This is a genomic window from Pseudomonas syringae group sp. 247E2, from assembly GCF_032587795.1.
GTDB lineage: Bacteria > Pseudomonadota > Gammaproteobacteria > Pseudomonadales > Pseudomonadaceae > Aquipseudomonas > Aquipseudomonas amygdali.
Genome location: NZ_JAWHPK010000011.1, coordinates 57,406 through 113,322, shown reverse-complemented (window position 1 = coordinate 113,322; position 55,917 = coordinate 57,406). Strand labels below are relative to the sequence as shown.

Here is a 55,917-nt window from a genome sequence, read left to right as displayed (position 1 = left end):
TCGACGCGTTACTGTAGGGCGGTGATCCAAGCCGCGCTGCCTGATGGAGTCTTTGATCTCCTTGTACTTCGCATTGGTTACGGTGCGAGGGTTTTGCTCGAAGGCTTTCATCTCGTCCAGGGTAAGAACCATGGGCGTATCTACAATCGGGTCCGGCAGTTGATCAACCGTCGGGCCAGAACGACTGAATGAGCCTTGTAACAACTTGCCCGAGATTTCATCTGCAGTCAGTTTGCCAGCCATGATTATTGGCCCGCCTCAGGAAGTTGGATGACGTTGCTGGTCGGTGTTCCGCCTTTGAGCAGCACATCGATCACAGCCGTAAGCCTCGCAATCTCCTGCTCGTGACGAAGCGTCGCTTCAATACGGCTTATGATTTCTGAGTTCATTGAGCGATGGTTTGCTTTTGCAGCCCCACGGACCCGGCCCCTCATTCCAGTAGGTAGGCGGATGACGAACTTCTCGTCTTTGTCGTCCTCACGAATATTCACAGCTTCGTTATTCAGCATGGCGATCTCCAATCTGGCTTTGGTTTTGTGCGCGGCGCAATTGAGCGCGAGCATTGAGGCCGGCCCTGTGGTCGCTGGGTGTGAAAGAAGTGAAGATGGGTGAACACCCACCTTTGGTGAACTTGATATGCCCACCATGAGTGCGATGCACTGCCCATCCCTGTGAGATGGCGAAGTCAGCCAAGTCCTGCAGGGACTTTTTCCTGCCTCGAAGAGACGTAGATGTATTGCTCATGACCGCGCCCTCGCTTTTGTAAAAGCAGCAGAGCGGAAGGGGATCTGATAGCGACGAGCTATGGCTTCACAACGCTTCCGCGTTTGATTGAGCGTCGCAGCGGCGGACGCCAGTGATGCCCCTGCTGTGCAGTGAGCTTTCAGCAGTCGCGCCAGCTCTGTGTCGGTCAGATCGTTTGTTTTTTTCCGCCCACGAGCGCTGGTATCCGCCTTCAACTGTGCGGTTTTTTCAGGGTTGATAATGAATGAGCTGTCATTCGAGCGCTGGCTCGCTTCAACCTGGTTGATAGCGCCCCCACGACTTAAGTAATCAGCCATCGCCTTCTCGATATCGCTCCGGAGGCGCTCTTTTTCCCGGTCCGACTGGACCGGCAGATCTTCTTCAGTAGTGTGATATAGCTGCATGTCACTGGCCTCCCAATCCGCCGAGCTTGTCACCCGACTGGATCTCTAGGATTTCAACCTCGTGGTCGACAAAGGTGTCAGTGAGTTTTTTCATGAAGGCTTTTCTGGAAGTACCTGGGCTCATGCGGAACACGACGGTGTACTCCTTGCTGTCTGGTGCTTTACTGGAGGCCACAACGCTCCACTGTGGGTGCACCAGCTCCAGTTCTACGACTTCACCGCTATGGCACGAAGGGCACTCGGGCGCACGTTTTCCTGCTGGCATGACCGCGGTGAAAGGGTGGTGGTGGCCGCACGTGCGGCACTCATGAGTTATGCAAAGAGGTTTATTGCGCGCGCTCATGATCGAGCTCCTTGCCATGCGGCGGCCGAGAGGTTTTCGAAACGGGTGTGTTGGGGGATGAAGGCCGTTCGGACGGTGCCGAGCGCGCCGTTTCGATGCTTGCTGAGAATGAGTTCGGCGACCCCTTTTTGCTCGCTGTCGGGGTTGTAAACCTCGTCCCGATATACGAACAGAATCAGGTCAGCGTCTTGCTCAAGCGCGCCCGACTCACGGAGGTCTGCATTGATAGGTCGCTTGTTCGGACGCCGCTCAAGTTCTCTGTTGAGCTGAGAGAGCGCCACGACAGGACAGTCGAACTCTTTGGCCAAAGCCTTGAGTGACCGAGATATCTCACTGATTTCATTGGTCCGATTTTCTTTACCTGGACATTTCATCATTTGCAGATAATCGATCAATATCAGGACTGGCTTTCCGAAACGCCGTGCGCCTCTGCGAGCCCGCGCACGAATTGCCGAGGGAGTGAGGTCAGCTTGATCATCAATTACAAGGCGATCGCCATACGAGTTGATCTTTTGCACTGCCATCGCGAGCTTCGGCCAGTCCTCATCCTCCAACTGCCCGCGTATCAACTTCTCCAGGTTCAGGTGCCCCAGGATCGAGATGAGCCTGTAAATGATCGCCTCTGCCGGCATCTCGAGGCTGTAGACCTGAACAGTGGCCTGAGTATCTTTTTGAAGCGCAGCGTCTACCAAGTTGAGCGCCAGGCTGGTTTTGCCCATGGAGGGTCTGGCCGCAATGATGATCAGATCGGCTGGTTGTAGTCCGCCCGTCAATTCATCAAGATCGGAAAGCCCTGTGGGCAATCCAACGACCGACTCCCCAGCGTTGAAGCGAAGATCGATCTTGTCGACCACCTGCATAAGCATCTGGTTGACGTCCACAAAGTCGGAAGTCTGCCGTCCTTGCCCCAAAGCAAAAAGTTGCTGCTCGATGACGTCCTGAACCTCAGACGCATTCGCTTGAGGATCTGAAGCCTCCCGGGTACATGCATAGCCGTGTGAAATAATCCGGCGTAGATGAGCTCGGTTACTCACTGTTTCTGCATAAGCCTTGATGTTGGCCACAGAAGGCGTGTTTTTGGCGAGCTCACTGAGATAAGCCAAGCCCCCAGCAGCATCTATTGCTGTAATGGAGTCGGAAACCGTGACCACGTCAAATGGCCTGTTCGATTCAGCCAGCCCAGCAATGCTCTGGAATATCAGACGGTGCTCGGCCCGGTAGAAATCATCGGCTTTAATACGGTCTGCGATCAGGTCCCAGGAATCGTTATCAAGCATCAGTCCGCCAAGCACAGCTTGTTCGGCTTCAACGGAGTGGGGAGGTGACATATGAGAAATGTCCATCAAGCCCTCCCGATTCTTGCCGGGGACTGGGAGTGCTGATCGACGCCTCTGTGCAACGCTGCTCTAGAACCTTGCGTCCAGCCCTGATGTTGAGATTTCAGGTCGTGGCCCTTAACAGAGGTGGGCACAAGCTCTTTTTCGACTACGGTGGGGTGGTGCAGGCTGAGGTAAGCGCTTATCGCTTGCTGAGCTTCAGCATTTTGTCGACCGGCGAATTTGTAAACGTTGGTGGCCACCGCATTGATCCATGCTTCGGCAAAAATCCGTCCACGTCGTCTTTTGGTGGTTGGATTGCAGCGTTTGAGCTGCGAAACGTGCTGACGACGCGCCGAAACAAGCTGCAGATGAAGAGCGGAATAGGCATAGCACGCCAGATCGGGCGATACACCTAACCCGACGAACTTGAAATGCCAGTCTCCAGGCCGTGAGGGGAAAGCAAAACAATCGCAGTCGAAAGCGCTCGCGCACGTGCCTGCCAGGCTGTGCAGCCAACTCGCTGGCGCTCGCTTTGTGCCGGCAGATACTGACGCCTCACGTGCGAGGTGGGCGTCCACCTCAAGCTCTTCGAGCTGGTACTGCTCCATAAGCTTGCGGCCTTGCCGCAGGGCTGTCTCAGCCTCATTAGGAGAGGCACCCGCAGAACGTGCCAGTGCGAAGCATTTGATGACTTTGTCGATTATCCGTTGGCGGTCAATGCTCATGGCCGTACCTCCGGTACTGCCTCAACTGCCAGAGCCTCTTTCCAGAGTCTGAGGGTTTCATGTTCTTCAGCTGTGAGCGCGGCTTTAGCATTCGCATCACGGACTTTTGACTGCAGAGCGGCTAGCCGATCCTCGACCTCAGATCCATCGTCGTAAGAGATGTCATTAGTCAGTGCCTCAACGAGCCGGATACGAAGCGAGTCTAGGCAACTGAGTCGGTAAGCGGTCAGGCTTCCCCAACCTATCAGTCTGCTGAACGGCGTCAGTAAGGTGCTTCGGATCTCGCTATTAAGCTCGACTGCGGAGTAGAAACTGTCATATGCGCCGATGCGGTTGAATAACAGCGCCGTTTTCAGGAGCTCAAGTTTCTGGTCCAGGCTCTCAGTGGGCAGGGGATATGTGGCCGCAATCAGTAGTTTCGCTCTTGCGTTCCGAGCCTCCTGCCGACGTTTAACCGCTTTCTCGTCGCGTACACGTTTTTCCTTGGCATGCTCGACATGAGAGTTCACTGATTCAAGGAGCTGCGCGGCCTGTGAGAGCAGTTCACGCTGTTCCACGCTCAAGTAATCACCCAGTCGACTAATCAAGCCGCGGCCCATCTTATGGCCGGAGCTTAAATTGCGGAGCTCACGTGACGTGTTCGTAAGCTTGGTCTGAGCGGCGCGCAGTTGTGATGAGTCGTACTGCTCGTTGAGCTTCTGCATCAACTGAGGAGTAATGCCGGAAGCTTCCGTGAGATTTGTCTTTGCCATCTCATTGACCCCCTTTTACCAGGGCCTCTACGGCGGATTCAGTCATCGCCTCGAAACGGTCGGTCCACTGCGGAAAAAGCTCAACCACAAGCTCTCGAATGACCTGTAGCGCGCTAGGCGCGCGTCGATTGGAAGGTTTTTTGTATTCGAGCCGATGTGCCGACATGCCTGCTGTAGATCCCTCGCGGAAAATTACTGAAGCAGGAACTGTGCTGTTGAGGACATCGACTTCCATGTTGTCCGCGAAGGTCTTTCTGATGGCGTCATGAATCCCGCGAGCGTCAACGGTCTGGTCGAGGCAGTTGACTACAACCTTGATTGGAGGGACGTGCAGTCCAAGCCTCGAGTAAGGACGCAGTCCTTCAAGCATTTGCAACGTCCCACGGTTAAACTCGCGGGCGCTGAGCATGTTCGGTGGCAACGGGGATACAGCAAGATCTGACGCTAAAACCACCATCTCCAACATGACGCTTCGTGCGCCCTGGGTATCAATGAGAATCAGGTCGAACTGACCCTCGAAAGCTTTCAGCAGAGAAGCCAATCGCAGACGACCATCCGCAGCCTGAAGCAGGAGGCTAATCAACTGGTTGTTGGGGTCGTTCGACAAGATCAAGGACAGGTTCGGGATGCTTGTCCTCGATATGATTCGCTCTGGATCAGTCAGGTTATGTGCGATGAGGTCGAATATGCCGCCGCTGACTTCCTGTGCCATTGGGTAATAGGAGGACAGTGAAGGCTGTACAGGGTCCATGTCGAGGAGGAGGACCCTCAAGCCGGCGTCGGCGCAGAAGCCGCCGATGTTGGCAGCCAAAGTGGTTTTACCGACACCACCTTTGGTGGACAAAAGCGAGGTTATGTACATGATTTGAAGCCTCTAATGGGGACATTAGAGACTGCGGATTGGATCCAGAGCCTTCATCAGGAGGTTCTGCCTAAACTGAGGGTGTGAAACCAATTGGCTTTTAACCAATTGGTCGTAGGTTCGAATCCCACACGACCCACCATTTTTGGTCAGTTTGTATCTGGCTGGATCTTAGGGAGTGACGCCACAAGCGTCACCCAAATAGAAAACGCCTCCTCGGAGGTGTTTTTTAGCATCATCGGGGTATAGCGCAGTCCGGTAGCGCGCCTGCTTTGGGAGCAGGATGTCAGGAGTTCGAATCCCCTTACCCCGACCATTTTCGCCTAGCTGTATCAGGGTTGAAGATCAGAGCTCAAAAACAATTGTTTTGAGCTCAACAGAAAAGGCGTCCTTCGGGACGCCTTTTTTGTTGGAGACTTATAGCTACAACACTCATGAAGCGATTAATACTTCGTACGCCTGACCCCACCTGTTTACGGTCTGGCCGGTAGAGGGTTGCCTGTAAGACTGCTTGCACGCTGTCTGGCTAAGCACAAACGTCTCAAGGCGACCCCCGGCTTCCTACAACCCCCGCAGGCGTTATGCCTGGTTTACACCATGTCTGTTGATTGGGTGGCCGCGCTAGCCACACCCACCAGAGACACCTGCGCGGCTGGCGCAAAGATCATATCGTTGTTGCCCAGATCCTGGGTCCAGTCGCCGGTGAGGGCAATCTCAAACCGATGGCCCTCAGCGTCAGGTTCCACATCCTTGAGGTAGGTGCGGTCCAGATCCGCGTTATAGGCCATCTTCAGCGTAGTGCCGGTACCGTCGCCGAACCCTGTGTAACCCAGCGCCGACACATCGATCTTGTCATTGTTGTCTGCGAACCGGGCAATCAGGTCCACGAAGCTCTGGCTGTCCGTGCGGTAGCTGTCAGTGGCTGCCGTGTAGCGGAACACGTCAGCGTCATTGATGCCATTACGGCCATAGACCGAAAGGTTCGGGTCGTCGCCGCCGATCAGCAAGTCGGCGCCCGCGCCTCCGATGATCACATCCGAGCCTCTGCCGCCGTCGATACGGTCGTTGCCGGCCAGGCCATAAATGACTTCCGACATTGCGCTCCCCGTGATTACGTCCTTGCCAGCCGTTCCTTCGACGGTGGGGGCCGTGAACACCAGGTTGGTGCTGTTCAACTGCCCCGCCAGGTTGCCTTCGAACGCCAGTTCGAAGCGCTGTCCGTTGGCGTCGGCATCGAAGCTTTTCAGGTATGTGCGAGTACCCTCGGCGTTGGCCTGGACGGCGAGCGTGCCATTGTGGCCATCGCCAATGCCGGTAAAGCTCAACGCAGTCAGATCGACACGGTCCTGAGAGGCGTCGAAGTCCAGAATCCGGTCGCTGCCTGTTTCGGTAGCGGTACGGTAGCTGTCGCTGATCTGGGTGAAGCGGAAAATATCTGCGCCCATCCCGCCTGCCAGCACGTCACGGCCACCCGCGCCTTGCAGCACATCGTCTCCGCCCAGGCCACGGATAATCTCGGCCGTGTCGTTGCCAATCAGGTGATTGGCCTGGCTGGATCCGTCCACGTGGTATTGGCCGTCCTGGCTGCCGAAGGTGGTGTCCAGGCTGCCATCGGCGTTCAGACGGGTGATCACGTCGCCGGCGATAAGGATTTTGCCATCGGGCTGAACGATTGCCGAGTGGGCATAGTTCGACGCGCCTTGGGGTACCTGGATCGTCAGCTTGCCATCGTCACTAAAGGAGGTGTCGAACGAGCCATCCGCATTCAGCCGCAGTACGTTGAAGGCGTTATTGTCGTTACTCTCGCCGGACACAATGATCTTGCCATCGGCTTGCACGGTTATCGCAGCGCGGTAGTCCAGCCCCAGCGCGGTATCGAAATACACCACGCCGTCCACGCCAAACGCGGTATCCAGGTTGCCGTCCGCTGCAAGTCGCTGAACGGCATAAACCGGATCGCCCGGGTCGTGGGGGCCGTCGGCACCCACGTACAGCCAACTGCCGAGCAATACGCTGCCGTCGGGCTGAACGACCGTGGCGATATTGCCGGTGCCGTATTGCCCGGTCGGGTTGAGGAGAAGTGCGCCGTTGGCACCGAAATCCTCTACCGGCGCCCCGGTGCTGTCCAGCTTGAATACGATCGCTTGGGACGTGCCGCGAAGGCTGACGTACACCGAGCCATCTGCTGTGGCGTAAATAGCCATTCCATCAGCGCCGATCGGTACGTCAAGGCCCGCGGCACCGCCATTGCCGAATGTGGTATCCAGAGTGCCATCCACGTTGAAACGTTCTACCTTCAAACCGCCAAGCCCTGGCTGTGCTGATAGCACTTTACCGTCGGCCTGCACCGCCATTACGTAGTAAGCATAATCTTCCGGGTCCAGGTTGCCGGGCACGAGGGCAATTCCCTCTTGGCCGAAGCTGTTGTCCAGGCTGCCGTCAGCGTTGAGGCGCACCGCCGTGTAGCTGCCGCGCGTACCATAGCTTTCATCGCCCGGCGAGCCAGGATAGCCAATGGCAGTCTGGAAGCTTTCGCCACCGACAAGGATTTTGCCGTCAGGCTGAAGGATGATGCTCCAGTTTGAATCGCTACCCGTGGAGGGGTCGACCTGCACTGTCCCCGGGCCTGTTCGCACGGTGTAGTTGATGGTGGCCTTGCTATCGATTGACGCCATGACATTGTCCTTTAGGCATGGAACCCGAACGGGTTGGGAAGAGGCTTGCACGGATCCTCTGGATCTGACCCTGGCAGGATGGATAAATGCGAACGTTTTGTGTTCCGCCGACAGCACACCGGGTCAACTGGCCCTCGCGTTAGTACTCCGGTATTGAACAAACGGCCAAAAGCGTTAGTTGACCGGGGTCGGTCGTCCTTGCCTCCATTCATCAGAGATGAGCGTGAGTGGTCGCGTGCTCGCCGGTCGAAATACACTGAACGCCTCCGCCCAGTCTGACTCCAAATCTTGCCCCGGCGCTCAAAGCCAACGTATCACGTCGATGGGTGCTTGAATCCTCTGCCCAATCAAGGAATTCCCATGACCGACCCACGTAACGTCGCCCACGACAAAAAAGTTCAGCAAGAGAAAAAGAACCACGGCGAAGAAATCGCGCCCAACGCTGAACACGCGCCTCAGCCAGGCATGAAGCCAGCACTCAAGCACGACGACGATGACAAGCAAGACGAGCAAGCTTGAGCCAGGTATAAGCCTGACTTGAAGATTGAGCTCAACAGAAAAGGCGTCCCCAGGGACGCTTTTTTTGTTCAAGGATAAATTTTCAGTCGAGACCGCTTTGAACATAGGGCACCTCGCTTAAGACGTCGTCGCTGGTAGCTTCGCCGAAATGCGCTCGCTTGGCGGCCAGAAATCCGCCGATCCGTTCCCGGCTGGCATAGTCGGAGTAGCCGCCGAACAGGCAGAGATCCGTCGATGACAGGTCGCTGATGGGCGCCAGTTCGCTGAGGATTGCCTGCGTCAGCTCGAAGGCGCCGGGGTAGTTGTCACTGGTGATCGATGGAGCGAGGGTACACGGCAGGTCGAGATTGAGATGCCGCACGCCGGCACGCGCGCAGGCGCTGTGGATGCTGTCCGGATCGGTAGCGTCGACGATGAATAGCTCGTCGATGGAGTAGGCCAGCAGCGACTCCACGGTACTAAGCTCCAACTGCGGATCGCGGCAGCATCAGCCCGACCAGGCCGGAACGAGACTGTCGCAGGCCACGGGCCTGCAGATTGGTGCTGTAGCCGTGTTCGTCAGAGAGAGACTGGATGAGCTACGCCGTCGCCTCCTTGATCCGTCGTTTTCGCCAGGAGCCGTTGAGCACCGCACTGATCGACGCCCATGCGGGCTGGGGCGGCTCCCTCGGCAGCGCGGCGCTGAGCCTGGCCGACGGTCTGCACGTGGTGCCCGAATTTCCGTTGCTGCTGAAGCGGGTCTGCGTCTGCTCGATGTCATGGAATGCATGGCGAGCCTGAACCGCGTGTTTACACCGGTACAGGGAGCGCTCGTAGACCAGCATCGCAGGCGCTACGCTGCGTTCGAGGTTCTTCAGGCAGCGGAGCGAGAAGTGCGATCTGTCTTCATTCGAGAGTGAGTTCGACCCTGAAGTCCGTGATGAGCCTGCTCAAGAAAAAAGGGTCCAGACGCCCCGTTTTCGGTGCTGTACTGGACCCTTGGCGATCAAGCTTGCTCCCACGGCCTTAGGCCAGAATCGAGAGCAGACTTGTGTATAACGCCGAGCGCTACAACTACGGTCAGAAGCGAACCGTCACGCCTGCATTAACCGAATGGAAGCGCGTGTCGGTGCCGAACTGCCCTTGGTAGGACAGGTCCAGATCGGTCTGCCTGTTCAAGCGCAGTTTCGCGCCCACTTCAGTCAACGCGGTGTCGCGCGTTTGAGCGACGCCCTGCACTTCGAAGTTTGGCCCACCAGCGAAAGACTGGACGTTGCGCGGGTCCAGGTCACCGTAGGCACGTCGCCATCCTACTGAGCCGTAAACCTGCGTATTGACGTTCGCCACATTGATGCTCGACGACGCGCGCAGACCCAGTGTCGAGAAGAAGGTGTCCTGTTTATCGCTGGACACGTCCAGTGCGGCTGGTCCGCCTTTTTCGTGCAGATCTTTTGCGTCGTAGCGCACGTAGGAAAGGCCGGCGAAAGGCTCCAGAGCCATGCTGCCGACCGGTATGCGGTAGGCCGCTTCACCACTTGCCTGCAGCGACTGGGCATTGCGTTTGCCGGTCAAGTGATCACTGAATCCGGCAAACGCCACGTTCCGCTCACTTTCCAGCTTGTGCCAGGTGTAACCGACGTCAGCACTGAGGCGCAGGGCATCGATCTGACCACCGGTGTAGAGGCCCAGATGATAGTTGTCGCTGTGGCCGTCGGCATCGCGGTCATCGGCGTCGAACTTCGAACGGCTGTACCCGGCGTAGACGCCACCGCGCCAATCCGGTGTGAAGCTACCGTCTGCCCCGAACAGCAGGCCGCCAGTGCTTTGGTGCAGACCACCGGCACCGTTATTGCCGCTTGTCTTGGTCCAGTTGCCGAATGGCTGCACCCAGGCGCCGTTTTGCGTGGTCGGTGTGCTTGGCATCAGATTGAGTGCCATGGCTGGCATGCGCAATGTTCCCGTATCCAGCAGATTACGCATACGAGTGCCCAGCACTCCCGATACCACCTGGCTATTAGCGATCAGGGCTGTCGAGGTACTGCCGAGGTAGTCGCCAGACAGTTGATCGGCTGCGTTGCGAGCGCTTTCGGCATCCAGAACCAGCAGGTTGTTGTAGAGGCGCAGCGGCTCACCGCTTTGCTCGAGTACGCTCAGCGCGCCAGCGGTATTGAACTGGTTTTGAGTCAGCATGACCGTCTGAAAGATGCCCGGAGCAGGTGCGGGTTCTGGAGTGGGCGTAGGTGTAGGCTCTGGTGTCGGTGTCGGTGTCGGCTCAGGAGTAGGAGTTGGCTCCGGTGTCGGTGTTGGAGTTGGAGTTGGCTCAGGAGTAGGAGTTGGCGTAGGTGTCGGCTCTACGCTTTTTTGCTCGATGGTGAGGTTCAGATCATTGGCGGTGCGCTGCAGTCCGACATTCAGGAACGCCGAGTTGGTCAGCGCCTGGGCATAGGCGGTGCCTGCGGCGGCACCGTCGACCACACCGCCCTGAGCAGAGAGCAGGGTGTAAGTCCTGCCGCTCTGATAGCTCTGCGCAGGATCCAGCGCAGTGACGTTGACCTGCGTACCGCGCAGTGTGGCTGTGCCGCTTACGTTGATCTTGTCTGCTCTACCGTCGCCTGCGATGTCCGCGGCGTAACGTGAGCCTGCGGCCATGTCGAGGTCGCCTTGTATGGCCAGCGCACCTATGGCGCTTTCGCCGGGCGACAGAGTACCGCCGGAAGCTACCTGCGTAGTACCCACCTGACCGACGCCGGCCAGAACACCGCCGTCCAGTACCTGGGCGCTGTTGGTATAAGTCCCGAATTCGGTGCGCCCGGCAATACCATTGACCACCAGGGTGCCATTGCCTACGTTAAACCGCGAAAGGCTTTGGGTGGTGGCTGTATTGCCGCGCTGATTGACCTGGTCGACGTTCCCCGACAGCACCAGTCGCCCACCGCGCACAACGACGCTGCCGGCCAGCCCGGTAAGGTCGCCGCTCAATGTGGTGTTGCCGTTGAACGCATACACTCGGCCCGTTCCGTTCAGCGTGTTGGCAACCTGCAGATCAGTATCGGTATGGTTGAACGCCAAATGCCCCCCGTTGCCGGTGCCGAAATTAATGGCGGTTTGCGGGTCCAGTCGGCCGGCCGCCTGAGCTGTTCCGGCAGTCGTCGAATCGATATCGGTACGGTTGGGGTCGGTCACGACCGGACCGCCCACAGCAAGCGTGCCGCGTGTCGGATTGTTGATGCTGCTGATGGTGCTGATGAGAATACCGTTGGTAGAACTCAGCTCGGCACCGTCGGACAGCGTCAGGTAAGTGCGAGAGTCACTGGTGCCGAGCGTCATGCTTTGCGCTGCCAGGCGGGTGCCTTGTCCGGAAATACTCACCTGATTGCTGCGGCCGATGATGGCCGAACCCAGTAAGAGCGAGTCGGTGGTCAGTACTGCGCCGTTATCGAGAGTAAGGTTGTTTCTGTTTCTGAACGCGCCACTGTTGTCCCAGCGGGTTCCGGCGCCGGAAAGATTGACGACGGAGTCGATGTCTACCTGCTGGCTGTTGATCTTGCCGCCATCATTGGCCGTTATGCTCGACCTGTAGACAAACACCCCACCGGCTTCGATATTGACCGCGTCGACCAGGGAGTTCTGGCCACTCACCAGCAACTGCGCGTTTGAAAATGCGTTGGAGCGGGAGCCGTTGACTTCACCCAGATCCAGATCCCGCACCGACACCTGACCCCCGTTGCGCACGTTCAGGTCGCCTTGACCGACCCCACCGACAACGATCGTGTTACCCAGTACAAATGAGGTACGCGGTACTACCCAGCGCGAACCTGCCCCTTCAACCACAACATTGGCCTGAGCCATATTGACGCCGGTTCTGCTGGCCTGGCCAACGATGCTGCCACCTTCGCTGGTCACGGTTGCGCCGCTGTTGATTGTCAGGGTAGAAGTGTTGCCGTCAGTTGCATTGACGTCGATCGCGCCATCGATCAAACGGTCGCTGTTAAAGGTTTCCTGACCATTGGTAAGAACGTAATCCGCTGCCTGAGCATCTGGAAGCAGTGCAAGAGTAACCGCAAAAGCAAGCGGGGATAGTTTGAATAAGGGGTTCATAGCGACTCCAGATACTCCATAAAAACCACAAGGGGTGGCTGCCAGCCCTGAGGGCTTAGGCGTTTCCGTTCGGCGGGGTGCCAACAACGGGAGTATTGAGAGGCGAAGGTTGAATGGAAATAGCACGCATGTACTAGTGGCACGTACGCGTATGTACTAGTGGCACATATTAATGCCTGGGTTGATCAGTTAGTCAGGGATGACGTAGTGCATCTGTACTATTGATATTCTGTTACGCCGTGACTACGGTTGCGTGCGAAATTATTCGACGTTAATTATTTAAATAATGAGTGGCAGCGTTAGGTGTCTGGTGTGCCAGTCAGTGGAGTGTATGAATGAAAAGTGTAGCCTTGTTTCCGTTGATTCTGGCATTGTCGGGGTGTGCGGGTCTTGATCAGGCCATGTCAATGACCAATGGCGTTCTTGATCAAACAGGTGATGTACTGAGCGGGGATTTCAGAGGACTGGCTGAGGCCAGAGAAACAACCTTGACAGAAATATGGCGCGATTGGCAGACCAATGAGGTTACCGCGAAAGAAAAATGGGACGCTCAAACACTGATCATTCCTGGCGTCGTACAGCGCATTACTAAAACCGGGACGGCGGTCGGTCAGAATCAGATTGCGGTCATCTTCAGCGATCCGTCCAATCCCAAATGCACGGGCCAGGGCTTGACCCGCGATGACCTGTTGGTCAACAAGAAAAAAATAAGCAGCTTCAAGAAGGGCGACAGGGTTCTTGTGAAAGGTGTGTTGGGCACCAGTGAATCAAAGTGGACCGACAATGATGCTTGCTGGCTGTCTTTTGACAAAGCCGAATTCACACTTCAGAAATAGAAGCCGTCAGCATAAAACCCGGACAATGTCCGGGTTCTGTAAGCCGCGCATTGATAACGCTGTCAGTTCTGCCAGGTTGTGTAATAAACCGGAATACCCCGCGAGTTGGTGATGGATGCATAATTGAAACCTGGCGCAAACGACTCTCCGCCTGCGAAAGTGTAACCAAATGCGCTGAATTCAATACCACCGCCGACCTGGCTCAACTCGGTCTCGTTCAGCACTCGAAGTGCTGGTCCGGCAGGAAGGGCATCATGTGCCTGTTGTGGGTTCACTGCTTGAGTCATGGCGTTGTTTCCTCTGAAAGGGTCATTGATAAATCAGGGCTTCCGTACCGTTGAACGACGGAAGACAACACCATTAAAGTCACCGATTACAAACACCTCAATAGCACAAATGAGCTACTTGTTAGTGTGTATTTTGGCCATTAGTTCATGTGTGCTATTGAGGTTACTTGTCGTCAGGGCTGTAATACGTCGCCCGTTTGTGGTGCCTGTTTTATGGAGCATTCCTGATGATTGAAGCGATGGTCATTCATGCTCTTTCGATCTGAGGCGCTTGATGCGCAAAAGCGCAGTACGTTGGGGACGGTTTTGCTGGTCAGTCCATTGTCGATGAGGCTGGCCGCTGCGGTGGCGTTGCTGTTTTGCATCAGCATGGGCCTGTTCCTGACCTTCGCCACCTACACCAAACGTACAGCCGCAAGCGGCGTACTGCTGCCTGAAACCGGCCTGATCAGGATCTACTCACCACAAGCTGGCGTGATCACCCGGCTCGACATCGTCGAGGGGCAACACGTTACAGACGGTGCCGTGCTGATGGCCTTGTCCAGCGACACACAAAGCGGTGAGGCGGGTGGCGCGCAACGGGCGATCAGCCTGTCGATCAAACGTCGTCAGGAAAGCCTCGCTCAGGAAATCGACGAGACGCTCGCTCTGCATCTTCAGGAGCTGGAGGGCAAGAAACGTCAGGTCGCGGCGCTTGAAACCGAGCAGCAGAAAATACTCGCGCAAATCGACCTGACGCGTCAGCGGCTGGCTTTGACCAAGGGCCTTGCCGAGCGCTACGCCAACCTGCAACGTCAGGACTACGTGTCCCGTGACCAGCTTCAGGAAAAACAGGATGCAGTTCTGGACATGCGCTTGCGGAGCGAAGAGCTGAATCGCTCGCTGCTCACGGTGCGTGCCGAAAGCACCAGGCTGCGGGCGGAACTGGTCGAGCTGCCGTTCAACCAGAGCAAGCAGCTTGCCGATCTGCGACGCAGGCTGGCCGAGAATCAGGACCGCTTGATCGAAAGTGAAACCAAACGAGAGATTTTCATCACCGCACCGACGCTGGGTGAGGCCACGGCGATCGCGGTCTCCAATGGATCACGAGTCGACAGTACGCGACCGTTACTGAGCATTGTGCCTGCCGACGCAAAACTGCACGCCGAACTGTATCTGCCCAGCCGCTCCGTGGGGTTCGTGCGCACTGGTGACACGGTGATGTTGCGTTACCAGGCCTATCCCTATCAGCGCTTTGGACTGCAACCGGGCACCGTGTCATCGATCTCGCGTACCGCCTTGCCGGCCGATGAAGTCATGACCCTGGGCAACGTCTCTGAGCCGATGCGTGAGCAGGGACCTTTCTACCGGGTCACGGTTGCCCTGGCGTCTCAAACCATCGACGGCCAGGGCATGCACGAGCGCTTGCGTTCCGGCATGCAACTGGACGCCGACATCATGCAGGAAAGGCTGCCGCTCTATGAATGGATGCTGGAGCCTTTGCGCGGAATAGGAAAGCGGCTTTGAACCTGAGAAATACCTTCGCTTTTGGTGTGGGGAGAAAGCTGCCGGTTGTGCTCCAGGCCGAAGCCACTGAATGTGGCTTGGCGTGCATGGTCATGATCGCCAGCTATCACGGCCAGCACAGTGACCTCTTGTCGTTGCGGCAACGTCTCTCGCCCTCAATGAAAGGGGTCAACCTCAAGCAACTGACCCACATGGCTGCGCGGCTCGGGTTGGGCAGCCGTGCGTTGCGGGTCGAGCTGAATGCGCTCGGTCAGTTGCAGTTGCCCTGCGTGCTGCACTGGAACTTCAACCATTTCGTAGTGCTCAAGGAGGTCAATGCACGCGGTGTGGTGGTGCATGATCCGGGGCGTGGCCTGTGCAAGCTGACGCTTGACGAGGTGTCGGCAGCATTTACCGGCGTGGCACTGGAGTTGTGGCCGGAAAGTGATTTTCAGCCCGCCGCTGCACAGCCGCCGATCCCGCTGCGCAAACTGCTGGGGCGAGTACAGGGCTTTGGCCGGGTGCTGACGCAGGTGCTGCTTCTGGCCCTGGCGCTGGAGCTGTGTACCATCCTCAGTCCGTTTTTCATGCAGACCGTTATCGACAAGGTGCTGGTCAGCGCAGACCTGGACCTGCTGACGGTGCTGGCGATCGGCTTTGGCCTATTGCTGATCATTCAGCACACCGTTGCGCTGGCCCGTGCATGGGCGCTGATGTACCTGGGCACGATGCTCGGGTCACAGTGGCAGATCAATGTCTTTACCCATCTGCTGCGCCTGCCGGTAGCATTTTTCGAGCGTCGTCATCTGGGCGATATCGTCTCGCGCTTCGGTTCTCTGAAGGCCATCCAGCAGACCGTTACCACATCGTTCATTGAGGCCCTGCTGGATGGGCTGATGACGGTCGTCACGCTGGGGCTGATGATTGCCTATAGCCCGAAGCTGGCGCTTGTTGCAGTGGTGGCGATGATTATCTACGGCCTGGCGCGCTGGATCTGGTTCGGGCCGTTGCGGCGTGCCAGCGAAAACCAGCTGGTCCATGCTGCTCGCCAACAGTCGCACTTTCTGGAAAGCGCGCGCGGCGTGCGCACCATCAAGCTGTTCAATCGGCATGAGCAGCGTTGCAGTGCCTGGAGCGCTTTACTGGTCGAGGAAATCAATGCCGGTTTGCACCCGCAAAAACTGCAACTGGCCTATCGGGCCTTCAACGGCGTGCTGTTCGGGCTGGTCACGATCATTGTTATCTGGATGGGTGCCAGACTGGTTCTGGAAGGGCAATTCAGCGCCGGTATGCTGATTGCGTTCAACTCGTACAAGGAGCAGTTCAACGGTCGGGTGGCTGGTCTGATCGACAAGATTGTCGACGTGATCATGTTGCGCCTGCACGGTGAGCGGCTCGCCGACATCGTGCTGCACGATGCCGAGCCGATTGCCGGTCCGGATACGTTCGATGACGCGTGCAACGACAGGGTGCCCAGCCTTGAAGTACGGCAATTGCGCTTTCGCTATTCCGAGCATGAACCGTATGTGCTGGACGACGTGTCGATTCATATCCGCGCAGGCGAATCGGTAGCCATCGTCGGTCCCTCGGGTGGCGGTAAAAGTACCTTGCTCAATGTCATGCTGGGCATTCTGGCGCCCTGCGCGGGCAGTGTTCTGCTGGATGGCTTGCCGGTCGGGCCGGAAAACATCGGCAGGCTGCGCCGTATCACCGGTACTGTGCTTCAGGACGATGTGCTGTTCGCCGGTTCCATCGGCGACAACATCAGTTTTTTCGAGACCGGTGCCGATCAGAAATGGATCGAGCAATGCGCGCATCTAGCTGCAGTCCACGATGATATAGCGCAGATGCCGATGGGCTATAACACGCTGGTGGGCGACATGGGCACGGTACTGTCCGGTGGGCAGAAGCAAAGGCTGCTACTGGCCCGCGCCCTCTACAAGCGCCCGCAACTCCTGTTTCTCGATGAAGCGACCAGCCACCTGGACATCAACAGGGAAGCCGCAGTCAATCAGGCGCTGCAAACGTTGAACATCACCCGCATCATCGTTGCCCACCGTCCGGAAACCATCCGCACGGCGGATCGGGTCGTGGCACTTGCGCAAGGCCGGGTTGCCTACGACGGCCCGGTGCTTAACGAGGCTCCTTCAGCGTGAGGCGGCGGGGCATGATTCGTTGCGCTGGCTGGCAGTGCCTGTTGAGCGCGTTCGGCCTGTTAATGGCGTCGTTGTGCCTGGCCGATGCTCGTGTGGACGCGTGCCCCGGCTCCAGTCGTCTGCCAGACGCATTGAGTCTGGCAACGGCCGTGTCTGTTGCGCTGTGTGCCGACCCGAAATTGCGTGAGGTTTGGCTGACCGAGCTGGCACGGCAGGCTGACCTGGATGCCGAGCATTCGGCTTACTATCCGACCGTGCAGGGGCAGTTTCAAAAGGGGCGGGCTGGCAAGACCACGCGCTACCCGGGTTTTCCCGAAGCTGACTCCAGGCTGAACTCCAATACCAGCGTCTACGGCCTCAACCTGAGCTGGGTATTGTTCGACTTTGGCCTGCGCGCCGCCAAAGTCGAAAGCGCCCGGCAGTTATTGAATGTCGCCAGTAGCAGCCGGATCGAAGAGGTGCAGAAGTCGATGCTTGCCACCGCCCGGGTTTTCTATCAAGTGCAGGCGAACATGGCGTTGCTACACGCCAGAGTCAGCGCCGAGCGTCTGGCGGCCAACAGTCTGAAAGCCGCTGACGCAAAGTATCGCGAGGGTGCCGGCGAGCAGACGGATCGTCTCCAGGCTCAATCCAGTTATGCCGAAGCACAATTGAACAGGGTCATGGCGGAGGGCGATCTGGCGGCGGTACAAGGCGAGTTGGCCAGCCAACTGGGGCTGTCGCCATCAGCACCGCTCAAGCTGGTTGAACTGGATGAACCCGGGGCTGATGAAGGGGTGTTTCTGGGCAACGTCAATAGTTTGATGGAGCAGGCCAGAGCGTCCCATCCGGCTATCGAAAAGGCCCGCGCCGACTGGGCGGCAAGCCAGGCCAAGGCCGATGCGGCAAAAGCTCAGGGGCTGCCGACGGTGTCGCTGTTCAGCAATTACAGCCGTCAGGACACGCCTATCGAGCAGGTTTCAACCCGTCAGGAGGTGAACACTTGGACTATCGGTGTGCAAATCACCGTGCCGATTTTCGATGGCTTTCTCAATCGGCGCAGAGCGCGGGCCGCCAGTTACGAAAGCGCCGCCCGCGAACAGGCCCTGCACGAGGTTGAAAACAGTATTGCGCTCAGTGTCTGGAAGAGTCGACAGACCCTGGAGTCCAGAACAAGGGCGCTGGCAATCAGTCGTCTTTTTGTCGAGAGTGCCAGCAAGTCTTACGAAATTGCCCAGGGTCGTTACAAAGCAGGCGTTGGCAGTATTCTTGAGCTTCTGCGCTCGCAAAACGATCTGAGCGCGGCGACCCAGAAACGCGTGGAGTCTCTGGTCAACTGGCATAACGCCAAGCTGCAATTGGCATCTGACCTTGGCAGCCTGAACATCGGCGACTGATGCCGTCACAGGCCCCGGGTGATCGACTGCATGGACGCAAGAATGTACTGCGCTCGCTGCACAACGAGGTGCATCCATGAAAGACCGAAAGAAAAACGCTGAACTGGATCAGGCCACATTGCGGTTGATCGTGGCGACGTTTGCGATCAGCTATGTATCGTTGATTGGTCTTCTGCCGGGGCTCAAGGTTGCCACCTATCAGCCCATCATTTTCTACTATGCGGGCTTTCTGGTGGTTTCTCTGGTCTTGCGCCAGCACATCATCAGCTATCCAGGTGTATTTGCGTTGCGCCGTGTATTCGGGATGGTGCATGACTACACTGCCATTTCCGTCGGACTGATCGTTGGCGGGGAGGCAACACTGCCGGTTTTCAGCGTGATGGTCTGGGTCACTCTAGGCAACGGAATGCGCTTTGGTTCGCGATATCTTGCAATTGCGGCGTCCCTGGCCTTGTTGGCGATACTGGTCATCTATCAATTGACGCCGTACTGGCAGGCGCAGCCATTTATGGTCCTGATGCTCGTCGCCGTCACTATTCTGGTGCCTGGCTATGCGCACATTCTGTTGGTGAGGGCTCGCGAGGCGTCAGAGCAGGCGACCGTGGCCAATCGCGAGAAAGAGCGGTTTCTGGCTCAGGCCAGTCATGACCTGCGCCAGCCCATCCACTCCATCGGCATGTTTACCGCTTGCCTGCGGTCCAGCCCGCTGGGCGATTATGAGCGTCAACTGGTCGATAATATCGATCGCTCCCTGCACAACGTGTCGCAGCTGTTTCGCTCGATTCTGGATATTTACACGCTGGACAGCGGCAAGGTTTCAGCCAAGTCGGATGTGGTCAATCTGGGTGACATGCTCAATGAAGTCGCTCATCAGAACACTGCCGCTGCCCGCTGGGCCGGTGTAGAGCTTCGGGTGCGACCTTGTCGACGCTGGGTCAGGGTCGATGCCACGTTGCTCGCCACGATGGTGCAGAACATCATTTCCAATGCGCTCAAATATGCCCCTGATCACCCGGTGCTGATCGGTGTGCGCAGCCATGCGGGGCGTCTGTCGATCAGTGTGTATGACCGGGGCCGGGGTATTGCTGCGGAACATTTGCCCAGGGTCTGTGACGAGTTCTACCGCATCCGCCATGTGCGCGACAAAGACGTGGAGGGCGTCGGGTTGGGGTTGTCCATCGTCAAAAGGCTCAGCCAGATTCTCAATGTGCAAATCGCGATTGTCTCGCGAATAGACCGCGGGACTACGGTCACCATTCATGGGCTTGAAGAGGTGAGCGCGCCTGTTCGGGTGGTACCCAAGAAGGCATTGGGCGAGAGCCTGCTCAAAGGGGTCAGGGTGTGTCTGGTGGAGGACGACCAGAACGTTCTGATGGCCACCGCAGCGCTGCTTGAAAGGTGGGGATGCGAAGTGCAGACCGCCCGATCGGCGGAGGGGCTCACCACTCATTGCGACATTATCGTCGCTGATTACGATCTGGGCACAGTGGCCAATGGTCTGGACTGCATCGAGAGTATACGAGCTGCCCGTGGCTGGGATGTGCCTGCGCTGATTGTTACCGGGAGGGAAGTGGAAGTCGTGCTTGAGTCAATGCAGGGCGCGGAAGTGTCAGTGTTGTCCAAGCCGTTGCGGCCTTCGGAACTGCGTCTGAACCTGCTCTCGATTCGCGAGCGGCGAATGAGTACTCCCTGACCTGCGTGCATACGGGCCAGGGAATAACGGGGCATCAGGCAGTAATGAATGGCCCGCGAATATCCGACGGCGGGGGCACGTCAGGGATTGGATACACGCAGATCGGGTCCGGTTTGATCACACCAATGCCAGGCACCGGCATGATGGTGAAATCGGCACCACCGGAGACGCTGTACATCTCGGCGTCGGTCAGTACATGAGCATGAACCGAATAATTGTCGACGGTGGTTCCAGTGGTTTTCTGATTGCGGATAATCATGTCAAACCTCGTGGTCGTTATTGAAAAATACTATAAACCAAGTGGGCGGTCGGGCGGCTTGATCCTCGTGTGCAATCGGTTGTATCCAGGCGCTGGCGGTCTGTGAGTTTTGCAGCCGGACCAACCGTTGCAAGAGGTTAAATGATCAAGTCATTCATCATGAGTCTGGGCTGGTCAGGTTTCCTGCCGACGCCGAGCGGTGGCGGCCAGCGCTGTAAACATGCCGGCAAGGCCAATGTAATGCCATTGAAAATCAATACTGGCGGCAATAAGAAACGCGAGCGCTGCCAGCCAGAACAGTCTCGACGAATTGACGGTTTTCCCAAAGAGCTTATGACGATCGGGCATCATAATGTTCTCCTGTTTTCCCGGTAGGTGCCTGCACTGCGCTGCCCACCCGAAATGGCAAGGCGTGTTACTGCGCCATCTGGTAGGTCTGAAAGGCGTCAATCGCGCTGGCCCCTGCCACGCCGACCAATATGACACCCGCACCGACCGCAGTCACCGGAGCCAGCGCCGTTGCAGCGGCCACTACGCCGATGGCTGCCACGCCTTCTCCTACTGTCATACCTCCACCGATCTGTGCCAGTTCTTCATTATTGAGTTCGCGCATCATTAATTCCTTATTCATTTGAAATCACCTGTTTGTCGTGTTATTTCAAAGTTTCTGGTCAGTAAGCCATTAGCGAATTACAGGCATTTCAGTCATTGCCTGATAAGTGTTAGTGGCCGTTACAATACTTAACCAGTGCGCAGGCTAAAGAAATAGTACAGGTGTGCTAAGACAGTGGCTTAATATTAAAAGGCTATTATTGTGATGCGTTAGTATGTTGTGCTGCAGCGGTGGATTGAATATTTGCCCAGTCTTCGATCAAACCGTCATACAGCTCGACGCACTGTTGAAGTTTGCTGACCTCACAATACTCATCCACCTTGTGGGCCATGCTCGGCTCTCCCGGGCCGAGAATAAGAGTGGGCGGGTGACCGACGGCGGGTAGCAGCACAGCGGCATCGGTAAAGTAGGGCACGGTCTGTGCCTGCAAAGGGGCGTCATGCAAAGCCTGGCAGCGGGCAAAAACCTGTCGGACCCAAGGCTCGTCGGGATCGGCGCAAACACCAGGCAAATCAATCAGGGTACTCAACTCTGCACCGTTGCCCAGATGCGCTGCTAATCGCGTGCGGATCTCATCATGGTCCAGATTCGGCGCTGTACGCAGGTCGAGGGTGAACTCTGCGTAGTCCGGGACCGAGTTGATGTTCAGGCCTCCACTGATGGTGCCGATGTTCAGGGTGGGCTTGCGCATAAGGTGATGGGCCGGGCCCACCTCAAAGGTCTGTGCGCGGTCGATATGTCGGGCGGCCAGATAGATGGCATTCACGCCTTCTTCCGGCATTGCTCCATGCGCCGTAAGACCGTGGCTGGCGCAGCGTAGCCACAATGCGCCCTTGTGCCCGAGTATCGGATAGTTGGCAGTCGGTTCGCCGACCAGCAGTGCGCCGAGTTCGCCAAGCAAATGGGGAGCGTCCGTGCACAGTGCGTGGGCGCCATCACAGCCGGTTTCTTCTCCGCCGGTGAGCAACAAGCGAACGCCCGGGCCGCGCTGAATGGCGGCACGGCTGCGCTGGCAGGCCACGATGAAGGCGGCAATGCCCGCTTTCATGTCGCTGGATCCTCGCCCGTACAGCCGGCCGTCGGCAATCTCACCGGCAAACGGCGAGTGACTCCAGGTGGCATTGCCGAGCGGTACGGTATCCAGGTGGCCGGTGAACCCCAGCGGTTTGCCGGGGCCGTCGCCCTCAAGCCAGGCGACCAGATTGAAACGGCGCTCACCGAAACGCTGCAGCTCGCAGACAAAACCGTGGCGGCTCAGCTGCTCGGCAAGAAAAGCCGCACACGCTTCCTCGTCGCCCGGCGGGTTGAGGGTCTGGAACGCTAACAGTGCCCGGGTCAGGGCTATCGGGTCATCGAGCATCGGAGCCTCCGGTCAGGTACGGCGGGTCAGCCAGTCGAGGCTGTTGATCCAGAAGCGGCGATAGCCTTCCCAGTCGAGAAAAGCTTCCGGCAGCCAGTGTTCGGAAAGGTCGCTGGTCCAGGCCAGCGTGCGACCTGCACCGACTTCACGCGCGGCAAGCAGCGGGTGCCGAGAGCCTTCGACGGTGGCCAGCAATTGAGCTTCGGGATGCAACTCAACTTCGTTGTAGCCAAGCAGGTACGGCCATTCGCCGCCCAGGCCTTGCAGTATCGGGTGATCGCTGTTGATCTGCGGCAGAAAGCCTTCCGGCACTTCGACACGATCGTCGTAAGGCAGGCAGCGCACAGGCAAGACTTCCTCGACAGGCGTTCCGCGGTAGCGCGCGCCGCCATTGATGCCTTGAAAGCTGAAGTAGCCGCCGACCATCATCAATGCACCGCCCTGCAAGACGTATTCGCGAAGGGCTTTGAGGCGGTTGGGCGTACGCTTGCCACGCAGCCAGGTGTCCGGGTGCAGCAGCAGGGTATTGGCTCCGATGTCGGAGAGGATCACCGCCTGATACTGACTGAGTGCTTCAACCGTGGCCGGAAAGTTGATCTGTGCCTGATCGGCGCACATCTGCGTGATCTGATAGTCGCTGTCTGCCATCGCCGCAAGCAAACGCCGTGCGCCATTGTGCGCGGTGACGCTGTCGAACTGATCGAAGCCCTTGATGTGGGTTGACGTGCTGACCCATGATTCGCCAGCCAGCAATACGGACTGTTTCATGACGTTGCATTCCTCTGCGATGAAAAAGGAGCCTGGAAGCCGCGCTGGAAGACCCGGCGCGGGTTGTCGATCAAAAGGTTTTCGAGTTGTTCACCGGTAACGCCATGACGGCGCAGGCGCGGGACAAAGTGTTTCAGCAGGTAGCCATAACCATGGCCGCCATAGCGAGTCAGCATGGTTTTCAGAAAGACGTCCTGAGACAACAGCACCTGCGAGCCGAAGCCGTGCTCGATCAGGGCGACGATGGCCCGCGCGTTTTCTTCATCGCTGGGCGACTGCGCGTGCTCGTCGGCGAAGTAGTAACCCATGCCGATCATGTCGTATTCCAGAAACGCGCCGCGTGCCGCCAGCGCATGCTGATACGCAGGGTCGCTGTGGCTCGGGTTCATGTGGCACAGCACCGTATGGCGCAGGTCGGCGCCTTCAGCCTCAACGATGTCCAGTACCCGGTGGCCGAGGCGTTCCCAGCCCGGCAGATGCACCGAGAGCGGTACGCCGGTCGCGGCACTTGCACGGGCTGCGGCACGCAGTGATTTCTCTTCGTCAGCCGTAAATGCGGCAGAAACACCAATCTCGCCTATCAGGCCGGCAATGACCTCCGGCTTTTCCTCGCCACCGCCCACGTCATGAATGATCTGCTCCGCCAGTTGTTCCACCGAGCGTTCGCGCACGTAATGCGGGTGCGAGGGCTCCAGATAGAAACCGGCACCCATGATGATATTCAGGCCGGTCAGACGGGAAATCCGCTGCAAGGCCTGCGGGTCGCGGCCGATGCCCAGGTTGGTCGGATCGACCACCGTTTCCCCGCCCAGCGCCCGGTACTTCAGCAGTTCTTCGCACGCGAGGTCGACATCGAACAACTGACAATTGTCGCGGCTGACCAGCGGGTTCATGTGCAGCTCGCCGAGCAGTTCGATGCTCACCGGGCGCTCGGCCAGGTGCCGTTCGCCGCAGCAACTGGGTGCGACCCATTTGCCCGATGCGTCGAGCAGAATGTGTTCGTGCATCAAAGTGGCGCCAAGGCGCTCGACCGGCATTGGCCCCAGCACCGTCATGGCATGGCCGCTGTCGACGCCGAGTGGAAGGGGTGAAGGATGACGAAACAGGCTCATGCTCCAGCCCTCCCGAGTGGACGACCGGTGCGCAGAATGCGTGTGTTAAGCCAGATTGCCAGCAGCACGATCAGCCCGGTGGCAATTTGCGTGTAGAACGGTGAAATGTGGGCCAGAATCAGCCCGTTCTTGATCGCGGCCATGGTCAGGGCTCCCAGCAGCGTGCCGACGATCGTGCCGAAACCACCAAACAGACTGGTGCTGCCAAGCACCACGGCGGCGATCACTTCCAGTTCAAAGCCTTCACCCTGATTCGAAGAGCCGCTGCCTAAACGCGCCGTGACAATCATGCCCGCCAGCGCCGCTGCCATACCGCTGAGCATGTACACCCGCAGCAGTACGCCCCTGTGGTTTACCCCCGCCCGGCGTACACTTTCGGCGTTGGCACCAATGCCGGTGAGGTAGCGTCCGAAACGCATTTTGCCGAGCATCAACGCCCCGCCGAGCGCCGTCAGGAGGGCCAGCCAGGCGGCCAGCGGCACACCCAGAAACCATCCGCGCCCGAGGCCCAGAAACACGGTCTCTTCGCGTGGTACGGGAATTGAGTAGCCTTGTGTCAGCAACATTGCCAGGCCGCGAATGATGGTCAGGGTAGCGAGGGTGACGATAAACGCCGGGATGCCCGCATAGGCAATGAAATAGCCGTTCAACGCGCCGATCATAGCCCCCACACCAAGCCCGCCGACAAGTACCAGCGGCCATGGCAGGTGCCAGGCATTGAGCGCCATGGCTGCCAGCGCCCCGACCAGGGCCAGCGTCGAGCCCACGGACAGGTCAATGCCGCCGGTGGTGACTACAAGCGTCATTGCCACGGCGACGATCAGTAACGGGGCGTTCTGGCGAATGACATTAAGCAGGTTTGCACTGCTCAGGAAGTTGTCGGTCACCAGTGTGAACAGCACCAGGCACAGGGCGAAAAACAGGCCGATGCTGACCACGCCGGGGAAATCGTGCAGCACGCGCTTGAGCCGGGACTGAGGCAGGATAGGTTGGCGTGTCAGGTCGAGAGTGTTCATGAAGTCGTGTCCTCTCAGGCACAAGCGGAGCGGGCAGTGAATTTGTGCCCGACGATAAGTTCGACGACCTCGTTGAGGTCGGTGTCGGCGATCCTTCGCTCGGCCAGGTTGGCCCCGTCATACATCACCATGATCCGGTCGCAGACCAGGAACAGGTCCTGCAGCCGGTGCGTGATCAGAATCACGCTGACGCCTTTGCGGCTGATGGTGCGAATCAGCTCCAGCACCGCCTCGACTTCGGCTACCGCAAGCGCTGCGGTGGGTTCGTCCATGATCAGAACCTTGGGGCCGAAGGCAGCCGCGCGGGCAATCGCAACAGCCTGGCGCTGGCCGCCTGAAAGATGGCGAACCTGCGCACGGGTATCAGGGATGGTGATACCCAGCGCTTCAAGAATCTGCCGTGCTTCGCGGTGCATGCGCGTCTCATCGAGCAACGGCACGCCGAGCACGCGGCGCATCGGTTCGCGGCCCATGAAGAGGTTTCCGGCCACATCGACGGTGTCACACAGCGACAGGTCCTGATACACCATCTGGATATGACAGCGTTGAGCATCTGCCGGGCCGCTGAAGCTGACTTCTTCGCCGTCGATGGCGATACGCCCACTGGTAGGCAGTACCGCACCCGAGAGGATCTTGGTCAGGGTGGATTTGCCTGCGCCGTTGTCGCCCACCAGCCCCAGCACTTCACCGGGCTGCAGCAGCAGGTCCACACCGCGCAACGACGCTATCGAGCCATAGTGTTTAGTGATCGCGCTCATCTGTACCCGAGGCACTTCGCCAGGCGTCTGCATGCTGAGCCCTCTTATTTGAACTCGGCGCGATAAGCGGCCAGGTTGGCTTTGGTCACCAGCGTGACGGGAATACTCTGTTCGCGAGCCACGGTTTTTCCGGACAACAGCGCCAGTGCCGACTCCACCGCCGTCTTGCCCATGGCCTGCGTGTTCTGTTGCACCACCACCGCGACAGAGCCGTCATCCAGACCCTGCACTGCCTGAGAGGACAGGTCCCACCCGAAAATCCTGACCCGCTCGCCCGCACCTTGCGACATGCTCGCGGCAACCGAGCCAATCAGGGCGGGTTCGCCAGTGGCATAAATGATCTGTAATTCAGGGTTGGCGGTCAGCAGGTTCTCCGCGGCAGCCTGGGCGGTGTCCTGTACGTTGTTGCCGTCTACGGTGTTGACGATCTTCGCCTGGCTGGCGGTCTTTGCCAGGCCCTCGCGGAAACCGTCCAGACGCAGATTCTGTACATAAGAGCCGAGGGCTCCGACCACGCCGATGCTGGCTTTGCCCGCCAGTTCGCGGTTGATGTATTCGCCGGTGTACTGGCCGATCTGTCGGGCTGCCTCGCGGTTATCCACGCCGACCTGTACGGCATTGTCGCCATTAATCACAGCGTCGATTGCCACCACCGGGATTCCCGCCTGCGCAGCTGCGGTGACCGCAGGTTTGATACCGTTGACGTCTATGGCGCAGACCAGAATGGCGTCGACCTTGTCCTGAATATAGGCCTCGATGGCGTCGTTCTGGGCTGCCGGATTGTCGTTGGCGTTGAACACCACCAGCTCTGCTCCGGCAGCTTTCGCCGCAGCCTGTGCGCCCTGGGTAATCTGGGTGAAATACAGCGCCTGCTGGTTGACCTGTACCAGAGCCAGACGTTTGCCGGTCTGGGCCTGAATGATGGGTGACAACGCCAAGGCCAGGACAGCGCCGAGGGTCAGGGTGAAACGCTTGCTGAAACGCAGCATTGCCATCCTCCTAGTCTGTTTGCCGGTGCGGCAAATCAGATCGGTAAACCGGTTTACCAGCCGTTTCAAAAAAAAGACAAATGAGCTTTGTCTTCAGGTTTGAGAACTGGAGAAAGCAGATTGTGTGCCATTTTTTTCACGATGTCGGCCAGGCACCGTACGTCCTTGATGCGCCACAGTTTTCCGCAATCATCGGCTTTTCAGGATGCCGATGGCAGTGCACCGATTTAAGGCCGGGTGTTACTGGTTGCCCCGCAATCAGTCACTGCGAGTTGCTACCGTGCCCCGGCAGACCAACTCTACGGGTACGCGCACGACGTCCTGTGTACAGTCGCCGCCCGCCATGCGCTGCAGCAATTGCGCCACGCCGAGACGGCCAAGCTCCCTGGAGGACTGGCGGATGGTACACAGCGGTGGGGTAAGCAGACTGGCATAAACGGCGTCGTCGAACCCCACCAGCGACATGGCGCCGGGCACGCTGATATCGCGCTCACGCAGGACATCGAGCACGCCCAGAGCGATGAAGTCACTGGCGGCGAAAATCGCCTCCGGAGGGTGGGGCAGGGTGAGCAACTGAGCGGTTGCGATACGCCCGAACTCACGGCTGTAATCTCCAAAGCACAGGTATTCCGGCACCTCTGCGATGCCCGCCAGCGCCAGCGCTTCCCGGTAGCCGGCATAGCGCTCGCGGGCACTCATCAAGGCTGACGGCCCGGACACATGAGCGATGCGTCGATGGCCATGGCGGATCAGATACTCAGTCGCCAGGCGACCGCCCTGATGGTTGTCGGCGAACACTTTGGGCTGCGAGGTGCCGGGAACGTCTTCGTCGAGCAGAATGATATTGCGGTAGCTCGCCAACTGACTGGCCAGCGTGCCGTCGTCCGGACGGTTGCTGACCAGTAGCAAGCCATCGACGTTACGTGAATCCAGCCAGCGCACAAAGGTGCTTTCACGTTCAAGCAGGTTGCGGGTGACACACAGCACCAGGTTATACCCGTTGGCGGACGCCTCTTCCTCGGCCGCGTCTGCCAGCTCGGCAAAAAACGGGTTGGCGATGTCCGGCAGCACCAGACCGATGGTCTCACTGCCGCCTTTGCTCAGGCGTCGGGCCAGACTGTTGCCCCGGTAGTCCAGCGCCTTGATCGCCGTGTCGATACGTTTCGCGGTCTCCGGCGGCAGGCTGATACTTCGATTCAGGTAGCGCGACACCGCAGCTTTGGAAAGGCCGGCATGGTTGGCGACATCCTGAAGTGTTACGGGTCTGGTCATGGCGGTCGGATTTTATACCTGAAAAACGAAGCATTGACGTGAGGTGCCGGTATCTTCTCATGCGTGCCCGAACAGCCCGACGATTTTCTCTGCGGGTGACGTCGAAAAAATCCATGTGGGGCGTTGGTCGGCCAGATCTCGTTAACCTTTTGCACGTTGGCGACATGCTCTGCTCGGGCAAATGTGTGCGGTCTGGAGCTTTTAGTGCGTCACTGAATATGGCGCATTATGTATATGTTGTCGCATGACTTATGTCTGATCACTTCACACACTACGGTCACGCAAGTAGCTTAGTATTCATTGCATTGGCTTTAAGACATTCGCCACGAATGTCGATCACTTACAGTGATGGTTCCCCATTGAAGAAGTCCCTCTTGTTTGCTTAATGGAACCGCACAGCACACTGCGACACTCATTTACTCAATTTTCCAGTAAATGCGGGCGATGAGTGTTTGCGATGAATGCTGTTCAGCCAATTATAAGTTCTGCTTATTTTCAATATTTTCTCGGTGATAGCAACTGGCTGCTTTCTGGGGGCTGTTCATTATCAGCAGGCTTTATCCATGAGTGGATCAACCCGAAAAATGGCTATTTGCCTTGTGAGTATCGGTTGATGGCGTTCGAGTCTGATAACAGTCCTGATGCCTGTCATTCCAGGGACGAATGTTCATCGCGTGTCCCAAGACGAACGTTCAGGAGGGCTTAATGATAAATCCCGTAAAACACAATTTCAGTCACCTTGGGTTTTCAAACGCTCAAAGTACCTCGGCACTGGGGCCTGTCAGTAATAAAGTGCCCAACTTTGTTTCGCGAGGGCGAGGCAAGGGAGTTCCAGTGGAGCAATTCAATACTGTCGAAGAGTGTCGTTTGGCGGGGCGGCAGGACAGCGTACTGGATTCGATAGACGGCAAAGAGTTCATGCGACTGCTGCAGAAGTACACGGCCTCTGAAACAACCGAAGAAGAATTTGCCGACCTGAGGGCCGCCATACCGCGCTACTCCATTGAGTTGGCCGAGTCGGATCACCCTAAAGTGCTTTATCGGGGGATATCTCTGGATGATGAGACTGCGTCGCTGTTACTGAATACCTCCAAGGGTTACCGCAGTCGTGAAATAGCCCATGGTCTTATTCACGGCCTGCGCGTGGTTAAAGGCGTTTACACCGCGACCGGGGTGGCCAGTGCCTCGACAGTGTCAGCCGTTTCGCAAGGCTTTGCGCTGGTGAACGCGAACAGGAAAAAAGAAACACCGGTTCTTTTTGTACTGAAAGCGATGCCTGCCGTTCCCGCGCTCAACCACAGTGGTGCGAAGGGGGTGACACTCAGTGAGAGCCGGTTGCCGTTATCGGTGGCCAGCAAGAGTGAACATGAAGTCATTCTGGATATCACCAACCGGTACGAAATTACGCAGGCTCGCCGGAGCGGTGAGTTCATTGTCGTCGACATGACGGTTTTAGGACGGTCCAAGAGGGGAGGTGAATTCGCTCTCGTCGAGACTGACAAATGGAAACAACTCTCTGGCGCCAAGGGCTCTAATCCAGGTGGATTGTTTCAAGCGCCCAATGGCGTTAAGTGGTATGTGAAAACCAACCCGTCTGCCAATAGGCTTCGAAACGAGGTGCTTGCCTCCAGGCTGTACCGTGCCGCAGGAATCGATGTTCCTGACATAGAGCTGGCGTCCCGCAAAGGCAAGCCCGCACTGATTTCAAAACTGATAGTAGGGAACCCCAAAGACCTCGATACGCTGGCAAAAAATAGCCAGTTGAAGTGCGGCTTTGCTGTGGATGCCTGGCTGGCGAACTGGGATGTCATCGGTCTGACGGGGGACAATGTCATCTTCAATCACCGTAACAAACCTGTGCGCATCGACCTTGGCGGCGCGCTGGTCTTCCGCGCCCAAGGGGAGCACAAGGGTAGTCAGTTCGGTACCACGCCCATGGAACTGGTCACGATGCTGTCTCGTGAAGACAATTCGTCCAGTCGTGTCTTTCGGAACATCGAGCGTAATGACATCCGCGAGGGTATTGCAGCGATAGAAAAAATACCGGATGCGCGTATTGCCGCACTTTGCGCAGAGCACGGTCCTGGCAATCACAGCGAACGCATTGAGCTCGGTAAAAGACTGATCAGTCGGAAGAAGTGGCTGGTCGATATGAAGCAGACGCTTCCTTATATTCATCGCCAAAAGAACGAGCGCGGCAATGTTGTCACTGTTAAAAATCCCACGTCTCCCAGCGCTTTGGATACGTGGCGTGATCGATACGCCACAGCCGTTTTTGTACCCCACAGCGCTGTCCGTGGCAGCATGAACAACCTGCCGTTCAGATCATTTACGCCCCCCAACACAATGGATGGCTGGCGCCGATTTACAACCCGGGCGGTCAACTTCACAGAGCCGGAATTTAAGCGTTCCCAGCACCTTGCTCCCGCCAGTGGAGCGATCATTTTTGAGCCCGACGGCAGGGTGTGGATCACCGAGCCGACCAATCACCCGTTCGGCGCAACGCACGCTTTTCCCAAGGGAAAGCAGGAAGCCGGTTTGAACTTGAGGACCAATGCACTCAAGGAAGTCTACGAAGAGACGGGGCTTCTGGTGAAGTTCCACGGCTTCATCGGTGACTACGACCGAACAACATCCCGAACTCGTTATTACCTTGCCAAACGGATCGATGGAACACCGTCCGATATGGGCTTTGAATCTCAAAGCGTCAAGCTGGCAAACATTACCGAGGCCAAAAGACTGCTACCCAACGCCGTGGATATTGCCATCTTGCGAGACGCAGAGCGGGCTTATCTAAAGGGCCCCTTTTAATGAATCTCCATCTGCTTGAGCGCTGACAGACGATAAAGAGGGTTTCTGAAGCCCTGCACAAAAACCCGTTCACCCAAACGCGTTACCTCCACAAAAAGGAGTAATGAAATGAGTATGAATACCTCTGTAAGCAACAACAGCCCGGGGTGGTCCCCTGTTTCATCGGGCAACCAGGCTCCGAGTCCGGACTATTCAGGTAAATCGTCGAGCAATGCCGTGCACTTTCTTCCTCCGGAAAGTACCCGGCGCGCGCCGAACACGGTGAGTTGGGGGAATGGCGCGCCGACAACCGCCACCACCGGGAATGGACGAGCAGGAGGGGGCGATCAAAGTGACTTGATCGAGGCGTTGACGACGCTGATTCAGGCGCTGCTGAAACGCTTGCTCGGTGATTCTTCCGCAAGTAACTCTTCTGCAAATAACCCTTCCGAGAACCCGTCCCCAGCTTCGTCCGGGCCAGGTCGAGCTTCTGCTTCTACCGGCGGCGCTGCCAGTTCGACGCCAGACTCAGGACTGTCTGAGCAGTCAAATCAAGCCCAACCGTTCAATAACACTGGCTTGGGGTCTCATGGCGGCGCGAATACGGTTCCTGACCGAATTGCGTCTCCTGAGGCAGCGCAAAAAATGGTCGAAGACGTGAAAAATGCCGGAGGGGAAACACTTCGCATCCAGATGACCCATGACCAGATCAATGACCCGGCGCAAATGGCCAAGCTCAAGGCGATGGTCGATGCCGGCGACAAACAAGGGGTCAGGATTCAGTTTACGTTTCGTGACAACGCCAATGGCGGTGGTGGCAACGTCTTGTCCGGCGACAAGCTCCGACAAGCCGCCGACGATGTCAAAAACGTGGTATCTGCCCTTGGAAACCATCCGAGTTTTGTACTCGATACGTTCAATGAGGGCGGCAAGAGTGCCACTCAAGGTTGGGCCGATATGCAGAGCACGCTGATCAAATCCGCCCGCGACGCAGGTTACAAAGGCGACATCGTGGTGGAGGACAGCAATTGGGGTGGTGGTCTGACAGCCGGCGGGGAAAGCGGGCTGGTCAAATACGCTGATCAGTTGAAAGCCGCCAACGGCAGCAACAACCCTGGCCTGATCGGCAGCATCCATGAGTACGCCAGCGGTGCTGATGCCTCCTCGCGTCTGTCATCGGAGATCAAGGCGCTTACGAGCGCGGGCTTCAAGCCGCAAATCGGTGAAGTCGGCAACGCCAACTGGACCGGAGGCGGTAACTTCGAACAGCGCGACGGCGCCAACCAGGCCGTGAAAGACAACATGGGCGCCCTGAAAGCAGCCGGTGCCGATGTGCTGCCATGGATGGACCAGTTCGAGAACGGCAAGATCAAACACGATGTCGGTTTCTCGAAAGGCGATCAGTTTTCCTGATCCTGTTTAATGGAACCTGATGTGCCTGTTGACCACTCAGCGGGCAGCTATCTGCGAGGTCGCCAACGACCAGTGCAGAGCGGCGAGTTGGAGAGGTTGCGCAGAGGCTGCCGCTATCTGCGTAACCCCCTTTTTTCATGACCGATAAGTAGCAGGTATAAAAGCTATGCCTATCAACAGACCCGCCTTCAATTTAAAACTCAATACGGCAATTGCCCAGCCGACTGTGAAGAAGGATGCAGGTGCAGAATTGCGCCGTTTGAATCAGAGCGAAGTACGTGCCAACACACAGACACGTTTTGCCGTTAATCACCGTGCCCCCACTTATGACGTCGCACAAAGTGCGCTGGGTGAAAATCACGGTGGCTGGACTGCCGCCAATCATTTCAAGATGACGGGGTCTGAAGTCTTCATCCATATGGATCGCCTGGAGCCGAACTGCAAGGGAGAGTTTGCCGGAGACAAGATCCACCTCAGCGTGGCGCCTGAGGATGTACCGAACGCATTCAATGCGATAGGCAAAATACTGCAGGCGAGCGACAGCCCGGTGGACTCGTGGAAAGTGACTGACATGAAGTGCCTGCAGGCAGAGATGCCGGCGGCAAAGCAGCGTGTGGCGCTGGGCGCTCAGTTCACAATCTACGCCAAGCCTGACCGTGCAGATAACACCTACAGCCCAGAGTACATGGGCAAAATGAGGGGGATGATCAGCAGTATCGAACAGGAGTTGAGCGCCGCCGGTGTGAGGCAGAGCAGCCATCGTCCGGACTCCGATGTCTCCCCTGGGCACTGGAGCTATGCGTCTTACCGCAATGAGCATAAAAGCAACAGATCAGGGACTTCCAATCAGCACAGGAACCTGGAGGCAGAGCCTTTTTTCCAGTTGGTCTCATTCTCTGACGGGGCTTCAGGGTCATCCAGGTCCAGCGCTGGCCATCAGGCTTTGCTGACACCATCGTGGGCCCGATAAGGCTGTTTTTCTGAGCGCTGCCGTGCGCCCGGGGTTTCTGTCGTGAAACGTGGGTGTCGAAAGAAACGCTGGTTGCACGGCGACAGCTCCGGGTTCACCGGTGCAGGATCACCTGATGAATCTCCTGCAACGGGATGATCCGCTGCGCCGCGTTCAGTTTGATCGCTTCCTTGGGCATGCCGAATACCACGCAGCTGGCTTCGTCCTGAGCCACTGTCGCGCTGCCGGCGTCGAGCATTTCCTTGAGCCCGCGTGCGCCGTCGTCGCCCATGCCAGTCATGATGATGCCGGTGGCGTTCTTGCCGGCGAATTTGGCCACCGAACGGAACAGCACGTCCACCGAAGGACGATGGCGGTTGACCAGCGGGCCGTCGATGACCTGGACGTGGTAGTAGGCGCCGCTGCGCGTGACCATCATGTGTTTGCCGCCGGGGGCGATCAACGCGAGGCCGGGCAGGATGCGGTCGTTGTTTCTGGCCTCGCGCACCTCGATCTGACTCAGGCTGTTCAGGCGTTCGGCGAACGATGCGGTGAATTTTTCCGGCATGTGCTGGACGATGACCATGCCCGGACAGACGCGGGGCAGGGCCGTCAGCACCGCTTCGAGTGCCTGTGTACCGCCTGTCGAGGTGCCGATGGCCACAATGCGCTCGGTGGTCTGCGCCATGGCGTGACCGCTGGCTGCGGGCAAAATGGCGTCTGCGGTGAGTTTGCTTGCTGGGGCCAGAACGGGCGGAGCCGTGCGCTTACCGAGGTTTTTGACGTTGGAGTTCGCCGCTGCGCGGACTGCCGCGACCAGCTCGGCGGCTGAATCAATGAGGAAGTTCTTCAGGCCGGTGGTAGGTTTGGTGATGATTTCCACCGCCCCGGCAGACAGCGCCTGCAACGAAGTTTCTGCGCCTTTCTGGGTCAGCGACGAGCAGATCACCACTGGCGTTGGCCGTTCGCTCATGATCTTCTTGAGAAAGGTGATGCCGTCCATGCGGGGCATTTCCACGTCCAGCACGATGACGTCCGGCCATTCCTGAGCCAGCTTGGCCATGGCAAATATCGGGTCCGACGCCGCGCCCATGACATGAATATCGGGGGTGTGGTTGAGAATGGCCACGAGTACCTGGCGAACGACGGCCGAATCATCGACCAGCAATACGCTGATTTTTTTGTTTGGCATCTTTTTCGATTGCTTCCATTGGTTGGTGCCTGACCCATACGTTTCCGTTCCACAGGTCGAAGATGATGTTGCGATGACCGGTGCTGCCCAGGTCCTGAGCCATCAGCTTCAGGCGATGCCGGTCGGCCAGCGTCAGCGCCGCATTGATGTTGCGATATGCGACGTTGTGCATCTGCTGGTCGTGGCGCTGCGCCGGAAACATCTCGCCGCCGCCAAACAGCTTGACCTGATATTCCTCCGGAAGCGTCCCGCTGGCCAGCGCATGGCTAATAAGCATCTCCAGCGCTTCATCAGCGTATTTGCCGTCCAGTGGCTGACCCTTGCGAATACGTCCTGGCAGCATGAAGTGGCACATACCACCGATACGCCGCCACGGGTGCCAGAACGTGATTGCTACACACGAGCCCAACAATGTGCGCAAGCGCGCAGGCCGGGTCTCGAAGACCACTTCGCCGGGAGCCAGGACTATTTCGGCCACGCCGACGGGCTTGATCATGGCTTGCGGTATATCGAAGGGGAGACGAGTTTCAGCGTGTCGTTTATGCCGTTGAGGCTTTCCGAATGACTGATGATGAAATACCCCCCGGACTTGAGGCGCGGTAATAAACGCGCCACGACTTTGCTCTTGGTTTCCTGATCGAAATAGATCATCACGTTGCGCAGAAAGATCACGTCGAACTCACCCATATCGGGCAGGGTCTCGTTGAGGTTGACCTGCACGAAGCTGACCCGGCTGCGCAGCGATTTGTCGATCAGAAACGTGCCTTCCTGGCGGCCAACGCCCTTCAGGCAATATTTGAACAACAACGGTTGGGGCAGGGTTTCGGTGCGTTCCATGGGGTAATGCCCACTGCGCGCCTTGCTCAGCACGCGGGTGCTGATGTCCGAGCCGATCACTTCCCAGGGCGTGGTGCCCAGTTGTTCCGCCAGCGCCATTGCCAGGCTGTAAGGCTCTTCGCCAGATGAACTGGCGGCGCTCCAGACCCTGAATACCTTGCCCGGCGCCACCTTGGGCAGCACCTGCTGGCGCAGAAAATCAAAATGCTTGGGTTCGCGAAAGAAGTACGTTTCGTTGGTAGTCAGCAGGTCCAGCGCCACTTGCAGCTCGCCGTTGCGCTGATCGTTCATGATCAGCTTGAAATACTCGCCATAGTTGTCCAGCTCGTAATGCTTGAGACGCTTGAACAGACGGCCGGCGACCAGCGCTTTCTTGGCCAGCGTCAGTTTGATGCCCGCAGCGCTGTACAACCAGGCCTGGAACTGGCCGAATTCGCGATCGGTGAGCGACGCTGTATCAGGCATGTGCAGGCCTCACGTCGCGTCGGCGTCGGAAGGCAGCGACTGACTTGCTTCGGCGAGGCTGGACATTTCATCGATAGACAACACCCGATCGACCTCAAGGACAATGACGAACTTGCCGTCGACCTTGGCCATGCCGCTGATGAAGTCGGCACGAATGCGCGCACCGAAGTTCGGTGGCGGTTCGATCTGCGAGGCCGGTATTTCCAGCACCGCCGAGACGTTATCGACCAGCAGGCCGATGTCCTGCGGCTGGCCGTCCTCGCTGCTGGCCTCGATGATGATGACGCACGAGCGCCGGGTGATGTCCGAGTTCTGTCGCCCGAAGCGCGCCGACAGATCAACCACGGGCACTACAGCACCGCGCAGGTTGATCACCCCGCGCACGAAGGCGGGCATCATCGGCACCACCGTCAGGCTGCCGTATTCGATGATTTCCTTGATGCCCAGAATGCCGATGGCGAACATCTCGCCACCGAGCATGAAAGTCAGGTACTGCGCCTCTTCCTCGACCGCCGTGGCAGTCTGTCGAGTCGTGACCAATGAGCCCATGTCGTTCTCCCTGTGAATCGCTATCGAGGCCGGCAATCAGCAGCCAGTCATCAGAAACGAGTGAATTCCGATTCGTCCGGGGCGCCCGCCATGCTTTGCGCAAACGCCTTGCGCGGAGCCTGTTGCGGTGGGCGCGGGGGCTGGCGGTTCGGGCTGCTGCGGCCGTCGAGAGGGCTGCCTTGTGCGACGGCCCTTGGCGATGCATCGAGGGTGAAGAAGCTCATGGCCTGTTGCAGCTGTTCGGCCTGACTGCTCATCTCTTCAGCGGTGGCGGCCAGTTCTTCGCTGCTTGAAGCGTTCTGCTGGGTGACCTGATTGAGCTGGGTCATGGCGGTGTTGATTTGCGCCACACCGGCAGCCTGTTCCTCTGACGCCGCGCTGATTTCCTGCACAAGGTCTGACGTCTTGTTGATCGACGGCACCATTTCGTCCAGCAGCTTGCCGGCTTTCTCGGCCATTTCCACACTGCTTGACGACAGCTCGCCAATCTCCTGAGCCGCGACCTGGCTGCGTTCAGCCAGCTTGCGCACCTCGGCAGCCACTACCGCGAAGCCCTTGCCATGTTCGCCCGCACGGGCTGCTTCGATGGCCGCGTTGAGGGCGAGCAGATTGGTCTGGTAAGCGATGTCGTCGATGATGCTGATGCGTTGGGCGATTTTCTTCATCGCCACGACGGTCTGCTGCACCGATTCGCCGCCGTCAGTCGCTTCCTTGGCAGCCTTGCTGGCCATGCCATCGGTGACTTTGGCGTTCTCGGTGTTCTGGTTGATGCTGGCGCTCATCTGCTCGACCGACGCGCTGGTCTCTTCGACGCTGGCCGCCTGTTCGCTGGTGGCTTGGCTCATGGATTGCGCGGTGGCGCTGACTTCTTCCGAAGCGCTGGCCAGGTTGTCGGCGGCGTTACGCACTTCGCCGATAATGTGTGACAGCTTGCCGACCATGTTGCGCATGGCGTTCAGCACCATGCCGGTTTCATCCTTGGAACCGTGCCCGATGTGGGCGTTCAGGTTGCCCTCGGCCAGTTGCTCGGCGGCAGTCGCTGCCTCTTTCAGTGGGCGGGAAATGATCCGTGCAATGAACAGCGCCAGGCCCAGGCCGACCAGCAAGGCTGCAACCAGCACGGCAATGATCGAGATGCGCGCGCTTTCGTACAGGCTAGTGCCTTTGTCGCCAGCGGCAGTCGCGCCGGCGTCGTTGAGCTCGACCATTTTTTGCAACTGGTTGGTGACTTCGTCGAAGTGCAGTTTGGACTCGCCGCGCAGCAAGGCACGCGCTTCGGCCTCCTGGCCCTGCCGGGAGAGAGCGAACAGATTGTCGCTGACTTTCAGGTAGGCGGACCATGAGGCACTCACGGCACTGAACATCTGCCGGTCCTGATCGCTGACGATCAACTTGTCGTACGTGGCCAGCCGCGTTTCAAACTGTTTGCGCGCTTCTGCTGCCTCAAGCTCCATCTGCGCCTTTTCCTGGGCAGAGTCGGCGGCAATGTGGCGGTTTTCCTTCAGCCGGAAGTTGGCTGCGTAGAAGCGCATGCCCGACGCCGCGCGCATGGACGGCATCCAGTTTTCCTTGATGTCCTGGGCGGCCTGGTTGACCTGGCCCAGCTGGATAATGGCAAAGACTCCCATGGCCGCGGTCAACGCCAGAACCACCAGAAACGAGGTAATCAGCTTGGTGGAAATCTTCAGATCGTAAAACCATTTCATTGAAGTAACTCCTTGGGAATTGCAAATCCGTCAGCGAGAAGTGGGCAATAGGGATTGAGGCGCCTGGGTCGAGCGGGCTTCCATTTGTACGATCTGGTTGAGCAAGGCCGGTATGTCGAGAATCAACGCCACCGCACCGCTGCCCAGAATCGTCGAGCCGCTGATGCCGCGCAGTGCGCCGAACAGCTTGCCCAGCGGTTTGATAACGGTCTGGAACTCGCCGAGCAGGTCATCTACCACCAACCCGGCCTTGTGTTCGGCGTAGCGCACCACCACCACGTTCTGGCGTCGTGCAGCGGGGCCTTCATGGTTGAAGTGATCACGCAGGTAGACCAGCGGCAACACTTCTCCACGCAGGTCGAGGTAGCCGCTGTCGCGGGTCAGGTGACGATTCTGTTCGTCCAGCTCGATGCATTCCTGAACCATGTCCAGCGGGATCACGTAAGTCGACTGATCGATACCGACCAGAAAACCATTGATGATCGCCAGCGTCAGCGGCAGGCGAATGCGCACGATGGTGCCCTGACCGGGCTGGCTGTCCAGGTCCACAGTGCCGCGCAGCAAGGTGATATTGCGTTTCACCACATCCATGCCGACACCACGCCCTGACAGGTTGGTGACGGCCTCGGCGGTGGAAAAACCGGGCTCGAAGATCAGGTTGTAGATCTCCTGATCGGTGAGGCTCGCACCCGCTGCTACCAGCCCGCGCTGCTGGGCCTTGTCGAGGATCCGCTCGCGGTTCAGGCCCGCACCGTCGTCGGCAATTTCAATGACGATGCTGCCGGAGTCGTGGTACGCATTAAGGCTCAAATGACCTTTTGCCGGCTTGCCTGCCGCGCGACGTGCTTCGGCGCTTTCGATGCCGTGGTCCATGGAATTGCGCAGCAGGTGCATGAGCGGGTCGCCGATCTTCTCGACAACGGTTTTGTCCAGTTCGGTTTCCGCACCGTTGATAATCAGGTCGATGTCCTTGCCCAGCTCCTGACTGACATCACGTACTACGCGGCGAAAACGATTGAAGGTGTCGCCGATGGGGATCATGCGCAGGTGCAGCGCGCCATCCAGAATTTGCTCGACCAGCCCCGACACGGTCGAGCTGGCTTCCTGAAGCGGGTCGTTGTCGCACGAACGGGCCAGCAGGCTGGCCCCGGCGCTAGCGATGACCAGTTCGCCGACCAGATTGATCAGCTCATCAAGCTTGTCGGCATTGACGCGCACATAACGACCGTCCTTGTTTTTCTGCTCGCTGGCCGAAGAAGGGCGCTCTACAGCTGTTGCCGCAGCAGGCGCACGCGGCACGGCACGCTGGTCACCCAGCAGTTCGCCGCTGGCAACCGCAGGACTTTGTCCGGTCTGCGAGACCAGGTCTGTACCAGTGGGCTCGACGTAGTTTGCTGTCTCGCTCATCAAGGTGATTTCTACGGCGCAGTCTTCCCGCACGAAGTCGAACACTTCGTTGATCGCGGCATGCCCGGCAGACGAGCGAAAATCGATCTCGAAGCCCAGGTGGCAGGATTCCGGGTCCCACGCTTCCAACGCCGGGATGCTGTCGGTAACGGTGGTGACCTGAACCATTTGCCCCAGCGTATTGAGGTAACGCAGAAACGACAGCGGGTCCATGCCGTTGCGAAACACATCCACGCCAAAACGCAGCGAGATATGCCATAGCACTTCGGCAGGCTGTTCATCGATCACACTCGGCGCTTGCGCCTCGTCAGCAGGCTGGGCATTGCCCGGCGCCTGATAGACCTGTAATGCCTGACGCAGCGCCGCTTCGCGTTCCAGTGCTGGTGGCTGCAATGTCTGGCCACGACTGGCCACTACGTCGATCAACTCAAGCATGTGATCGCCGGACTTGAGCAGCACTGCGATGAGCCCGGCGTCCACCGACACGCTGCCTTCACGCAGGCGGTCGAGCACGTCTTCAACGATGTGGGTGAAGCTGACGATAGGCGTCAGCCCGAATAGCCCGGCCGAACCCTTGATGGTGTGCGCTGCGCGGAACACTGCGCCAATTGCGTCCTGATCGCCGGGTTCGCTTTCGAGTTGCAGGAGGGATTCCTCCATGGCCTGCAAAAGCTCACGCGCTTCAACGATGAACGTCTGCTGTGCCTGATCGAGATTAATACTCACGATGACTTCCTTGATCGATCACTCGGCAATAATGCAAATGGACGCGCTACAGCACGACACCGGGATTACATAACTCGAAGGTTTCGGTGACTGCCTTGCTTTGCCCGGTCATGCGCAGCGAGGTCCCGGTCTTGCCGGCTTCGCGCTGGATGACTGCCAGCAATTGCAGGCCGGCACCGTCCATCTCGGTAACTTGCGACAAGTCGACTTCCACTCGCGCCGCACCAGTGATCTGCGGCAGCAAACGGGCGGCGAGTTCGGTCACGGTGTAGATCGTCAGCTCGCCGTCGATCTGCACGCGGGTGGCGTCAGCCTGATTGTCGTCTGGGGTTGGCATGCTGGCCTCCATGGCCCTTGATCTCAGGGCAGGATCAGCTTGGAAACCGCTGCGAGCATTTGCGCTGGCTGGAACGGTTTGACGACCCAGGCCTTGGCGCCTGCCGCCTGACCTTCAGCCTTTTTCGATTCCTGAGACTCGGTGGTCAGCATGATGATCGGCGTGAACTTGTAACTGGCCAGCTTCTTCACTTCCTTGACGAACGTGATGCCATCCATGTTCGGCATGTTCACGTCGCTGATGATCAGGTGCACTTTCTGCCCGGTCAGCTTGCCCAGTGCATCTTTGCCATCGCAGGCCTCGATAACGTCGTATCCGGCACTTTTCAGCGCGATGCCGACAACCTGCCGGACACTGCTTGAATCGTCGACCACCAATACACTCTTAGCCATGATCTACTCCTAGAAAAACGTGATTTCCTGCGAACTCTGCTGTGCTGCCGATTCGCCGCGGTGAGTGCGGCGTTGCTCGTCGGTCGCGTAGGTGGACTCCATGCGCGCCAGCCATTGCCGGGCGTCGATGGCGACGGCCTCATCGGGAGACTGGCTGGCTTGCAACAGATGCGCGTGCAAAGAGTCGATGTTGTCGCGTACGTGAGCGAGAATCTGGCTGACCCGGTCCTGAAACTGCAGGTTTACAAGGACTTCGGTCATTTCGTCGCGAATACCGAAGCTCTCCTGCTTGAGCAGGTCGGCGGATTCGGCCAGGCGACCGGTAATGCTCTGGAAACGCTCCAGGACGTTCTGGATGCTTTGCTCGGAAGCTGCCACCGAATGGCTGTCCTGATCAGCACCGCTGGAGGCGGCCTGCACCAGTTGCGTGATGGCATTGTTGATGATGTCGACCTTGGCCGACATCTGCTGACCGGTTTCGCTGGACTTGCTCGACAGGCTGCGCACTGCGTCGGCGACCACGGCAAAACCACGGCCGGCTTCACCTGCGCGCGCCGCTTCAATCGCGGCGTTAAGGGCCAGCAGGTTGGTCTGTGCAGCAATCGCTGCGACGTCCGCGGCCATGGTGCGCAACTCGCCTGTGTAGGCGGTCAGGCTGCGAACCTGGGAGAGCGTCTGGTCGCGGCTGGCCTGGGTGGCTTTAAGGGAGTCAATCACCTGGCTCAGCTCGCTGTCGCTCTGGGACAGGACTTTCAGAGCGCCATCGGCATTCTGACCGTCCAGCTCACCGGCAGCGTGCTGCGAGGCCTGCACGGTTTCCTGCAAGCGTTCGGAAATTCCCATAAAGCGGCTGCTCAGCTCGACAATGGCGGTTTCGGTCTGCTGGCGCGAACTTTCGACCTGTTTGGCCCAGATCGGCATGGCACCGAGAAAGACTTCATTGAGCTGTGCATGGGAGGACATGGCACTGGTTTGAGCGTTATGTGCCTGGTGATGGTCCAGCGCTTGGGCAACAGCGCGACGCACGTCGTTCTGCTGGGTGCGGGCAGCCAGTGCACAGGCACCGAGACCTATAGCGAGCAGTGCCGCACAAGCAAGCAGATTGGTCGTACTTGTACCGGATTGCGTGAGGATCCAGGCAACGGCAGGTATGACGGGAATCAGAGAAAACCAGATGAAATGCGGACGACTTTGCGCAGGAGTACTGCTGGAATGATTCGACATCATGGGTTCGATCCTTGAACAGTGCAGCGTTGTACACGACTCAATGGTTATCTGCGCGGTGCAGACGAACTTGATACCTGTACGAGCGCCTTCCGTCCGATCGCATCGCGCAGAGCCCGGTCAGATTAAAAATAGCGGGTATTCAGGGCACTGCAAGTCAGCGCAGAGCGAGATGCACTCAAGAGCGTCCAGAGCGGCATGACGATAGTGTTCTCCCCGCACGCCTCTCGTTCCTCACGCTCCAGCGTGGGAATGAATTTCACGACGCTCTGCGTCGCAAGTTCTGCGCTGTACAGGTCAATTCAAGGAGGACGCAGGGCGCGCAGAAGGGCATGCCCACGCGAAGCATGGGCACGATGGTGTTCTTGCAGTCTGCGCTGCACAGGTCAATTCAAGGAGGACGCAGAGCGTCCAGAACGGCATGCCCACGCGGAGCATGGGCACGATGGTGTTCTTGCGGTCTGCGCTGCACAGGTCAATTCAAGGAGGACGCAGGGCACGCAGAAGGGCATGCCCACGCGAAGCATGGGCACGATGGTGTGTTCCCGCACGCCTCTCGGCTGGCGGGCCTTAGTGCAGCTTCATCCGTGGCTCGGTGCCTTTGCCGATCTTGCTGCCCAGCATCAGCATCAGGGTGCGGAAGGTGCCGTACAGCGCCATCTGGTGCATGCGATACAGCGACACATAGAACATCCGCGCCAGCCAGCCTTCAAGCATTACGCTGCCCATCAGGTTACCCATCAGATTGCCGACTGCCGAGAAGCTCGACAGCGAGATCAGCGATCCGTAGTCCTTGTAGGTGTACTCCGGCAAGGTCTTGCCTTCGATCCGCAGGCGCAGCGATTTTGCCAGCAACGACGCCTGCTGATGAGCAGCCTGAGCGCGTGGCGGGACGTTGCGGTCGGTGCCTTTTTGCGGGCAGGCGGCGCAGTCACCGAAGGCGAAAATATTCTCGTCACGGGTGGTTTGCAGCGTCGGCAGCACTTGCAACTGATTGATCCGGTTGCTCTCCAGCCCATCCAGCTCATGCAGAAACGCCGGAGCACGAATACCTGCCGCCCAGACTTTCAAACTGGCCGGAATGACCTGCCCGCTGGCCGTGATCAAGCCGTCGGCGGTCACTTCGCTCACCGCGGCATTGGTCAGCACCGTCACGCCAAGTTTTTCCAGTGTCTTGTGCACCGGCGCGCCGATACGCTCTGGCAATGCAGGCAGCACCCGAGGCCCGGCTTCGATCACGGTAATGCGCAGGTTTTCCGGCTTGATCTGGCCCAGCCCGTAAGCCGCCAGCTCGTGCGCCGCGTTGTGCAGTTCTGCCGCCAGTTCAACACCAGTCGCACCTGCGCCAACGATGGCCACGGTGATTTCCTGAGCACTGTCAGCCTGACCGGCGTGGGCGCGCAGGTAGTGGTTGAGCAGTTGCTGGTGGAAACGCTCGGCCTGTTTGCGGCTGTCGAGAAACAGGCAATGTTCCGCCGCGCCCGTGGTGCCGAAGTCGTTGGTGGTGCTGCCCACGGCGATGACCAGCGAGTCGTAACCCAGGCTGCGTGCCGGAACCAGTTCGGCACCGTTTTCATCCAGCGTCTCGGCCAGGTGAATCTGGCGACTGGCGCGATCCAGCCCGGTCATGCGCCCGAGCTGAAACTGAAAGTTGTTCCACTTGGCCTGAGCCACGTAGTTCAGCTCGTCTTCATACGAGTTGAGCGAGCCGGCCGCGACCTCGTGCAACAGCGGTTTCCAGATATGCGTCAGGTTGGCGTCGACCAGGGTGACACTGGCCGTACCTTTCTTGCCCAGGGTTTTACCCAGGCTGGTCGCCAGCTCCAGACCGCCAGCGCCGCCGCCAACGATAACAATACGATGCGTCATAAGGATTACTCGGAAGGTTTAAGGAATTCGCGGGGAGCCTGATCTTCGCGAGCGCAAGGCAGCTCATAGCGTCAGAAGGCTCAATAAACGGGTTCATCACGGCAACACCGGGATCAGGAGCGGCCTGCGCTCGACTGGATGCCGGTTTGCCTGAAGGTACTCTTCGACACACCTTTGCGGTTCCGGGTTCAGGTGGCGGCTCAATTTATGCGTTGTCTCAAGCGTGCTGACGGGCAGGGGGCCAGGGATCAGTGATTTCCAGCGGCTCTACCTGCAACACATCGTCCAGGCGGATGATGCCGCTTTGTAACACTCGCGCAGTGATTCCGCCATGCCCACGCACCGCCTGAAAGGTTCCGCGACCAAGGCGCTGCTCCAGACGCGCACAAGGCTGGCACCAGCCAGTGGTTTCAAAAATCGCCTGGCCGATGCGAAAGCGTCGGTTTTTCAGGCTGAACAGGTTGATGCCGCTGATCACCAGGTTGCGTCGCAAGTCCTGCGGCACGATGGGGTTATCCGCCGCGCGGTTCAGTAATGAACCGACCACCGCCAGATGCTCCCACTGGATCAACGTCACCTGCCGGGCGTTGCGCGGACCAGGTCGCGAATGATCGCCGGTCAGCCCCGCTTCGCGCCGCGCTTCCACCGCGTCCAGTTCGATCATCTCGACCCGCGACTCCGGACGCACACCAATCCAGCGCACACGGCCTTGTTGAGGCACATCGGCCAGCAGTTCCTGCAAGGGGCTCATAAACTGATTCCAACATCGAAAACGACACTGCGGCCCAGGTTGGTACGCAGAAAATCCGGAGCGCCCGGATGCGCGAACAATACCCGAGCAAAGGTCGGCCCCACCAGCGACAACGAACGCCAGCCCTGACGCAGGTACTCGGTCGGTGGTGGAAAGTGACTGTTGAGGTCCAGCACCTCGCGCTTGAGGCTGGCGAAGGCGATGATATCCAGCCCACCCAGGTCAATGCCGCGTTCGCGATAATTGGTGGATTTCTTGCGCAGGGTAGGGGCGAGTCGGTGCAGCAGTTCAGAGGCGGGAATCCGTTTGGGCTTGGCCTCTCGACGTACCAGTTGGCTCAACGAAAAAGCGCTACGTCGTCGCGCCAGCTCCTCACGCCACTCATCATTGAGACGACGGCCCTCATCGAGCACAAAAAACACCTCGAAACGCCCGTCACGAAACAGCACATCCGGCGGCTCCTGAGTGGCAGGCGTGAAGTCCTCGTTGCGATGCGCAATGTTCAGCCCCTGCAACAGGCGCTGACAAACCCAACGCTCACGCTCCCACTTCCGCGCATTGGAAAGAAAGGCGTTGGCTTGTTCGGCCTGGATCGTCAACAGGCGTAGGTAGTCTGAGTCATCCATAGGGCCAAGCTTAGCGTTCAAGTTGCCATGACTGGAAGAGTGAATGCAGGTGTGTAGGCTGGCAATTCATTTTTTGATCGCTTGCGAAAAATGCCCGCAGGCGCTGCTTTTATCGAGGCTCTTCAGGACAAGCCAAAAGGCGTTCTGAGATCACGCCACACGGTGTTCGTCGCTGACATCCAGAAAATGCCATCCATCGCCAAGACGTTCGCCATTCCCAAAATGCGCGATTACAGCTATCGCGTCATGCTTGATCGAGAGGTGCGCATCGTGCCGCAGTACGCAGGCGATGACGATAAAGGGCTGTGGTTACAGTTGCGCGACGGGCAGTTGGTCAGTCAGCCGCCTAAAGCTTTTCTGTACGGCGCCGAAGGCATGAAAAGCCAGTCAAATGGTACTCAGAATATGCATTCAGGAATTGGATATTGAACGCTAATGCACTCTTCGCCGGACTTTTATTTTTTTGTCTTTCAGAGGGCGTATTGGCATCAATGCAAAAAGGCCTGGATGCGTACAGTCAAGGACTGTATAAGCACGCATTTTCTCTCTTCCAGAAGGAGGCTGCCAAGGGTAATGCTGAGGCCGAGTACTACATCGGGTTGCAGTATGAGGAGGGGAAAGGTGTATCCAAAGATACGCTAAAGGCCTTTGAGAATATCTCTGCCGCCGCACAACAGCGGCTGGTGCTGGCTCAGTACAGGTTAGGTTTTTTTTATGAAAACGGTATTGGCACAGCTGTAAATCTATCAAAGGCTGCTGACCTTTATAAGGTCGCTGCGGAGCAAGGTTTACCTGCTGCACAGTCCCGATACGCACTTATGCTTGGCGAAGGAAGAGGCGTAGAAAAAGATGAAGCGTCAGCGGTTGGCTTCATACAGCGTGCCGCTGACAGTGGTGATGCCGAGGCGTTGAATATTCTGGGCGTGGGGTATATCGAAGCTCGTGGTGTCGACCTTGATGCGGTCAAAGGTTTTCGTTTTCTTAAATTGGCAGCCGAGAAAGGCGATCTCCTGGCGCAACGAAACCTTGCTAAAAGCCTCGCGGAAGGAACGGGTGTCGAGAAAGATGAGCATGAGGCATTTAAATGGTATGAGAAATCTGCTGAGGGAAACGACCCTATCGGTCAACTGGCGCTGTGCCAAGCCTATGAGTATGGCAAAGGTGTAGATCAGAACTATGAGAGCGCCCTTGCTTGGTACCGGCGCAGCGCTTCAACTGGCTATGCCCCTGCGCAGTATAAGATTGGATATTTTTATAGCGTTGGCAAAGGGACAGCGACGGACTACAAAGAGGCTCGTTATTGGCTTAGGCTCTCAGCTACTCAAGGGCTTGCCGTTGCGCAGGCTGATCTGGCAAGTCTTTTTGAATCAGGCCGTGGCGGTGCTGTTGATAACGCCACAGCTGCAAAGTGGTATCGATTGGCTGCGGCTCAAAGTATGCCTCGTGCGCAGTATCAACTTGCGCTCATGTTAAAAGAGGGGCGTGGTGTTGAGCGTAACTATGCAGAAGCGCTGCTGTATTTTCGTGCGCTCTCCGCGGAGCGCATTGCCTATGCGGAAAACGAGTTAGGCAACATGTACAAACACGGCTATGGTGTTCCCCAGGATTACTCGAAAGCTATGGACTGGTACTGGAAAGCGGCAGGACAGGATGACGACGTCGCTTTCGCGAACATTAGCCTGATTTATGAGAAAGGTCTGGGTGTTTCGAGAAATCCAGTGATTAGCTATGCCTTGATGAAGTGCGCGTCTAGCATAAACCCTGACAGCGAAGTCTACAAAGATGCGATAGATAAGGTTGCGCAGGAGATGAATTCCGGAAAGGCTGTGGATGGAGACAGACTTTCGCACGAGATTTGTAGAAACAAGAGCGTTGGCTGTCGATAACTATCTGAAATAAGAATTTTTGCACAGCTTGTTAACGATTTGGAAAACGCGTCATCCTGCTCTGAAAAAAAGGCGGGGTGGTGAAGGTAAAATTATCCTGAAGCAGGAACCTGGCAGTGTTTATTTTGGGTTTGGCGGTTTATGTGTTGGGCGGTATAGGTCTCTATTATTTTACCGATCATTTAACAGCTGCCGGTGAGGTGATGGATGCCACGTATGTCTGGATTTATCTTGACGCGGGAGTTCGAATATCGACCTATCAGTTTACTTGCTTTGGCTGGTCGACAGTATGCCACGCTTGTTGGATGGCACTTTTCTCGCCAAAGGGTGTGGTGTGGGTAGGCAGTATGAGATTTTCAAACGTCGTTTATTTGTTTTTTAGAATGCTCGGTTATTTGTTTTTCTGTCTTTTTATTCTGGCGATTGTTGGAGTGGGGGTTGCCAAGAGGCCATTTTCTGACTTTCATCAATTCTTTTCCATACTGGTTCCCTGTCTTTTGCTGGGAGGCTGGGTTTGGTCTGCACGAGATTTTCTGATTGCGGTTTCTGGGCTCAGGAAAATGAGCGTCAGGTGAATATACCCTTGAGAGGTTGACCACAGCCGCTTGGAGTCAGGCGACTGTGAGGCAGCCTTCGTGAGTAATGCGGATCGCCGCCGCGGTCACTCCGACACCCGTTGGACAGAAGCAGAGTTGCCTGCGCATTGAGGGCTATCAATGCCCCCGGTGCGGAGCCTCCAGATCACCCGAGAACAATTCATCCTCAGCATCCGGGCTCACCGGAATCGCATGCTCTTCAGAAGCCCAGGCTCCCAGGTCGATCAGTTTGCAGCGCTCGGAGCAAAACGGGCGGCTCGGGCTGGCGGCGCTCCATTCCACCGGGGCATCGCAGGTTGGGCATTGGACGGTCATTGGTTGGCTCATGATTGGCCTCCACGCAAAGTAAGGTAAAAGTGGTGCAGCCGCTCGACTTCGCTGTTCAGCCAGGCGTGATCGCGGTCATTGACCAGCACATCGTTGGCATGGCGCAAACGGTCTTCACGCTGGATCTGCACCTTGAGAATGGTTTCGACCTGCTCCTGGCTGGAACTGTCGCGCAGCATCGTGCGCTCTATTTGCAGGTGTGCCGGAGTATCAATAACCAGCAGGCGCTGCACCATCCGGGATTGTCCGGATTCGATCAGCAGCGGCGAAACCAGAATGGCATACGGCGATTTGGCCTTGGACAGATGGCTGACGATTTCCTGATTGATCAACGGATGCAGCAATGCTTCCAGCCAGCGTCGCTGCTCCGGGTTTTCAAAGATCAGCTTGCGCAGCGCGCCGCGATTCAGCTCGCCGCTGGCCTGCAATACGCCTTTACCGAAGTGCGCGGCTATCTGCTCCAGCGCTGGACGCCCTGGCTCGACCACCCAGCGGGCGGCGTGGTCGGCATCCACAGTATCGATGCCAAGGTTGGTAAAGCACTGCGCCGCTGCGCTTTTACCGCTACCAATGCCGCCAGTCAGGCCAAGAATCCAGGGTTTTTGATCAGGGTGAGTCATCTGAAACCGGCAAACTGCATGTAAGAGTCGGTTATTTGACCACCCCAGAGCAAAGCGATCCACCCCGCAATGGCCAGATAAGGACCAAAGGGGATCGGCGTACCGCTTTCGACCCCGCGCACACGCATCATGATCACCCCGAGCACCGCGCCCACCAGCGATGACAGCAGGATGGTCAACGGCAAAATCTGCCAGCCGCCCCATGCGCCAAGCATGGCCAGCAACTTGAAGTCGCCATAACCCATGCCTTCCTTGCCGGTCACCAGCTTGAACAGCCAGAACACCGACCACAGCGCCAGATACCCGGCCACTGCACCCCACAGCGCATCGTTCAGCGAGTTGAATAGCCCGAAGGCGTTGATGATCAGGCCCAGCCACAGCAGTGGCAGCACCAGAGAGTCAGGCAACAACTGGTGATCGGCATCGATCAGACTCATCGCCAGCAGGCCCCAGCTCAACACCAGCATCGCCGCTGCCTGCCAGCCGAAGCCGAAATGCCAGGCGACGTAGGCCGACAACACTGCGCAGGTCAGCTCGACCATTGGGTAGCGCATGCTGATGGGGGCTTTGCATTGTGAGCATTTACCGCGCAGCAGCAGATAGCTGATCAGCGGCAGGTTTTCCCTCGGGCGGATCTTGTGCGCGCAGTGCGGGCAACTGGAGCGGGGGCGGTTCAGGTTGAAGGCAGGCTGATCAGGTTCGGCGGGCAGGCCGAGCATTTCACGGGATTGGGCTTTCCAGTCGCGCTCCATCATTTTGGGGAGGCGGTAGACGACTACGTTGAGGAAGCTTCCGACGATGAGGCCGAGTAGGCAGCAGGTAATGACGAAGGCCAGCGGTGAGCTGGCCAGGAGATCGAGGAGGGGCATGTCAGACGACGTTTCCGAGTTTGAAAATGGGGAGGTACATGGCGATAACAAGGCCGCCGACGATGACACCCAGCACAGCCATGATCATCGGTTCCATCAGGCTGGTCAGATTGTCGACCATGTTGTCGACTTCATCCTCGTAGTAGGTAGCAACTTTATCGAGCATGCTGTCCAAAGCACCGGACTCTTCACCTATCGCCGTCATCTGAATTGCCAGGCTTGGAAAAACACCGGTCGATCGCATCGAAAAATTCAACTGCATGCCTGTGGAAACGTCTTGTTTTACCTTGTTTACAGCATTTCTGAAAACAACATTGCCGGTAGCGCCGGCAACTGAGTCAAGTGCCTCGACCAGAGGGACGCCTGCTGCGAATGTTGTTGCAAGTGTCCGCGCGTACCGAGCTACGGAAGACTTGAAGATAAGCGGTCCAATGATCGGTACTTTCAGTAGAAACCGATCAATATTGTCGCGAAACTTTTGAGACTGCTTATAAGCTCGTTTGAACAAAAAAGCGCCTACGAAAAACAGACCAACTATTGCTAACCACCATTTCTGTACGATATCTGATAAGCCGATTACCATGAGAGTAAATGCGGGTAGCTCTGCGCCAAAACCTGCAAAAACTGACTGAAACTGCGGCACCACTTTGATGAGCAAAATACCTGACACGATAATTGCGACGATCAACACAGCAATAGGGTATGTCATGGCTTTTTTGATTTTTGCTTTGAGCTTTTCAGTCTTTTCCTTGTAGCTAGCGACGCGGTCCAAGAGACTCTCGAGTGCACCTGCTTGCTCGCCCGCATCGACCAAATTACAAAACAGGTCATCGAAGTATTCTGGTTTTTGCCGAAGAGCCGTGGCAAAGCTGTTGCCGGCCGACACCTCCTGCTTGAGTGAGCCAACCAGTGCACGCATATTCGGGTTTTCAGCGCCCTCACTAATAATGTCAAACGACTGCAGCAGTGGCACACCGGCTTTCATCATCGTAGCCATCTGCCGAGAAAAGAACGCGATATCCAACGGCTTGATCTTCTTGCCCTTGCCGAAAATGGATACGGCCTTCTTGCGCACCTTGGTCGGATTAATGCCTTGCTTGCGCAGTTGGGCCTTTACGAGTGCGAGGTTATGGCCGCTCAGTTCCCCACTGGTTTTGGTGCCTTTTTTGTCAACGCCTTCCCACGTGTAAACGATGACTTTGACTGCCTTGCTGGCCATGTTTAATCCTTGGTCACGCGGTTGACTTCTTCAAGGCTGGTGATGCCCTGCATAGCTTTTGACAGGCCTGAAGTTCGCAGGTCATTGAAGCCGTCCTTGCGCATCTGCCTGGAAATCTCCAGTGAGTTGCCTTCTTCCATGATGATGCGCTCCAGTTCTGGTGTTTTCCTGACTACTTCGTAAATGCCGACCCTGCCCCTGTAGCCGCCGTTGCACTGCTCACATCCCACTGGCCCATAGATTTTGAAAGTGCCAATCTTTGCTTCCGGAAAGCCTTCCTGGATCAGTGTCTCGCGAGGAATATCCAGTTCTTTCTTGCAGTGGCTACACAGCTTACGTGCCAGTCGCTGCGCAATAATCAGGTTGATTGCTGTAGCAATGTTGAACGCCGCAACGCCCATATGATGCAGTCGTGTCAGCGTTTCCGCAGCGCTGTTGGTGTGCAGTGTGGAAAGCACCATATGGCCGGTCTGCGATGCCTTGATGGCGATTTCGGCGGTTTCCAGATCTCGTATCTCACCGACCATAATTACGTCGGGATCTTGACGCAGGAATGCGCGCAATGCCTGAGAAAAGTCCAGTCCCTGACGCGGGTTGACGTTGACCTGATTAATGCCTTCCAGGTTGATTTCTACCGGGTCTTCAGCCGTGGAAATGTTGATGTCCACAGTGTTGAGAATATTCAGGCCGGTATACAGGGAAACCGTTTTGCCCGAGCCCGTGGGCCCGGTTACAAGAATCATACCTTGCGGCTGCTTCAGCGCCTCCAGGTACAGCGCTTTTTGTTCTGGCTCGTAGCCCAGAGCATCAATGCCCATCTGCGCACTGGTCGGATCAAGGATCCGCATCACGATCTTCTCGCCCCATAACGTGGGCAAGGTATTCATACGAAAATCGATGGCTTTGGTTTTGGACACCCTTAACTTGACGCGTCCGTCCTGTGGTTTACGCCGTTCCGAGATATCCAGGCTAGCCATGACTTTCAAGCGCGCGGCAATACGATTGGCCAGGTGAATGGGAGGTCTGGCGACTTCATGCAGGATGCCGTCAGTGCGCAAGCGCACACGGAAAATCTTTTCATAGGGCTCGAAGTGCAGGTCGGATGACCCTAGCCGGATAGCGTCCATCAGCATCTTGTTGACGAATCGCACCACTGGAGCATCGTCAGCGTCATTCTGACTAGCTAGAGAGGTTTCCTTGCCATCGGCCGGTTCGATGTCCAGACCCAGATCGACATCTTCCAGATTGCCCAGACCGCTATCACTGTCAAAAAAGCGATCTATAGCAATAGTCAGCTTGTCATCTTCGACCAGAATCGCTTCGGTGTTCAGGCCAGTGCTGAACTGAATATCAGTCACCGCCTGATGATTGGTCGGGTCCGAAATCCCGATAAACAGTTTATTGCCGCGCCGCCACAGTGGCAGTGCGTGATGTTGTCGAACCAGCTTTTCACTCACCAGGCCTTTAGGCTGGCTTTCTTTGTCCAGACTGGCGAGGTCCATGAATGGCACGCCAAACTGGTCGGAAGCCATCTCTGCCAGTGTCAGACTTTTGACCAGTTTGTTCTGAACCAGATAGCTCACCAACGAAATCTTGTCGCGGCGCGCCTGTTGATACGCTTGCTGCGCAACAGATTCAGTAAGCAGCTCGGCGAGGACCAATTGTTTGGCCAAGCCAGTGAGGACAGCATCAGTCATAAAACCACCAGACACAGACAATGGGTGGGTTATAGCGCAGTCGGGCTGTGCTGCCAAATGGCAGAGGGAGATGTGACGAAAATTGTCAGTTTCTGCGGATTTCGAAGCGTCAGTCGCAGCTAATAGACGGCGTTGGCAATATCAGCTGCCGCAAATAGGTTTTGGCACGACCTGTGCTTTCACGCTCCCAAGGCACCACCTAATTGACGCCTCGGAGAAGTACATATGAAAGCACAGAAAGGTTTTACACTGATCGAGCTTATGATCGTTGTCGCGATCGTTGGTATTCTGGCAGCAGTGGCGATACCGCAGTATCGCGATTACACAATGAGAGCTCGTTTTTCTGAAGTGGTTTCTGTTGCAAATGCATATCAGTCGGCAGTCGCGCTGTGTGCTCAAACCCTCGGTACGCGCGTTGGGTGCAGCTTGAACACGAATGGTATCCCGGATACACAGGCGACCACTCATGTAACAAGTGTTGGCGTAGTTGATGGTGTCATAACTGTTACTCCTACTGCTACGACGAGTGCTGCATCCACTCTGATCCTCACTCCGACTATAGGTGCAAGTCAAATCACTTGGTCAAGAGCTGGCAGCGGATGCTTGGCTGCACATGATCCTGCTCCTATCCTGTGTACGCTCTAATCTAGAGGTTATTTCGTAGGCTCAAACTGAACTGAGACCGCTTGATCTGCCGAAAAACAGGTGGTTTGAGAGAGCAATTAGTAAGTTTGAGCTTGTGTATATTGCAGAATCGAAGAAAAACGAAAAAGCCCGATCATAACTGCTCGGGCTTTTTCGTTTTGAACGTTACCGTTAACGCATTTTCGTCCCTACCTCGCCACCCCATCAACCCGCGCCCGCCCCTTAAACCTCCTCCTCACCCCGACCACAACCATCACCACCAGCAACCCCACCACCACAAAAAAGATCGTATTAAAAACCGGAAACGGCTGATCGCGACTCGTCACCGCCTCAACCTCTGTCACGTTGGGAAACATCGACAGGATCGTTATGCGCCAGCCGTAATAACGAATCAGCGCCAATTGCTGGGCATCTCGCGAGTAGCCTTGGGCTTTGGCCTGGATGTCGGCGGAGTCGAATTTGAAGTACCACGGGAAGCTCCAGCCGGTGTCTTCGTTGCGGTAGACCACGACTTTCTTGGTGTCCGGGTCTTCGGTGTTGATGAAGTACACGTCGCGGGTCGGGCCGTCTGCCGGGTTTTCGGCGTTGATGACGCCGTCGGCGTCCATTCTTTTGACTTCCACGCCGGTGATCATCACGACATCATGGCGCGGCAGGACGTAATAAAGGCTTAATGCGCCGATCCCGAGTGCCACGAATACCACAAGCCAAATCGACCTTCTCAGCCACTTCATACCAGCGTCCTCTGTTTAAAATTGCGTGACTTTGCCCTAATCCGAACATTTCGAAGCAAAACAGTTATTACAAAATTCGACAAGGCCGTTGCAGATGGCGTTGTCTTCCGGAGATTTACATGATTTGGTTCCTTGAAGGGCAGTCCAGCCAGCGTGAAGTGATCATGGGCGCGCGCGATGCGCTGCCTGCGTCGGTGCAGATTATCGCCTCGCATCGCCAGCAGCGCTCCGAAATTACCGGGCAGGCCCATCTGGCACTGCAAGAGCCTGTCGATAATGAAGAGCGTATCGACTGGGTGCTGGAGACCGCTCGTTCGCTGGGCGTCCGGACTATTGTCGCCGGGCGTATAGGCAGCTTTTACGAAGCGCAGCGTGCACGTTTTGTTGCCGAAGGTTTGGACCTCGTCACGGGCGGAACGTCCCAGCAGACCTTCATGGATGTCGATGACAAGAGCCGCTTCACGGCTGCGGCCGAGGCGGCGGGTCTGGCGTGCATTCCGGGAATCGCCGCGAGCAGCGCCGAGGAGTTGCAGGCGGCTTACGATTCGTTGTCGGTATCTGGCGAGGTCTGTATCAAACCGGTGGTCGGGATTTACGGGCGGGGCTTCTGGCGCTTCAAGGCCGATGTCGACGATTTTCGCTGTTTCGCCAATCCGGATGCGCGTGAAACGACTTTTCAGGCGTACCTTAACGCTTACCGTCAGGCCGAGGACGTTCCGGCGATGCTGTTGATGCCGTATATGCCCGGCAGTGAATGCTCGGTGGACATGGTCTGTGAACACGGCAAGGCGGTTGCCTTTGTCGGGCGGCGCAAGGTAGGGCTGAATCAGACCTTCGAGCGTGACAGCGAGGCGGTGCAACTGGCGGTGCGCGCAGCGGAGCATTTTGCCTGCGACGGGCTGATCAATGTACAGACCCGTGACGACGCTGACGGCAAGCCGCGTTTGCTGGAAATCAACCCGCGTTACTCCGGCGGGATCGGTTATACGCGTGAAACCGGCGTCAACCTGCCGGGTATTTTTGCGACACGCCGTCTCGGCTTGAAAGAACCGGAAACACATTGGCTTGAGGATATCCGCGTGAAGGCCATCACGGTCGCTGTACGGGCCACGGTTTGATCGGGATAATAGATTTTTGCTATCACTAATCGCTCTTATCAGGGAGGATCGGGCATGAAGCTTCTTGCGCCAGGTGCAAACACTGCTTTAGCTAACGCTCACTGCACCTGGAACCTGGAGAGCGGTAAGTCTTCGGTTTTTGGTGAGTATGCTGCCGTCGCCTTGCTTGCGGTCAACGACAAGCGCCAGCCCATGGGCGACCCGGCGCTGCTGCATCATGAACAGAGCTGGATGGAGTGGAGCGGCGGCCCTCAGGATGTTGGCTGTATGCTCAGGCTGGACAGGCTTCCGGCGGGCAGTGATCGCGTGTTGTTGATGGTTTACGTATATGCAGCCATGGGGCCGGTCCGTGACGTTTCCAGCCTGCATCTCAAAGTGGATGCCGACATCGAGCATCGGCTGGATCTGCGCGATAACGGCGAAGCGGCGATCATCATCGGCGAGTTCTACAAGCGCAATGAACAGTGGAAATTCCGCGCGCTGAGCGAAGGCTCGGCGTATGGGCTGTCGGCGTTTGGGCGCAAGATTGGCCTGGACGTTGATGACCGTCACCCGCGCCACCCGTCTGGTGGC

57 protein-coding genes, 1 tRNA gene and 1 pseudogene (2 of these 59 cut by a window edge) are annotated in these 55,917 nt (G+C 57.5%); 17 read left to right on the top strand and 42 right to left on the bottom strand.

Going from position 1 to position 55,917, the window contains the following annotated elements:
- The 9 genes in view from RYC18_RS13595 to RYC18_RS13555 are tightly spaced (at most 2 nt apart) and all read right to left on the bottom strand, a layout consistent with a single transcriptional unit that may run on beyond the window.
- Positions 1-243, bottom strand: the beginning of a protein-coding gene (locus RYC18_RS13595; RefSeq protein WP_087677449.1) for a ParB family protein. The gene continues 1,518 nt to the left of window position 1, outside the view; only the first 243 of its 1,761 coding nucleotides appear in the window; its start codon is at positions 241-243; its stop codon lies off the left edge, out of view.
- Positions 244-245: 2 nt separating this feature from the next.
- Positions 246-563 carry an Arc family DNA-binding protein gene (locus RYC18_RS13590; RefSeq protein ID WP_003317584.1) on the bottom strand — a complete coding sequence of 106 codons (318 nt, stop codon included), beginning with the start codon at positions 561-563 and terminating at the stop codon, positions 246-248.
- Positions 499-744, bottom strand: a complete 246-nt coding sequence (locus tag RYC18_RS13585) for a hypothetical protein (RefSeq protein WP_024661822.1) — start codon at positions 742-744, stop codon at positions 499-501. The genes RYC18_RS13590 and RYC18_RS13585 overlap by 65 nt, the downstream gene beginning before the upstream one ends.
- Entirely contained in the window at positions 741-1,148 is a 408-nt protein-coding gene (locus RYC18_RS13580) for a hypothetical protein (protein WP_087677450.1), read from the bottom strand. The genes RYC18_RS13585 and RYC18_RS13580 overlap by 4 nt, the downstream gene beginning before the upstream one ends.
- A gap of 1 nt (position 1,149) precedes the next feature.
- Positions 1,150-1,491, bottom strand: a complete 342-nt coding sequence (locus tag RYC18_RS13575) for a hypothetical protein (protein ID WP_003424982.1) — start codon at positions 1,489-1,491, stop codon at positions 1,150-1,152.
- The gene (dnaB, locus tag RYC18_RS13570) at positions 1,488-2,834 is read right to left on the bottom strand and encodes a replicative DNA helicase (protein ID WP_011267078.1); all 1,347 of its coding nucleotides are present in this window, start codon (positions 2,832-2,834) and stop codon (positions 1,488-1,490) included. The genes RYC18_RS13575 and dnaB overlap by 4 nt, the downstream gene beginning before the upstream one ends.
- A complete protein-coding gene (locus tag RYC18_RS13565; RefSeq protein ID WP_011267079.1) occupies positions 2,834-3,535 on the bottom strand; it encodes a DUF2786 domain-containing protein in 702 nt (233 codons plus the stop codon). Before RYC18_RS13565 ends, dnaB begins: the two co-directional genes overlap by 1 nt.
- Positions 3,532-4,287: a hypothetical protein gene (locus RYC18_RS13560; RefSeq protein ID WP_011267080.1), complete on the bottom strand. Its 756-nt coding sequence runs from the start codon at positions 4,285-4,287 to the stop codon at positions 3,532-3,534. Before RYC18_RS13560 ends, RYC18_RS13565 begins: the two co-directional genes overlap by 4 nt.
- Position 4,288: 1 nt before the next feature.
- Positions 4,289-5,149 (bottom strand): ParA family protein, encoded by an 861-nt coding sequence (locus RYC18_RS13555; RefSeq protein WP_005895559.1) that lies wholly within the window; start codon positions 5,147-5,149, stop codon positions 4,289-4,291.
- 239 nt (positions 5,150-5,388) lie between these two features.
- On the opposite strand from RYC18_RS13555, the gene RYC18_RS13550 reads away from it, so the two are divergent.
- Positions 5,389-5,465: transfer RNA gene (locus RYC18_RS13550), tRNA-Pro, on the top strand.
- Between the two features lie 274 nt (positions 5,466-5,739).
- Here RYC18_RS13550 and RYC18_RS13545 read toward each other — a convergent pair.
- A complete protein-coding gene (locus tag RYC18_RS13545) occupies positions 5,740-7,824 on the bottom strand; it encodes a M10 family metallopeptidase C-terminal domain-containing protein (RefSeq protein ID WP_005782635.1) in 2,085 nt (694 codons plus the stop codon).
- Positions 7,825-8,184: 360 nt separating this feature from the next.
- Between RYC18_RS13545 and RYC18_RS13540 the strand changes: the two genes are divergently transcribed.
- Positions 8,185-8,343, top strand: a complete 159-nt coding sequence (locus RYC18_RS13540; protein ID WP_005732296.1) for a hypothetical protein — start codon at positions 8,185-8,187, stop codon at positions 8,341-8,343.
- Positions 8,344-8,425: 82 nt separating this feature from the next.
- Here RYC18_RS13540 and RYC18_RS13535 read toward each other — a convergent pair whose 3' ends face one another.
- A complete protein-coding gene (locus tag RYC18_RS13535; RefSeq protein ID WP_005782636.1) occupies positions 8,426-8,797 on the bottom strand; it encodes a hypothetical protein in 372 nt (123 codons plus the stop codon).
- A gap of 119 nt (positions 8,798-8,916) precedes the next feature.
- Between RYC18_RS13535 and RYC18_RS13530 the strand changes: the two genes are divergently transcribed.
- Positions 8,917-9,123: a hypothetical protein gene (locus tag RYC18_RS13530; RefSeq protein ID WP_005782638.1), complete on the top strand. Its 207-nt coding sequence runs from the start codon at positions 8,917-8,919 to the stop codon at positions 9,121-9,123.
- Positions 9,124-9,402: 279 nt separating this feature from the next.
- Here the strand turns inward: RYC18_RS13530 and RYC18_RS13525 are convergent, their stop codons facing one another.
- Positions 9,403-12,420 carry an autotransporter domain-containing protein gene (locus RYC18_RS13525; protein WP_010196168.1) on the bottom strand — a complete coding sequence of 1,006 codons (3,018 nt, stop codon included), beginning with the start codon at positions 12,418-12,420 and terminating at the stop codon, positions 9,403-9,405.
- A 335-nt stretch (positions 12,421-12,755) separates the two neighbouring features.
- Between RYC18_RS13525 and RYC18_RS13520 the strand changes: the two genes are divergently transcribed.
- Positions 12,756-13,256, top strand: coding sequence for a hypothetical protein (locus RYC18_RS13520; RefSeq protein ID WP_004663667.1), 501 nt, complete (start codon positions 12,756-12,758; stop codon positions 13,254-13,256).
- Positions 13,257-13,318: 62 nt separating this feature from the next.
- Here RYC18_RS13520 and RYC18_RS13515 read toward each other — a convergent pair whose 3' ends face one another.
- Entirely contained in the window at positions 13,319-13,543 is a 225-nt protein-coding gene (locus RYC18_RS13515; protein WP_005782644.1) for a hypothetical protein, read from the bottom strand.
- 249 nt (positions 13,544-13,792) lie between these two features.
- On the opposite strand from RYC18_RS13515, the gene RYC18_RS13510 reads away from it, so the two are divergent.
- The 4 genes from RYC18_RS13510 to RYC18_RS13495 all read left to right on the top strand — a co-directional run bounded on the left by RYC18_RS13510 (position 13,793) and on the right by RYC18_RS13495 (position 20,253).
- Positions 13,793-15,049, top strand: a complete 1,257-nt coding sequence (locus RYC18_RS13510) for an HlyD family secretion protein (protein ID WP_029240900.1) — start codon at positions 13,793-13,795, stop codon at positions 15,047-15,049.
- A complete protein-coding gene (locus RYC18_RS13505; protein WP_316886238.1) occupies positions 15,046-17,184 on the top strand; it encodes a peptidase domain-containing ABC transporter in 2,139 nt (712 codons plus the stop codon). The genes RYC18_RS13510 and RYC18_RS13505 overlap by 4 nt, the downstream gene beginning before the upstream one ends.
- Before the next feature lie 11 nt (positions 17,185-17,195).
- Positions 17,196-18,560, top strand: a complete 1,365-nt coding sequence (locus RYC18_RS13500; protein WP_046832872.1) for a TolC family protein — start codon at positions 17,196-17,198, stop codon at positions 18,558-18,560.
- 76 nt (positions 18,561-18,636) lie between these two features.
- The gene (locus RYC18_RS13495; protein WP_005745448.1) at positions 18,637-20,253 is read left to right on the top strand and encodes a hybrid sensor histidine kinase/response regulator; all 1,617 of its coding nucleotides are present in this window, start codon (positions 18,637-18,639) and stop codon (positions 20,251-20,253) included.
- 34 nt (positions 20,254-20,287) lie between these two features.
- Here RYC18_RS13495 and RYC18_RS13490 read toward each other — a convergent pair whose 3' ends face one another.
- The 10 genes from RYC18_RS13490 to RYC18_RS13445 all read right to left on the bottom strand — a co-directional run bounded on the left by RYC18_RS13490 (position 20,288) and on the right by RYC18_RS13445 (position 28,400).
- Complete coding sequence (locus RYC18_RS13490) at positions 20,288-20,512, bottom strand: hypothetical protein (protein WP_316886237.1); 225 nt, start codon at positions 20,510-20,512, stop codon at positions 20,288-20,290.
- 174 nt (positions 20,513-20,686) lie between these two features.
- Positions 20,687-20,863 carry a hypothetical protein gene (locus RYC18_RS13485; protein ID WP_005745449.1) on the bottom strand — a complete coding sequence of 59 codons (177 nt, stop codon included), beginning with the start codon at positions 20,861-20,863 and terminating at the stop codon, positions 20,687-20,689.
- A gap of 64 nt (positions 20,864-20,927) precedes the next feature.
- Positions 20,928-21,125 carry a hypothetical protein gene (locus RYC18_RS13480; RefSeq protein WP_005745450.1) on the bottom strand — a complete coding sequence of 66 codons (198 nt, stop codon included), beginning with the start codon at positions 21,123-21,125 and terminating at the stop codon, positions 20,928-20,930.
- Positions 21,126-21,321: 196 nt separating this feature from the next.
- Positions 21,322-22,485, bottom strand: coding sequence for a M20 family metallopeptidase (locus tag RYC18_RS13475; protein ID WP_316886236.1), 1,164 nt, complete (start codon positions 22,483-22,485; stop codon positions 21,322-21,324).
- A 12-nt stretch (positions 22,486-22,497) separates the two neighbouring features.
- Complete coding sequence (locus tag RYC18_RS13470) at positions 22,498-23,253, bottom strand: glutamine amidotransferase (RefSeq protein ID WP_005782651.1); 756 nt, start codon at positions 23,251-23,253, stop codon at positions 22,498-22,500.
- Positions 23,250-24,365, bottom strand: a complete 1,116-nt coding sequence (locus RYC18_RS13465) for a phosphotriesterase (RefSeq protein WP_005745454.1) — start codon at positions 24,363-24,365, stop codon at positions 23,250-23,252. The genes RYC18_RS13470 and RYC18_RS13465 overlap by 4 nt, the downstream gene beginning before the upstream one ends.
- On the bottom strand, positions 24,362-25,381 hold the full coding sequence (locus tag RYC18_RS13460; protein WP_005745456.1) for an ABC transporter permease: 1,020 nt from the start codon (positions 25,379-25,381) through the stop codon (positions 24,362-24,364). Before RYC18_RS13460 ends, RYC18_RS13465 begins: the two co-directional genes overlap by 4 nt.
- A 14-nt stretch (positions 25,382-25,395) precedes the next feature.
- Complete coding sequence (locus tag RYC18_RS13455) at positions 25,396-26,172, bottom strand: ATP-binding cassette domain-containing protein (RefSeq protein WP_005745457.1); 777 nt, start codon at positions 26,170-26,172, stop codon at positions 25,396-25,398.
- Positions 26,173-26,183: 11 nt separating this feature from the next.
- Positions 26,184-27,128 (bottom strand): substrate-binding domain-containing protein, encoded by a 945-nt coding sequence (locus RYC18_RS13450; RefSeq protein WP_005745458.1) that lies wholly within the window; start codon positions 27,126-27,128, stop codon positions 26,184-26,186.
- Positions 27,129-27,386: 258 nt separating this feature from the next.
- Positions 27,387-28,400 (bottom strand): LacI family DNA-binding transcriptional regulator, encoded by a 1,014-nt coding sequence (locus tag RYC18_RS13445; RefSeq protein WP_316886235.1) that lies wholly within the window; start codon positions 28,398-28,400, stop codon positions 27,387-27,389.
- Between the two features lie 705 nt (positions 28,401-29,105).
- Here RYC18_RS13445 and RYC18_RS13440 point away from each other — a divergent pair.
- From RYC18_RS13440 to RYC18_RS13430, 3 genes are all read left to right on the top strand, one after another.
- Positions 29,106-31,211, top strand: a complete 2,106-nt coding sequence (locus tag RYC18_RS13440) for an NUDIX hydrolase (protein ID WP_005782659.1) — start codon at positions 29,106-29,108, stop codon at positions 31,209-31,211.
- Between the two features lie 108 nt (positions 31,212-31,319).
- Entirely contained in the window at positions 31,320-32,603 is a 1,284-nt protein-coding gene (locus tag RYC18_RS26540) for a cellulase family glycosylhydrolase (RefSeq protein ID WP_081023459.1), read from the top strand.
- A gap of 166 nt (positions 32,604-32,769) precedes the next feature.
- Positions 32,770-33,573, top strand: coding sequence for a type III effector HopAI1 (locus RYC18_RS13430; protein ID WP_003430753.1), 804 nt, complete (start codon positions 32,770-32,772; stop codon positions 33,571-33,573).
- 94 nt (positions 33,574-33,667) lie between these two features.
- Here RYC18_RS13430 and RYC18_RS13425 read toward each other — a convergent pair whose 3' ends face one another.
- From RYC18_RS13425 to RYC18_RS13365, 13 genes are all read right to left on the bottom strand, one after another.
- Complete coding sequence (locus tag RYC18_RS13425; protein WP_316886234.1) at positions 33,668-34,744, bottom strand: chemotaxis response regulator protein-glutamate methylesterase; 1,077 nt, start codon at positions 34,742-34,744, stop codon at positions 33,668-33,670.
- The gene (cheD, locus tag RYC18_RS13420) at positions 34,707-35,240 is read right to left on the bottom strand and encodes a chemoreceptor glutamine deamidase CheD (RefSeq protein WP_316886233.1); all 534 of its coding nucleotides are present in this window, start codon (positions 35,238-35,240) and stop codon (positions 34,707-34,709) included. Before cheD ends, RYC18_RS13425 begins: the two co-directional genes overlap by 38 nt.
- Positions 35,237-36,046, bottom strand: a complete 810-nt coding sequence (locus RYC18_RS13415; protein WP_316886232.1) for a CheR family methyltransferase — start codon at positions 36,044-36,046, stop codon at positions 35,237-35,239. The genes cheD and RYC18_RS13415 overlap by 4 nt, the downstream gene beginning before the upstream one ends.
- A 9-nt stretch (positions 36,047-36,055) precedes the next feature.
- Positions 36,056-36,595 carry a chemotaxis protein CheW gene (locus RYC18_RS13410; protein ID WP_002553202.1) on the bottom strand — a complete coding sequence of 180 codons (540 nt, stop codon included), beginning with the start codon at positions 36,593-36,595 and terminating at the stop codon, positions 36,056-36,058.
- Positions 36,596-36,645: 50 nt separating this feature from the next.
- A complete protein-coding gene (locus tag RYC18_RS13405) occupies positions 36,646-38,301 on the bottom strand; it encodes a methyl-accepting chemotaxis protein (RefSeq protein ID WP_316886231.1) in 1,656 nt (551 codons plus the stop codon).
- Between the two features lie 30 nt (positions 38,302-38,331).
- Positions 38,332-40,434 (bottom strand): chemotaxis protein CheA, encoded by a 2,103-nt coding sequence (locus RYC18_RS13400; RefSeq protein WP_316886230.1) that lies wholly within the window; start codon positions 40,432-40,434, stop codon positions 38,332-38,334.
- Between the two features lie 46 nt (positions 40,435-40,480).
- Positions 40,481-40,771 (bottom strand): lipid asymmetry maintenance protein MlaB, encoded by a 291-nt coding sequence (locus RYC18_RS13395; RefSeq protein ID WP_005732323.1) that lies wholly within the window; start codon positions 40,769-40,771, stop codon positions 40,481-40,483.
- Positions 40,772-40,794: 23 nt separating this feature from the next.
- Entirely contained in the window at positions 40,795-41,163 is a 369-nt protein-coding gene (locus tag RYC18_RS13390; RefSeq protein WP_002553206.1) for a response regulator, read from the bottom strand.
- Between the two features lie 9 nt (positions 41,164-41,172).
- Positions 41,173-42,006 carry a methyl-accepting chemotaxis protein gene (locus RYC18_RS13385; RefSeq protein ID WP_371321922.1) on the bottom strand — a complete coding sequence of 278 codons (834 nt, stop codon included), beginning with the start codon at positions 42,004-42,006 and terminating at the stop codon, positions 41,173-41,175.
- Positions 42,007-42,957: 951 nt separating this feature from the next.
- Positions 42,958-44,256: an NAD(P)/FAD-dependent oxidoreductase gene (locus RYC18_RS13380; RefSeq protein WP_011167718.1), complete on the bottom strand. Its 1,299-nt coding sequence runs from the start codon at positions 44,254-44,256 to the stop codon at positions 42,958-42,960.
- A 96-nt stretch (positions 44,257-44,352) separates the two neighbouring features.
- Positions 44,353-44,460 (bottom strand): DUF3094 family protein, encoded by a 108-nt coding sequence (locus tag RYC18_RS13375; RefSeq protein ID WP_080164415.1) that lies wholly within the window; start codon positions 44,458-44,460, stop codon positions 44,353-44,355.
- 13 nt (positions 44,461-44,473) lie between these two features.
- Complete coding sequence (locus RYC18_RS13370) at positions 44,474-45,007, bottom strand: MOSC domain-containing protein (protein ID WP_316886229.1); 534 nt, start codon at positions 45,005-45,007, stop codon at positions 44,474-44,476.
- Positions 45,004-45,633, bottom strand: coding sequence for a DUF1780 domain-containing protein (locus RYC18_RS13365; RefSeq protein ID WP_003430735.1), 630 nt, complete (start codon positions 45,631-45,633; stop codon positions 45,004-45,006). The genes RYC18_RS13370 and RYC18_RS13365 overlap by 4 nt, the downstream gene beginning before the upstream one ends.
- A 114-nt stretch (positions 45,634-45,747) precedes the next feature.
- On the opposite strand from RYC18_RS13365, the pseudogene RYC18_RS13360 reads away from it, so the two are divergent.
- From RYC18_RS13360 to RYC18_RS13350, 3 genes and pseudogenes are all read left to right on the top strand, one after another.
- A pseudogene (locus RYC18_RS13360) lies at positions 45,748-46,062 on the top strand (hypothetical protein); the annotation flags it as partial.
- Entirely contained in the window at positions 46,059-47,519 is a 1,461-nt protein-coding gene (locus tag RYC18_RS13355; protein ID WP_316886228.1) for a tetratricopeptide repeat protein, read from the top strand. The pseudogene RYC18_RS13360 and the gene RYC18_RS13355, both read left to right, overlap by 4 nt.
- Before the next feature lie 116 nt (positions 47,520-47,635).
- Complete coding sequence (locus tag RYC18_RS13350; RefSeq protein ID WP_316886227.1) at positions 47,636-48,094, top strand: hypothetical protein; 459 nt, start codon at positions 47,636-47,638, stop codon at positions 48,092-48,094.
- Positions 48,095-48,232: 138 nt separating this feature from the next.
- Here the strand turns inward: RYC18_RS13350 and yacG are convergent, their stop codons facing one another.
- The 5 genes from yacG to pilB are packed head-to-tail and all read right to left on the bottom strand — an operon-like array spanning position 48,233 to position 52,847.
- Positions 48,233-48,442, bottom strand: coding sequence for a DNA gyrase inhibitor YacG (gene yacG / locus RYC18_RS13345; RefSeq protein ID WP_002552020.1), 210 nt, complete (start codon positions 48,440-48,442; stop codon positions 48,233-48,235).
- Positions 48,439-49,062, bottom strand: a complete 624-nt coding sequence (coaE, locus tag RYC18_RS13340) for a dephospho-CoA kinase (protein ID WP_316886226.1) — start codon at positions 49,060-49,062, stop codon at positions 48,439-48,441. The genes yacG and coaE overlap by 4 nt, the downstream gene beginning before the upstream one ends.
- On the bottom strand, positions 49,059-49,931 hold the full coding sequence (locus tag RYC18_RS13335; RefSeq protein WP_316886225.1) for an A24 family peptidase: 873 nt from the start codon (positions 49,929-49,931) through the stop codon (positions 49,059-49,061). Before RYC18_RS13335 ends, coaE begins: the two co-directional genes overlap by 4 nt.
- 1 nt (position 49,932) lies before the next feature.
- Positions 49,933-51,150 (bottom strand): type II secretion system F family protein, encoded by a 1,218-nt coding sequence (locus RYC18_RS13330; protein WP_057401680.1) that lies wholly within the window; start codon positions 51,148-51,150, stop codon positions 49,933-49,935.
- Positions 51,151-51,152: 2 nt separating this feature from the next.
- A complete protein-coding gene (gene pilB, locus RYC18_RS13325) occupies positions 51,153-52,847 on the bottom strand; it encodes a type IV-A pilus assembly ATPase PilB (protein WP_057401681.1) in 1,695 nt (564 codons plus the stop codon).
- A gap of 225 nt (positions 52,848-53,072) precedes the next feature.
- Here pilB and RYC18_RS13320 point away from each other — a divergent pair, with 225 nt between their 5' ends.
- Positions 53,073-53,492, top strand: a complete 420-nt coding sequence (locus RYC18_RS13320) for a prepilin-type N-terminal cleavage/methylation domain-containing protein (RefSeq protein WP_316886224.1) — start codon at positions 53,073-53,075, stop codon at positions 53,490-53,492.
- Between the two features lie 188 nt (positions 53,493-53,680).
- Here the strand turns inward: RYC18_RS13320 and RYC18_RS13315 are convergent, their stop codons facing one another.
- Positions 53,681-54,226 (bottom strand): DUF1523 family protein, encoded by a 546-nt coding sequence (locus RYC18_RS13315; protein WP_316886223.1) that lies wholly within the window; start codon positions 54,224-54,226, stop codon positions 53,681-53,683.
- A 119-nt stretch (positions 54,227-54,345) separates the two neighbouring features.
- Here RYC18_RS13315 and RYC18_RS13310 point away from each other — a divergent pair, with 119 nt between their 5' ends.
- Both RYC18_RS13310 and RYC18_RS13305 read left to right on the top strand, forming a co-directional pair.
- On the top strand, positions 54,346-55,344 hold the full coding sequence (locus RYC18_RS13310; RefSeq protein WP_005732338.1) for an ATP-grasp domain-containing protein: 999 nt from the start codon (positions 54,346-54,348) through the stop codon (positions 55,342-55,344).
- A gap of 54 nt (positions 55,345-55,398) precedes the next feature.
- Positions 55,399-55,917, top strand: the start of a protein-coding gene (locus RYC18_RS13305; RefSeq protein WP_316886222.1) for a trypsin-like peptidase domain-containing protein. 621 nt of this gene lie beyond the right edge of the window; 519 of the gene's 1,140 nt are visible here — the first part of the coding sequence; its start codon is at positions 55,399-55,401; its stop codon lies beyond the right edge, outside the window.

Bases quoted from the DNA above. Each gene is read 5' to 3' on its own strand.
- RYC18_RS13590 (WP_003317584.1), bottom strand. From the start codon at position 563: ATGCTCGCGCTCAATTGCGCCGCGCACAAAACCAAAGCCAGATTGGAG.
- RYC18_RS13585 (WP_024661822.1), bottom strand. From the start codon at position 744: ATGAGCAATACATCTACGTCTCTTCGAGGCAGGAAAAAGTCCCTGCAG.
- RYC18_RS13580 (WP_087677450.1), bottom strand. From the start codon at position 1,148: ATGCAGCTATATCACACTACTGAAGAAGATCTGCCGGTCCAGTCGGAC.
- RYC18_RS13575 (WP_003424982.1), bottom strand. From the start codon at position 1,491: ATGAGCGCGCGCAATAAACCTCTTTGCATAACTCATGAGTGCCGCACG.
- dnaB (WP_011267078.1), bottom strand. From the start codon at position 2,834: ATGGACATTTCTCATATGTCACCTCCCCACTCCGTTGAAGCCGAACAA.
- RYC18_RS13565 (WP_011267079.1), bottom strand. From the start codon at position 3,535: ATGAGCATTGACCGCCAACGGATAATCGACAAAGTCATCAAATGCTTC.
- RYC18_RS13560 (WP_011267080.1), bottom strand. From the start codon at position 4,287: ATGGCAAAGACAAATCTCACGGAAGCTTCCGGCATTACTCCTCAGTTG.
- RYC18_RS13555 (WP_005895559.1), bottom strand. From the start codon at position 5,149: ATGTACATAACCTCGCTTTTGTCCACCAAAGGTGGTGTCGGTAAAACC.
- RYC18_RS13545 (WP_005782635.1), bottom strand. From the start codon at position 7,824: ATGGCGTCAATCGATAGCAAGGCCACCATCAACTACACCGTGCGAACA.
- RYC18_RS13540 (WP_005732296.1), top strand. From the start codon at position 8,185: ATGACCGACCCACGTAACGTCGCCCACGACAAAAAAGTTCAGCAAGAG.
- RYC18_RS13530 (WP_005782638.1), top strand. From the start codon at position 8,917: ATGAGCTACGCCGTCGCCTCCTTGATCCGTCGTTTTCGCCAGGAGCCG.
- RYC18_RS13525 (WP_010196168.1), bottom strand. From the start codon at position 12,420: ATGAACCCCTTATTCAAACTATCCCCGCTTGCTTTTGCGGTTACTCTT.
- RYC18_RS13520 (WP_004663667.1), top strand. From the start codon at position 12,756: ATGAAAAGTGTAGCCTTGTTTCCGTTGATTCTGGCATTGTCGGGGTGT.
- RYC18_RS13515 (WP_005782644.1), bottom strand. From the start codon at position 13,543: ATGACTCAAGCAGTGAACCCACAACAGGCACATGATGCCCTTCCTGCC.
- RYC18_RS13510 (WP_029240900.1), top strand. From the start codon at position 13,793: ATGCTCTTTCGATCTGAGGCGCTTGATGCGCAAAAGCGCAGTACGTTG.
- RYC18_RS13500 (WP_046832872.1), top strand. From the start codon at position 17,196: ATGATTCGTTGCGCTGGCTGGCAGTGCCTGTTGAGCGCGTTCGGCCTG.
- RYC18_RS13495 (WP_005745448.1), top strand. From the start codon at position 18,637: ATGAAAGACCGAAAGAAAAACGCTGAACTGGATCAGGCCACATTGCGG.
- RYC18_RS13490 (WP_316886237.1), bottom strand. From the start codon at position 20,512: ATGATTATCCGCAATCAGAAAACCACTGGAACCACCGTCGACAATTAT.
- RYC18_RS13485 (WP_005745449.1), bottom strand. From the start codon at position 20,863: ATGATGCCCGATCGTCATAAGCTCTTTGGGAAAACCGTCAATTCGTCG.
- RYC18_RS13480 (WP_005745450.1), bottom strand. From the start codon at position 21,125: ATGCGCGAACTCAATAATGAAGAACTGGCACAGATCGGTGGAGGTATG.
- RYC18_RS13475 (WP_316886236.1), bottom strand. From the start codon at position 22,485: ATGCTCGATGACCCGATAGCCCTGACCCGGGCACTGTTAGCGTTCCAG.
- RYC18_RS13470 (WP_005782651.1), bottom strand. From the start codon at position 23,253: ATGAAACAGTCCGTATTGCTGGCTGGCGAATCATGGGTCAGCACGTCA.
- RYC18_RS13465 (WP_005745454.1), bottom strand. From the start codon at position 24,365: ATGAGCCTGTTTCGTCATCCTTCACCCCTTCCACTCGGCGTCGACAGC.
- RYC18_RS13460 (WP_005745456.1), bottom strand. From the start codon at position 25,381: ATGAACACTCTCGACCTGACACGCCAACCTATCCTGCCTCAGTCCCGG.
- RYC18_RS13455 (WP_005745457.1), bottom strand. From the start codon at position 26,172: ATGCAGACGCCTGGCGAAGTGCCTCGGGTACAGATGAGCGCGATCACT.
- RYC18_RS13450 (WP_005745458.1), bottom strand. From the start codon at position 27,128: ATGCTGCGTTTCAGCAAGCGTTTCACCCTGACCCTCGGCGCTGTCCTG.
- RYC18_RS13445 (WP_316886235.1), bottom strand. From the start codon at position 28,400: ATGACCAGACCCGTAACACTTCAGGATGTCGCCAACCATGCCGGCCTT.
- RYC18_RS13440 (WP_005782659.1), top strand. From the start codon at position 29,106: ATGATAAATCCCGTAAAACACAATTTCAGTCACCTTGGGTTTTCAAAC.
- RYC18_RS26540 (WP_081023459.1), top strand. From the start codon at position 31,320: ATGAGTATGAATACCTCTGTAAGCAACAACAGCCCGGGGTGGTCCCCT.
- RYC18_RS13430 (WP_003430753.1), top strand. From the start codon at position 32,770: ATGCCTATCAACAGACCCGCCTTCAATTTAAAACTCAATACGGCAATT.
- RYC18_RS13425 (WP_316886234.1), bottom strand. From the start codon at position 34,744: ATGCCAAACAAAAAAATCAGCGTATTGCTGGTCGATGATTCGGCCGTC.
- cheD (WP_316886233.1), bottom strand. From the start codon at position 35,240: ATGATCAAGCCCGTCGGCGTGGCCGAAATAGTCCTGGCTCCCGGCGAA.
- RYC18_RS13415 (WP_316886232.1), bottom strand. From the start codon at position 36,046: ATGCCTGATACAGCGTCGCTCACCGATCGCGAATTCGGCCAGTTCCAG.
- RYC18_RS13410 (WP_002553202.1), bottom strand. From the start codon at position 36,595: ATGGGCTCATTGGTCACGACTCGACAGACTGCCACGGCGGTCGAGGAA.
- RYC18_RS13405 (WP_316886231.1), bottom strand. From the start codon at position 38,301: ATGAAATGGTTTTACGATCTGAAGATTTCCACCAAGCTGATTACCTCG.
- RYC18_RS13395 (WP_005732323.1), bottom strand. From the start codon at position 40,771: ATGCCAACCCCAGACGACAATCAGGCTGACGCCACCCGCGTGCAGATC.
- RYC18_RS13390 (WP_002553206.1), bottom strand. From the start codon at position 41,163: ATGGCTAAGAGTGTATTGGTGGTCGACGATTCAAGCAGTGTCCGGCAG.
- RYC18_RS13385 (WP_371321922.1), bottom strand. From the start codon at position 42,006: ATGGGAATTTCCGAACGCTTGCAGGAAACCGTGCAGGCCTCGCAGCAC.
- RYC18_RS13380 (WP_011167718.1), bottom strand. From the start codon at position 44,256: ATGACGCATCGTATTGTTATCGTTGGCGGCGGCGCTGGCGGTCTGGAG.
- RYC18_RS13370 (WP_316886229.1), bottom strand. From the start codon at position 45,007: ATGAGCCCCTTGCAGGAACTGCTGGCCGATGTGCCTCAACAAGGCCGT.
- RYC18_RS13365 (WP_003430735.1), bottom strand. From the start codon at position 45,633: ATGGATGACTCAGACTACCTACGCCTGTTGACGATCCAGGCCGAACAA.
- yacG (WP_002552020.1), bottom strand. From the start codon at position 48,442: ATGAGCCAACCAATGACCGTCCAATGCCCAACCTGCGATGCCCCGGTG.
- coaE (WP_316886226.1), bottom strand. From the start codon at position 49,062: ATGACTCACCCTGATCAAAAACCCTGGATTCTTGGCCTGACTGGCGGC.
- RYC18_RS13335 (WP_316886225.1), bottom strand. From the start codon at position 49,931: ATGCCCCTCCTCGATCTCCTGGCCAGCTCACCGCTGGCCTTCGTCATT.
- RYC18_RS13330 (WP_057401680.1), bottom strand. From the start codon at position 51,150: ATGGCCAGCAAGGCAGTCAAAGTCATCGTTTACACGTGGGAAGGCGTT.
- pilB (WP_057401681.1), bottom strand. From the start codon at position 52,847: ATGACTGATGCTGTCCTCACTGGCTTGGCCAAACAATTGGTCCTCGCC.
- RYC18_RS13320 (WP_316886224.1), top strand. From the start codon at position 53,073: ATGAAAGCACAGAAAGGTTTTACACTGATCGAGCTTATGATCGTTGTC.
- RYC18_RS13315 (WP_316886223.1), bottom strand. From the start codon at position 54,226: ATGAAGTGGCTGAGAAGGTCGATTTGGCTTGTGGTATTCGTGGCACTC.
- RYC18_RS13310 (WP_005732338.1), top strand. From the start codon at position 54,346: ATGATTTGGTTCCTTGAAGGGCAGTCCAGCCAGCGTGAAGTGATCATG.